Raw genomic sequence first — 57,671 nt, 5'->3', positions numbered from 1 at the left:
GATGAACCTACCTCTGCTCTAGATCCAGAAATGGTTGGGGAAGTGTTAAAAGTAATGCGTGAGTTAGCCAATGCAGGAAATACGATGCTGATTGTTACGCATGAAATGGAGTTTGCTAAAGAAGTTGCAGACCGAGTTGTATTTATGGATAAAGGCGTAATTGTTGAAGAAGGGCCACCATCCAAGGTGTTAGTAAGCCCAGAACACGAACGTACAAAAGAATTTTTAAAACGAACATTGAAGTAATTTCAACGGAGGTTTATCTTCAGTCATTTTTGTTCAACTACCGTTGATTTCCATTATGTGCGATGCTTTCCGCTGGCACAATCTTCGCTAACATAAGGTCGGTTGTGTCTTACGTATCAACTAGATATGATGGTAGAGAAACGCCCTGTTTAATTACTAATAAACAGAGGATAAAAATTGCAATGGGCATCAAGTATAAACTGCTTTATTACGTTATGTAGACAAAAATAAGTGAGTCCATCTAAATGGACTCACTTATTTTCTAGAATTCCATTCTGCAAATAAAATAAAGCAAATGGCAAATGCGACTGCGATGATAAAGAACCATTGCGGAACACCACCGAAACTCATAACAACACCTCGAGTATAGATTTTAATAAGTTGAAATAGGTAAACAATTCTTTATTAAGGACAAAATATAGCCTTCTATAGTTTTTTCTCCACAAAACAACCAAAATCGTATAAAATAAACAATAGATGTTAGCTTATGGCTAGTAAAGAGAGGTAGAGAATTTATGTTACATTTAAAATGGAAAGATGCACCAACGATTCGTACGGTTACTTGCAAACATACGAACGCATCAAAATATTTAGTATCAAACGTATTAACAGTTGGGAAAGAATACGAAGTGAAAAATGAAACGGAAGAGTTCGTTTTCATTATTGATAACACTGGTAATATTGGCGGTTACTATAAAGAGTATTTCGCATAATAGGATAAAGGGGTGTCTCACGTAATTGTTGAGACACCCCTTTATATAATTTAGCGCTCATTTTCTTATTCCGTTGTCTTTGATGCTTTCATGCCAGCTACATCCTGTTGTAAATGTTGTTTTTCCTTTTCAGTAGCAGTATGTAAAGCAAAAACGTCTTGAATGGCTATTTTTAGCTCATGTTGTGTTTCTTTAAATTTCGATACTTGTTGTTCAAAAGTGGGGCTTGTAAACCGCTCATTTGTACGTGCAAGTCGTTCTTCTAGCTGTGCATAATGATGATCCATATTCATCGAAAGCATCATAGCTAATTGATTTTTCCAAAGTGGAATAAGTGTGACGATTGAAAACTCGATTTTCTCAGCGAGTGTTTGATTTGCCTGTTGAATCATACGTATTTGCGGTGCTGTTTGTAAAGCTACCTGCTGTGATACTTGTAAATCATATATACGCTGATCAAGACGTTCAAGTTGCGCTGTGAAATCATTGAGTTGCTGAATAGCAAGCGGTTGTTTAGTCGTTTGTACGATGCTAACTTTTGCGGGTAACTCCACTTCAATAGCCTGGTGTTTTTTCATCTGTCCAGCGGCAATCGCAGTTGCTAGCTCTTCAAAAAAACCACGATTATGTGTGTATAATTGCTCTAGCATTTCAACGTCTCTTATTAGCTGTAGCTGTGCACGTTCAAGTTGGACGCCTATTCGTTCAACTTGAATACTAATTCGTTCAAACTCAGTAAGGGTTTGTTTAACAGTTGGTTCTGTTTTACCGAACATTTTTTTTAAGAAGGAAGGTTTTTTAGGCTCCAGTGCAGCAGGGTCAACTCGGTCTAACGTTTGCATTAACGAATCAAGCATCTGTCCAATTTTGGTGACATCTTTGTCCTTCACTTGTGCAAGCATACGATCTGCAAATTGAGAGACAGCACGTTGAGAGTCTTGACCTAATGTTAATACAGACTCAAAATTAGTTAGGTCAATTTGACTTGCATATAAAAGTGCCCGACTTTGAGCAAGCGGTGATAGCGTTTCATAGGTAGTCATTGCCTCTTGATTTGACGATTTTAAATAGGTTTGTACAAGAGGTGAGATGCCTGGCAATGATTCTAATGAATAGATAGAATCTCTGTTAGCTGTCATTTTTCATCGCCTCGCCATTCCAGTTGTTCTTTCCTTCTTAAATTGGAACGGTTCGCGAATTCAATTTCCATTTGAAGATGATCAATATCATTTGAAAGCGCATCTTTCAAATCAATTTGAAATGTAGAATTTAAATCCGATAACGTTTCACGTGTTTTAGATAATGTAACTTGGATTTCTTTATCTTTGACTGGTTGCTTAGATAGCATTGTGTACTTATCTGTTAATTCAACGGCAGAAGGGAGGTGCGCATAAAAAAATGGCTCCACATTGTAAAATTTTTGCGGATCAGTTTTTACAATTTTCACGATATTTTTTGAAATACGAGTCATTTCGAGTAATTGTTTAAAAGCAGAAACTGAACGTACGCGTAAATAGTTTTGACTTAATGTTTGAATATGTTTGTTTGCAGTTGAAAGTTGTAATTCAATATGTTTGTACTCATCCTTTGTAATACCTGCTATGTGCATAACTTTCCTTTTTTGATTATGTTTTAGCAACGCTGTGCTCGTTGCATATGTTCCCGCGAACAATAAACCACCAAGGAAGAATCCTGGATTTACCGCAAATGCTGCGATAGAAACAGTTGATAGAGAAATTAAAAGGCTAGCGGTATGTCTAGAGAAAAACTGTCCGATACTGAGCATGGTTTTCTTCCTCCTTGCTTTTCAATATGTCTATCTTTTAATACGTAATAATCGACATAAAGTTTCAATAATATAATAGTGCTTTCATTAATTTTACTGCTGTTTGCTAAGTTTCTCAATGAATATACTCTTGCGAAAAAAGCTCTAAACTTGCCCAATGGTGTACTTATAACCTTTATAGTATGTTCGATCTATAAAAAGACCATTACCATTAGTCCGTTCATTTTAAGTTTTTCTTGCGTATAAAGGGAAGAGAAAAAAAGAAGCCAGACTTAAACAATGTCCGACTCCATACGTACATAACCTTTTAAATCGTCAAAAAGCTCTAAAGCAAATGAGTTAGAGTCTGCCTGAGGGCTAACACCCTTTTGAACAAATAGAAGGAATTCATCAATGGCTTTTTTTGAGCCTTCCACTTCTACTTCAATTTGGTCTTGTGCATTTAACTTGCAATAACCCTTTAAGCCAAGCTCAATTGCTTTTTGTTTAATAAAAAAGCGATAGCCTGTCCCGTAAACATCTCCGAAAAATTTAATCAGCGCTCTTTTGTTCACGCTACAACCTCCTAAAAGTAGTAGAAGGGTAGTCCCTCCAACTTACTGCATAACACGTTCTTTTTCCAAATAAGTAATTAAGTTATTAATATAGAATAGAACTCGTTCAGAGGCTTCATCTACCTCTTGCAAATGGTTACTAGCTTTATCGATATTACCAGCTTTAAAGGCTTCTGCAGCTAGCTTAGCCGATTGATGTACTCGTAAATGATATTGATCTAATTCACGATAATCTTGTAAATGACCAAATCGTTCAATTGTACGGGATGCAGTGTACCATTTACCTAGACGACATTCAGTATGTGAAGATACATCACTTGGTTGCACGTCTTCTAATCCAAGGAACATATTATAAATACGCCATTTCCATAAAATATGATCAGCTTTCGAAAGTTGCAATAGGGCAATGGAGGAAAGCTGGACATTATTATTGGAAATAATGTCATTACGGAAGCGATTAATCTCTTTTCCAAGTAAGTGAATATCGCTAGATGTATTAGAACTATAAATGCGAATATCATCTTGAAGGTTCGAGATTTCAATCATTCTGGCAGATACTTCATCAATGGCGGCTGCTTGCTCCTCAGAAATAGCAGCAGTGTTCGTAACATCAAGATTAATGCCTTCAATTGCAGCAACAATGGCATTTAACAATGGTAAAGATTCTTTTGCTTCAATTGTGGCTTCTTTTATAATTGATGTTGTCTCTGTAATGGAATGTGAAACATCATTTGAGTAACTTTTTAGATGATGAACATTTGTAGAAACCTCGCTTAAAGCAGTAACGGTTCCTTCAGCCAACTTACGTACTTCTTGGGCAACAACTGCGAAACCTTTGCCATGCTCACCTGCACGAGCAGCTTCAATCGAAGCATTCAGTGCTAGTAAATTTGTTTGATCTGCAATTTGGTTTATTAATGTTACAACGTGTTCAATATCATTTACACGTTTTTGTAACTCCGTAAACGATTCAACAATTGTAGTAAACGTTTCTTCTGTTTTAAAAATCTCGGATAAAGCATGTTCAATTGCATTTTTTCCTTTAACGGCATGGTCAACGGATTCCGTGGTTTTCTCAGAAATATGAGAAGACATACGGGCTACTTCATTGATTGAAGCGGCAATTTGCTCAGTTGCAGCTGTAGATGATTGAATTTCTTCGTTTTGCTTGTCTAAGCTATATACTAAATCTTTCATGTACATAATTTTTGCGTTGACATCCATAAGAGAAGAAATTTCAGAGACGACGTTTTCAACAATTCGTTCTGTTAGTACTTCCACAAGCAATTCTTGGTCAACATTGACTGCAGATTGGAAAGATTTCATATAGTCGAAAGCTTTGTTTGGTTTTAAACCAAAGTTATGTAAAATATACGTCGTAATATAAAAGGCAAATTGGTTGAAAACAACGATGAGTTTACCAGGTTCATAATGGTTTTTTCGAAACAAATTGAAAAACTTGACTGTTTCATCTACATATTCATCATCACGTGTAGCTAGAAAAAATTGAGTTAAATATTGATTTATATTTTCTTCGCTAATCGTTTGTTGGGAGGAGGGAGAGATCTCATTTAAATAATTTTTAAATATTGCATTCATAGAGGGTGTAATATCTTTTAATTTATAAAAGAGTGCTTTTAAATTTTCTTCATCTTGTAAATTAAAGTGATTAAAAGCCAATGTCTTATTGAATCGGCCAGTTGCACTTAAATTAGTACCACGCTTTAATAATTCATCTAGTTCGGCCTTAGGTCGAATACTTGAAAACATAAAAAAAACCTCCAAAATAAATAATGAATAATAAGGTAATAATAGCATATAGCAGGGTGTTTTAATAGACATTTCAGGAGCGTTTGCTAAAATTAGAATATCTTATTACAGCAAGGAATGTGGCAAATATGTATATAATACTTTACATGAAAGCTGATTATGAGCCTTGGTGGAAATTTGAAGGCTGGGAAGCTTTTATTCAAACGAAAGAAACGTTTGAAACAAAAGAACAATTTGAGCAAGCATTACAACGGAAATTAACTCATTTCCGTTCAGCATATCAACATGAGGCGAGTAAGGACGGAGGATATTGGGCTTTTTGGTCTGAAGACGAAAGTTTTTACTGCGAAGCCTGTGATGATGATGCACAAGTATATCATGGCATAATGGCATTTGAAGAGCATAGTTAAAATAATTTTCAAATTAACTAAAAAAACAATTTTCTTTATTTGACAAATTTATGAATGGTGGTATACTTAACTTAACAATTTAATTGCTTCACCGGAAACATGGATTCACATATTACAAAAAGTGATCGCGTTAGTTCGGTACTCTTTGTAATATGTGAATTTTTTTAATTCTGTTGAAGAAATTACATATTGTTCACTTTTATTTTTTTGGAGGTTTTTTCACATGAAACAAGGTACAGTAAAATGGTTTAACTCAGAAAAAGGTTTTGGATTCATCGAAGTTGAAGGCGAAAACGACGTATTCGTACACTTCTCAGCTATCCAAGGCGAAGGTTTCAAAACTCTTGACGAAGGTCAAAAAGTGGAATTCGAAGTTGTAGATGGCAACCGCGGACCACAAGCTGCTAACGTAACTAAACTTTAATTCTCAGTAATTAAAATTACTTTCGTTAAAAAAAAGCACCCTATTTTTATAGGGTGCTTTTTTTCTATACTTTCATCACATGCCGTATTGCAAATGTTGGTATTTTACTATTGACTTACTTTGCAATAACGCCTTTTTACCTACAGTTACGATTAAATTTTTGATTTTTGGGTAATAGGTAAAGAGAGCAGGAGGAGGAAGATCAATGGAAGATTATCGAAACATACCAAGTGAGCAGGAGCAAAAAGATTTTTATCAAAAATTGCGAAAAAAATTAGCACAATTTCTCGTATCAAAAACAGGAATGAAACACAAATATGCTGACTATTTGTTGTTTGTGCCTGATATTTTTCATTTATTAATTAAAATAGTAGCAGATCCTGCTGTTGACTCAAAAAGTAAGTCATTAATTGGGGCTACAATCGCGTACTTTATTTTCCCTATGGATTTTCTACCAGAAGGGATATTTGGCTTTGGAGGCTTTCTCGATGATATGATGTTAGCCACTTTTGTCCTTAATATGACGATTAATAAATTGGGTCCAGAAGTAATTGAAAAACATTGGACAGGGGATGAAAAATTACTGGAGCTTTTACAGAAAACCACTGAAACGAGTAATGAGCTTTTAAGTAAAATACCTGTAAAATCTATATTGACGAAATATATAAATAATAAATCTAAATAATATAATTATGTAAACTAAAATATTAAATAGACAAAACCCCCATACAATCACGTGAACTGCACCCCAATTGTTAGACACATCTAACAATTGGGGTGCAGTTCAACAATCATGATGGGGGTTTGTTGTCATAATTGAGCTTTTAATATGTTGATTTTATAATTTGACCTTAACTTCGGTCCCATCCTGCGCTTTAACATCTACTAATATAATTCCCTTATAATTTTTTAGTTCATTGACAACAGGTTTTAGTGTTTCTTTATCTATAAGTGGAATCGTAAAGTCTAATTTTTTTCTTTCGAAGTGCTCTTTTGTCCATTTATTAGCAATTTTATGAACAAACTTTGAAAATAAGATAGAAATAAGGATATTTAACATGGCATATGGAATTGGGATGATAAACTTAAAGCCATTTGTCTTCACTTTTACATGCATCATAAGCAATTCACTATTCGATAATGACTGAAACGGTATCCCCGTTTGCAGATTTAATATCAACAATTTGACCATCTAATTCATTTTCAATTGCTTCAATAATCAAGTTAATATCAATATCTTTAACGTATTTTTCCGATTGAGGGATACTTGCTGCAATGCTATGGCCAGCCATTAATACTACTTTGACAAGTTTTAGAGGTAAGTTGACCATCACATTATCATTCTCTGAAGAAACTACACGAACTTTTAATGTTTTATCTAAATATTTTGATGACTTTTCTAAAAGGTTGTTTCCTGTATCTTCTTTATCTTTCAACGCTTGAATAAGTTCCGATCCCTTTTCTGCATCAAGCTTTCCTTCTTGAATCATTGTTAACACTCTTGCGATTTCCTCTTTCATTATAAGTTCCTCCTTATTCCTCTTTTAAGAGCTTTATGGCTTCTTCTGGCGTAATTTCGCCATTTTCTAACATTGTGACGATTTTTTTCTCGTCCACTTCATTTTTCTTCTTTTGTACATATCCAAGCGACGAGATGATTTCCGTTAGCTTCCCTCGAACAGTAGGGTACGAGATTCCTAATTCTTTTTCAACTTCTTTAATATTACCTCTACATGTTAAAAATACTTCTACAAAATAAAGCTGATCTTTTGATAGTGAGGCAAGCTTTGATAATTCAAACTCATTTTCAATCGTAGTGTGACAGTGAGAGCAATGGAGCTTGGTAATTTTTAATGTTTTATTACAGACAGGACAATTCGTAATTACTTTATAAGCCATAGTGAAATTCCTTTCTTTAATTTAATTTGATTATACATTAAGGATTTAATAAAATAAACAATTATTTTCAATTTATTTAATCATTTAATTAATTATTTTAATTCATCGTTTAATATTATTGATTTATTTAAAGAATGTTTTAGTCAAATTAAAGTTTGTAGTTCAAAACTAAAAAATGACTAAATGTAAAAGGGAGAGTGTTAAAATACACCGTATGGGATGTGATTATAATCTCAAAATGTTGTGTGAATAAAAGATGAACCGTGTCATGTTATATCGACACGGTTCATCTTTTAAATAGTGTGTAACCGAAGCGGAGAAGCTTCTTTTGATTCCAGTGAGGGATTTTTTGAATTCTGCCTATATTGCTGGAAATAAACCTCTAACACATGTACAGGTACAAACAATCCAACTCGTCCATAGGGTTCCTTTTTCATCGTGGCGAAAATAATGCCGATTACCTCTCCATCGCTATTTAGAACAGGGCTGCCACTATTGCCTTTGTATACGGGTGCTTGCATCATCATGACAGGCTCCTGCCAATTTTCAAGATAAGTTTCTTTAAGTAATGTGCCTTTATTAGCAATACCTGTGAAGGACAGTGGGTTACCGATGAAATAAACAGACTCATCCTTTAGATAACTAGGACTATTTGCGAGAGTTAGTGAGGGAAGATTGCTACCCTTAACTTGCAAAAGTGCTAAATCAACTTCAGGAAAGCTTTGCAGTAACTGAGCTTCCATAAGCCCTTGTTCAGGAAATACAACGGACAATGTAAGGGCGTCTTCTACTACATGAGCATTCGTAACAATTAGACCATCAGGTGAAATAGCAAAGCCTGTACCTTTACTTGAGCCTGTAGAAACCTCTACAATCGCTTTTTTATATGTTTGAATATCTTCTTGTTGCGATAACTGGCTGGAGACCTTTATAAATTCGATAGCTGGAATGGAGTAAATTTGAAAAATAAGCGCAAACGTATTAAAAAATAGTACGAATGCCATAACCCACATCATCCATTTTATCATCGGTTTTTGTTTCTTAGTCTTTTTACCACTGAGGTGTCGTGCTCTTTCCTCAGCTAGCGCTTTTTGTTGCTCTGCAAGTACAAGTTCTATGAATTCCTCTTCTGTTAATTCTTCCTCTGTAGAGTGCTTATGTATGTCGCTCATGAATAGCTACCTCCTTACGTAAGAAAAAAGGCGCCAAGCAAGACGCCTGCTCAGTCATTTCATTCGATTTTTTGCAAAGTGGAAGTAATGGTAAATGATTCACCGTTATTTGTTACCATTTCGTCTTTTGTATAGATTAATCCCACACCTTTTGCAAAATAGTTAAAGGTCGTCATATTGTCCTTTGTTTTCTTCAGCTCAATGACATCGTGAAAAGTAGTTAAGCCCGTTGGTATTGAGGCTGTAGTCGAAAGAATTTCCCAACCATCGAAACGGTTTCCAACCTCTAATGGCAGTTGTAAAATGGTTTCAATAACTGGTAATGTTGCTATTTCTTGTGTTGTTGGCAATATTGGCGTTTCATCGACTGCTTCCATATAAACAAGTTCTACAGCAGACTTCGTAATCCGAAAGACCTTTAATAATGTGACACCACCGTTATTTTCTAATTGTGCTATTGTCATATCATCAATATAGGTTGTTTGAAGTGTGTAACTAGCAAACTCGTTCCCTTCCCCTTGAAAATAAGCAGTTGTTCCATCTGGAGGGAAATAGGTAGTGAGAAGACTACTAAATGGTCGATTCGTTGCTTGTTCTTTAACATCTTGTTGATCAGATTTAGTCGAATGGCTAGACTGTGGGTTTGTAGTCGGACTCGTTGTACAGCCGACAAGTATTATTGCTAGAGAAAATAAGAAAAAGATTCGAATATTATCAAACTCCTTTAGCAATTTTCTTTAAGTATACGTGAAGGAGTGCCTATATACGAATATTAAGTGAACCAACTTTCTAACAACAAAATGCGTTTATTTGTTGCATCTACTTTCACACGTAAGCCGATTGGCAATGGGTGCAGGGGATGTGTGTGACAACAATCTACCTCAGCCAAGATTGGTATAGGGTTCCCGTCCAGCAGTTCTACTAAAACATCATAAGGTTTTCGACCAGTTCCTTCATCATCATACTGCTCATGCTTGCCTAAAATAATCGCTGCAATTTTGTCGAAGTAGCCATGTAACTTTAACATAGCAAAGTTTTTTTCCACGACAGCAATTGTTTTGGATGTATCTTCTAATAATAAAATATCGCCTTCTTGAATTTGCGGGAAGTAGGGGGTTCCTATAAAGCCATACATCGTATTAATATTACCTCCGATTAATCGACCTTCGGCACTCCCTCGTTGAACAGTTATCCAAGAATTATCGTGTTGCGTTTTTTCTACTGTTTTTTCAAGCCAATTAACTCGGTCATCTGTCCAAATAGGGGGAATCGATACTTCATAAGGAATAGGTATAGTTTGCATAAAGAGATCGATGAAATATTGTTCTGTGTAATTCACAAATGGTGGGAATTCACCAAATGTAGATGCAACAGAAGGTCCATAAAATACTGGCACGTCGGTTTTAGCATAGAAGGCAAGGAGAATGGCCGTTACATCCGATAAACCAACTAGTATTTTAGGGGATTGTTGAATCGCTTCATAATCAATATAAGGCAACATACTATTGGCATTTGTGCCGCCCATTGTAGGCAAAATCATTTTCACTGTAGGGTCATGTAATAGTTCATTGAGCTCCTGTGCGCGTTCCTTAGGTGAACCAGAACGATAAATATCATGTTTGCCAGTTAATGAACCTTCTTTAATTGAAAAGCCAAGTGCTTGTAATCGTGCCTTACCTCGTTCATATCGAGTATGAGCAATAACGGAAGCTGGTTTTGAAGGCGAGTAAATGCCAATTGTATCGCCTTTTTGTAATGGGGAAAACATAAAATACCTCTTTCTATTAATTTAAGATGTAGCCCATTATACATGATTTAACAAAAATATGGGCAAAGTCTTTAACTTGAGGAAAGAGAGGTAAAAATCAACTGAAATTTAGAACAAGCGTAGTAAAGTTGGGATCTAATAATATTTTTATGTAAACTAATAGCGCAAACTTGCGATACAGTTAGGATTTTACTATGATAATAAAGAGTTAAAATTTGGGGGGGCGATAATATGTATCGACATGTAGATGATTTTTTAAGCGAATGGACGGTTGCAGCGGAAGGTACTGCTAAAGTGCTAAAAGCAATGTCAGATGAATCACTAAGTCAAAGCATTGTTGAAGGTCACAATTCTCTTGGCTGGTTAGGTTGGCATTTAGTTGGCGCTGCAGGCTATTTTAGTTATTTAGCAGGTTTAAAGGTACCTATGATTCGACAAGAAGATCCTATTCCAGCATCAGCAGGTGAAATTGCTGCGACATATGAAAAGACAGCTACAAGTATTAAAGAAGAAGCGGCTAAGCTGTCAAATGAAGAATTACTGGAGGAAGTGAAAGGTTTTAAAGGACCGATTACTCGAGGCGCATTATTACGTGCACTAATTGACCACCAAACACATCATCGTGGTCAAATGACCGTATTATTACGTCAAGCTGGCTTACCAGTTCCAGGTGTACTTGGACCAACAAAAGAAATGCAAAAATAGCAACAGGCAGCAAATACGAAAAGTATTTGCTGTTTTTTCATTCCTCTTAGAAAAAAGCTCTCCCAAGTGAATGGGGGAGCTTAATTGACGATTGGATTAGTTTAAGCCTTGGCTATCTTTCCACTCTAAAAACTCATCATATGTTAATTGTTTGTCTAAAATTGAACCATCTTCACGGATTTCAATGACACGGTTTGCAATTGTTTGAATGAACTGATGGTCATGAGATGTGAAAATCATCGCCCCTTTAAAGCGGATTAAGCCTTCATTTAGTGCTTGAATTGATTCAAGATCAAGGTGGTTTGTTGGTTCATCTAGTAAAATGACGTTGGCTGTTGCTAGCATCATTTTTGAAAGCATACAACGCACTTTTTCTCCCCCAGATAATACAGATGGAGATTTTTTCACTTCTTCACCAGAGAATAGCATACGACCTAAGAAACCACGTAGGAAGCTTTCTGTTTCATCGTCAGGTGAATATTGACGTAGCCATTCTACTAAAGACTTTTCTGAACCTTCAAAGTATTTATCATGATCGTTTTCGAAATAGCTTTGAGATGTTGTAACACCCCATTTAAATGTACCAGCATCAGCTTCTTTATCTTCCATTAAGATATCAAGAAGAGCTGTTTTAGCCATTGGGCTACCAAGTAAAACGATTTTATCATCTTTATTCATTGAGAAACGAATGTCTTTAAATAAAGTTTGACCGTCTTGACTTGCTGTAAGACCATCAACTGTTAATACATCATTACCGATTTCGCGGCCGATTTGGAAGTTGATGAATGGATATTTACGGCTAGAAGGTTTAATGTCATCAAGCTCAATTTTATCCAACATTTTTTTACGTGATGTTGCTTGTTTTGATTTTGATGCATTGGCAGAGAAACGAGCGATAAACGCTTGTAATTCTTTAATTTTTTCTTCTTTTTTAGAATTTTGGTCTTGCGCCATTTTTTGTGCTAATTGAGAAGATTCATACCAGAAATCATAGTTCCCTACATATAATTGGATTTTTGAGAAATCAAGATCCGCAATATGTGTACATACTTTGTTTAAGAAGTGACGGTCATGGGATACGACGATAACTGTATTTTCAAAGTTAATTAGGAATTCTTCTAACCATTGAATCGCTTTTAAGTCAAGGTGGTTGGTAGGCTCATCCAGTAATAGTACATCTGGTTGACCGAATAATGCTTGTGCTAATAATACTTTGACTTTGTCAGAACCTTCAAGATCACCCATTAACATGTAGTGAAGATCATCTGAGATGCCTAAACCGTTTAATAATGTTGCAGCTTCTGATTCAGCTTCCCAACCGTTTAGCTCTGCAAATTCACCTTCTAATTCAGCAGCACGCATGCCATCTTCATCAGAGAAATCTTCTTTTGCATAAATTGCATCTTTTTCATTTTTCACGTCATATAGGCGTTTGTTACCCATAATCACCGTATCAAGCACTGTATGCTCATCGTATTCAAAGTGATTTTGTTTAAGGACAGATAAGCGTTCGTCCTTACCCATTGATACATTACCTTCTTGTGCTTCAATTTCACCAGAAAGTATTTTTAGGAATGTTGATTTTCCTGCACCGTTTGCCCCGATTAAACCGTAGCAATTCCCTGGTGTGAATTTTATATTTACGTCTTCAAATAGTTTACGATCGCCATAGCGAAGACCTACATTACTTACTTGAATCATGCAAGTTCCTCCTTTTTTCACAATGGCTCTAGTATATCATGAAATATGTTCCATAGTCTATAAACATTATGACATCAACGTTTACCGCTCATAGTTCAGTACTATATAGCACAATTAATAGTACAAATTACTTGTTTTTCATTGAATAAAGATACAATTAATCACTTTTTAAGAAAATATATAGTTGTAGTTGACTTTCAAGATTGGATAATATAGAATATTCCAAAATCATTAGTTGTTAAATTCTGTGAAAAAGAAAGTAGTTCATTTTGTGCTGCTAAGCGAATTAGGGATGGTGTGAGCCTAATGCAGACTATTTGAATGAAACGCACTTTGGAGAAATTTCCCGAAATAGTAGTAGGGAATATCGGGGAGTCACCTCGTTATCAACAGAAAGTGGTCATAATTTTGGCAACTAGAGTGGTACCACGGGAATCTATGCTCTCGTCTCTTAATTGAGACGAGGGCTTTTTTTTATATAAAAGGGGGAATAAGTACATGAATTTACAAATTGCAAAAAGTATTGCTAGTACGTTAAATAATCAAGTGGAAGTAGAAGAGATTGAAAAAATACTTGAAAAACCTAAACATGTAGACCTTGGTGATTTTTCATTACCATGTTTTAAACTGGCTAAAAAGCTCGGGCAATCTCCTCAACTAATTGCATCTAATATTCAAAAAAACTTAACGTGTGATGTGATTCAGTCGGTTGAAATAGTCGGCGGATATGTCAATTTATTTTTAAATCAACACATCATTACACAACAAGTATTAAAGCAAATTGTGAAAGAGCAACATTTATATGGCACAAGTTTAACGAGAAAAGGCAATGTTGTATTCGATTTTTCTTCTCCTAATATTGCGAAGCCCTTTTCCATGGGGCATTTACGTTCAACTGTTATTGGTAATGCACTCGCCAATATCGCTGAGAAAAATGGCTATAACGCTATTCGTATTAATCATTTAGGTGATTGGGGAACACAGTTTGGAAAATTAATTGTTGCGTATAAACGATGGGGACATCAGCAAACAATTGAAGCTGCACCGATTGAGGAATTATTGAAAATCTATGTGAAGTTTCATGAAGAGGCAGAGCGAGATACTACTTTAATTGAGCAAGCGCGTGTTGCATTTAAAGCGTTAGAGGATAAGGACGAAGAAGCACTTGCGCTATGGCATTGGTTTAGAGAAGTATCGTTAGAAGAATTCAAAACACTATATCAGCTTCTAGGCATTCAATTTGATGCATACGATGGTGAAGCTTTCTATAATGATAAAATGCACACGGTAGTAAATGAATTACAAGAAAAAGGATTACTTACTCTTTCTGAAGGTGCGTATGTTGTTGAATTAGAGAAAGAGGAAATGCCTCCTTGTATTATTACTAAAACAGACGGTGCTACACTATATGCTACGCGTGACTTAGCAGCAGCTTTTTATCGTATTCAACAATATCATCCTGAAAAAATAGTTTATGTTGTAGGACATGAACAAACGCTTCATTTCAAACAGTTATTTAATGTAGTGGAGAAAATGGGTTACGATTGGGCAAGTAATTTAAGTCATGTAGCTTTTGGGATGATTCTAAAAGAGGGCAAAAAAATGTCAACGCGTAAAGGCAAGATTGTGTTACTCAATGATGTGTTGACTGAAGCAATTGCTACAGCAAAACAAAATATTGAAATGAAAAATCCCAATTTACAAAATAAAGAAGAAGTAGCGAAGCAAGTTGGTGTCGGTGCTGTGATTTTCAACGACTTAAAAAATTATCGCTTACATGATATTGAGTTTTCAATTGAGCAAATGATGCAATTTGAAGGCGAGACAGGACCATATATTCAATACACATATGCTCGTATTTTTCTATTTTAGAAAAAGCGAATGGGCAACTGGGGGAGATGACTTATCAACCATTAGGCGTGCAGGCATGGCCAGTCATTCTGTTACTAGAACAATATCCTCGCGTTATTACAATTGCTTATGAACAAGCTGATCCGTCAATAGTTGCTAAATATGCTTTACATTTAGCACGATCGTTCAATAAATATTATGCAACTAATAAGATATTATCGAATGATGTTAGACAAAATTCTCGTTTAGCTTTATGTCATTGTGTAGCAATGATTCTAGAAGATTCGTTAGCCCTTCTAGGCATTAACGCGCCTAAAAATATGTAATGTCTGATTTTAGCAATTTAATAAGGAATTCCCCGAAATATTGACGTTATGTAGAAAAAATGGTAAAAATAAATATAAGAAATCAGATGTCTGACAACGATAGTAGTGAATCAAGTGCAGGTTGAATGACGAATAATGAAATTGGCATGAAGAAAGGTATTAAATGTTATGAATAATAAACAATGGACGGCTTCAATAGTATTCGCTGTTGTTAGTATATTTTTCGTTGCCCTCAATATGCGACCTGCTGTAACGGGCATTGGCCCCTTGTTTAATGTATTAATGGAGTCGCTACAAGTATCCAATACACAAATGAGTCTACTAACATCCATTCCAGTGTTCTGTATGGGCCTGTTTGCACCAGTGGCTGTCCCGTTACAAAAACGTCTTGGTACGAAGTCTGCTATTGCATTGCTTTTAGCCCTGCTTGTATTTGCCAATGGATTACGGTTGTTAAAAGAAAGCTATGCATTGCTAGTCGTGACAAGTTTTATAGCAGGGTTTGCTATTGCCATTATCGGTCCGATGTTAAATGCATTTATAAAAGAAAAATTCCCGAGTCGCTTTACTACAGTTGTTGGGGTGTATTCTTTTGGTATTGGAACAGGTGCCACATTAAGCGCGGCATTAACAGTATCATTTTACAATGGCTTTCATCAAAATTGGACAGTTGCACTTGGTAGTTGGGCAGTGCTTGCAGTAATTGCTCTAATGATTTGGTTGCTTGTTATCCAAAACAAACAAGGTCATCATCAGTCTGTACAAGGAGAATATCCTAAAAAGGAAACTGCACGTAATCCGTGGAAAAACGGTCGAGCATGGACGATTTTACTTTATTTTGGTCTGCAAACATCGCTCTTTTTCTCTATGATGTCGTGGTTAACACCAATGCTACAAGATAAAGGCTTCTCACTTGTGACTGCTAGTTCGATGCTTACATTTCTATCTATTGTACAAATGATTGGAAATATTGTCGTACCGATGCTAATGGAAAAATGGCGAAGTCGCATTCGTTGGCTTCTAACATTAGCCATTATGGGAGTTATCGGCTTTGCATTATTATGGGTAGCAACAGGTTTAATGTTATGGGTGGCTGTCCTCATTATAGGGGTAGTACTTAGCGGATTGTTTCCTATCGGGTTATTATTACCGTTGGATGAAGCACGGAATAACGAAGAAGCAAACAGTTGGTCATCGATGGTAATGTCAGGTGGATTTATGATGAGCGCTATTATTCCAACATTAATCGGTTATTGCTATGATTTAACGGGCAATCATTCGTTTACCTATGCAATATTTTTAGTTTTAATGATAGGTATTATAGGTACATCACTCGTATTAAAGAAAAAATAAATACATGACGGGCATGCTTGAATAATAGGGCATGCCTTTTTTTAATAAATCATATTACAAAATGCATCCAGTAGTTCTCTCATGATGCCTAAATTATTCAGTTGATTGAAGTGGAGGGCGGCGACTCCTGCGGGAACACCACAAAATGTAAGACACAACAGACCGCGCGTTAGCGAGGGTTGTGGCTTACATTGTGCCCGCGGAAAGCGTCCGCCCGTAACGGAAATCAACGGCATTCAAATGTAAAAATGCTATAAATAAAGTCAATAATTATACTTTTAAAGGTAATTTTATGAAAAATTAGGTTCGCATATATTACAAAGAACAGGATTCTATCGTTTAGCCAAATGACTTGTTTGATGTTGAATTCTAGGAAACGATGTGATATTTTTTGGGTAAATTATTAATTAATAAAGAAAGGTGGCAAAAAATGAAGTTGAGTCATGTTTTAGTTGTAGTTGTTTTAACGGCGTTTCTGAGTATATATGGTACTTTTTTGATAATAAAAAAGTACTATGCAAACGAAGAATCTGAAAGTGACAGAAGTCAACTCGAAAACAGTCAATCAATTTCAAAAGTAGATGAAGTGGAAGCGTTTGTATCGACAGTGGATATATACTTCGGTTGGGAAAATCCAACTTATTCCAAGATGATTGATGAATGGAAATCTGGAGATGAACCCTTTGTCGATAACCTAGTGCAAGAAGTTATTCAACAAATGTCACATCAAAAGATAATTGCAGATGAGAAAGAATCATCGATTATGATTACTCCCGAACGAATAAGTACATTGTTGCAAATGGTAGAGGAAAATAAAGATAGTTTCGATTATAGCGAAAAATATGTAGAGATATTAAAGCGTTGGAAACAAGATGATTTTTCAACGGTAGATCAAGACCATAACGAGATGTGGTTTATTCAAGGAACAAAACAAGGTGGTATAGCCACAGGTATTGCGTCAAAAGAACAAGAGCAAGACTACATATTCCGAGTTTTTGGTATTCCAAAAGAAAAACAGAATTAAATTCTGTTTTTCTTTTTTTATGTAGTATACGGAGAATGAATGAAAAAATCAGTTCGTTTTTACTATTAATAAATAATAGGTTTTTCCTTTTTTTGATAAAAGCGTTTCTTCTAAAGAAAATAAATAAATAATAATATTATGTAAACTTGAAACGAATGACATCCTTGTTTATGATAGAATAGGAAAGAAGATGAGAAAGAAAGTACTGGTGAATGTATGCGAAACAAAATGCTAATTGTTGGAGCGGCAACCTTCCTATTAACAGGCTGTGGTGATCAGTCCGTTGCAGAAATGTTTAACAAGGAAAAGGCTGAAGTGAAATCGGAAAAGCCTGTGGAGAAGCAGGAGGAAAAGCTTGTTCCAGAGGTAAAGGTTGTAGGAGAGAACGGTATTGGTGCAGGCATTATCGTGAAAAAAGAGCCAAAGATGCTCTATATTGTAACGAATGGAGCACTCGTATCCTCAAAGCCAACAGCACTTGTGCAATTTAGTAACGATAAGCTTGTAGAAGCTGAAGTACGTTATATGTCGACAGCCTATAATATAGCCGTGCTACAAGTGAAGTATAACGCTACGGTCAACGTTCCAACCGTTTATAATGGAAATTTGGATAACCTAGCCGTGTATGTCGATGGCTTGCCACACACAATCAAAAAATATAATGACAAGGTAGCTGCGTATTATATAGATGGAGAGGAAGCATTACCACCTGGTAGCCCTGTAATGGAGGCAGAGAAAGGTCAAATCGTGGGCATTTATTTTAATCGACAGCAACAAGGTGTTTCACAACCATACATATTGCCATTGCAAGATATAGTACAGTTACTTGATGAATGGATTACAGACGGCATGAAGGCAAAAGATCGTTTGTCTCAATCAAAAAATCTATTTAAGTATAGTGAAAACGGAGACAAAGAAGCAGTGCAACAAGCTATCGAAAAATATGGTAAGGATGTTTTTGCGTATAATGAGGACGAGGTAAAAATATTTATTGACACCTTCCATGAGCATCTAAAAGCAGCTGTTGCGATTAATGATGCAAGCGTAATGAAGACTGTTACAGGAGCAGAGGATTTACAGAGTACGCTTGATGACATGGTTGCCTATTATGCGTCTAAGCAAGCAAAAATTCATTTTTCTAATACGACTATTAAACGTATAGAGAAAGTTGGACAAAATATTGTTGTGCGTGCAAAAACAGAATATGTGCTGACTAATTCAGCGGGCCAGGAGGCACTGGCCAATTCCATCATGACATATGAAATTTTTAAAAATGCTCAAGGCGAGTATAAGTTAATTCGTCTAACAGCAGAGGAGTGAGAAATAATATGGAGCAAGCAAGACAAATGCTACAGCACCACTTTGGGTACGATTCGTTTCGCAACGGACAAGCCCAAATTATAGAGCAAACGTTAAGTGGACAGTCGAGCCTATGTGTCATGCCAACAGGTGGAGGAAAATCAATTTGTTATCAAATCCCTGCACTAATGCTAGATGGCTTAACGATTGTTATCTCACCGTTAATATCACTCATGCAGGATCAGGTAGAATCATTGCGAGCAGCCAATATACCTGCAGCCTATATTAATAGTACGCTATCGTCTCAAGAAGTAGATGAAACAATGCAGCTAGCGAGTGCAGGCTATTTAAAGCTTCTGTATATTGCCCCTGAAAGATTAGAAAGTGCATCCTTTTTACAGGCGTTATCACAATTATACGTTCCATTGTTAGCGGTCGATGAGGCGCACTGTATCTCACAATGGGGACATGATTTTAGACCAAGTTATCGTGCGATTCAAAAATTGTTTACACTATGGCCACAAAAACCAACTGTTCTCGCATTAACGGCTACTGCGACACCTGCCGTTTGCGAGGATATTCGTCAATTATTAACGATTGATGAAGAGGCAACACTTATTACTGGCTTTGAACGTGAAAACTTAGCTTTTACAGTATTAATCGGTGAAAATAAAGAACGATATATAAAAAATTATATTGAAAAAAATAAAAGCGAAGTAGGTATTATTTACGCCGCGACACGTAAATCAGTCGACGGTTTGTATGAAGTTCTCGCACGTGCAGGTGTGTCGGTAGCCAAATATCATGCAGGGCTATCAGAGGATATGCGCGTGTCTGAGCAGGAACGTTTTTTAAAGGATGAGGCTCGTATTATGATTGCGACGAATGCGTTCGGTATGGGTATAGATAAAAGTAATGTGCGCTTCGTTATCCATTATCAAATGCCGCGCAATATGGAGAGCTACTATCAAGAAGCGGGCCGTGCAGGACGAGATGGACTGCCAAGTGCTTGTATATTGCTTTATGCTTCAGGAGATGTGCAAACACAACGATTTTTAATTGAGCAAACACGTGATGAAACACGTATTGCACAGGAATTAGAGAAATTACAAACAATGGTTGATTATTGTCATACAGAAGGTTGCCTTCAAAATGCAATCTTAACGTATTTTGGCGAAGAAGCCGACGAACCGTGTAATCGATGCAGTAATTGTAATGATAGCCGTGAAGTAAAGGATGTCACAGTAGACGCGCAAAAGGTTTTAGCTTGTGTCGTACGGATGGGGCAAAAATTCGGTAAAACGATGGTAGCACAAGTATTAATTGGCTCTAAAAACCAAAAGGTTCTTGAATTTGGGTTTTCCAAACTATCAACATACGGTATTTTAAAAGGTCAATCTTCAAAAGAGGTATCAAATTTTATAGAATTTTTAATTGCGGAAGGATTACTAGCAGTGAAGCACGGAACATTCCCAACGATTTATGTTTCAGAGGAAGGAAAGTCCGTACTGTTAGGCAGTCGAATAGTTATGCGAAAAGAAGCGATTACTGTTCGAGTACTTGCAGAAAATGATCCGCTATTTGAACACTTACGATTATTACGTAAAGAGATTGCGGATGAAGAAAAGGTGCCACCATTTGTTGTGTTCTCTGATAAAACATTGCGTGAGCTATGTGATAAAAAGCCTTTAGAACTCGAAGGACTTAGACAAATAGGTGGTATCGGTGAAGTGAAATTTGAGAAATATGGTAAGCGTTTCTTTGAGGCAATGCAGTCATTTTCCCTTACTTCTAAAATAAACGATTAAATGTAAAAATCCATTGTGTGAAAAACACAATGGATTTTTTGTTGTAAAGGAAAACTATACCGTTACATAGACGCTTATTTCTTCCAATGGTCAGCAATAAATTCATCTCGCCCTGATATTGCGCGATCTTGCTTATAATGCTCCGATTCCTTTTGATAATAATCTTGATGGTAATCTTCTGCTGGATAAAAGTGTTGAGCATCACGAATAATGGTTACAATAGGTTTATCGAAGCGCCCACTGTTTGCAAGTTTTTCTTTCGATGCCTCAGCAATTCTTTTTTGTTCTTCAGAATAAGTAAAAATTGCTGTGGAGTAGGATTCACCTCTGTCGTGAAATTGACCATAGGCATCTGTTGGATCAATTTGCATCCAATAAATATCTAGTAATTGTTCATAGCTAAATATCGAAGAATCAAATTCGATTTCTACTACTTCTAAATGACCAGAGTCGCCCTTTTTAACATCTTCATATGTTGGATTTTCTAAATGGCCACCCATATAGCCAGATGTGACTTTATGTATACCGTCCCACTCAACAAATGGCTTTACCATACACCAAAAACAGCCACCTGCAAATGTCGCTTTTTCAATCATGTTCATCATCCTTTCTTTCGTGAAAATATTATAGCATTATTTTACTCATAACTGGCAAATAGGGTGTAAAATAACGAATAGAGAGATGTGGATGAAGTTAGAAAGAAAAATGAAACTTTCCTTACTAGCAATCGTTACATTAACTATAAAAAAATAGAGGAGTTATATTGATATGGAAGAGCAAGAGTATACAAGACGCTCGCAACGACCGAAAAAACGTCGATTGCGTAAAGGGAGAGCATTGTTTACGTTCTTATTACTCTGTGTCATTGTAATTGCAGGATATAGCATTATGCAATATCGCAGTGGTTTACAATTAGCAACTGACACAAAGGTAGCACAAGAAGATTTTAATGGAGATCAAATAAATGGTGATATTGAAAACTATTTATTACTAGGAATTGATACACGTGGTGAAGAAAAATCACGAACAGATACAATGATGGTATTATCTTGGAATAAGAAAAACAATGATATCAAGCTTGTTTCATTTATGCGAGATATTTATGCAGACATTCCTGGTTACCAATCCTATAAACTAAATACCGCATACTATTTAGGTGGCGTTCAACTGTTAAAAGATACATTAAGTAATATGTTTGGATTACCAATTCATCATTATGCACTTGTAGATTTTAAAAATTTTGAATCACTTGTTGATATTTTAGCACCGAATGGTGTGGAAATAGATGTAGAAAAAGATATGTCTGAAAAAATTGGCGTTACGCTTACTAAAGGTACACATAACCTTAATGGTCAAGAATTATTAGGCTATGCGCGGTTCCGTCATGATGCGGAAGGTGACTTTGGTCGTGTAGCACGCCAGCAAAAAGTAATTGAAGCATTAAAAAATGAAATAGTAGCACCCCAAAATGTATTGAACTTACCAAAATTCGTCGGTGCAGCCCAAGGCTATGTGACTACGGATTATTCGTCTGCAGGTGAAATACAACAAGTTTTAAAAATGGTGTCTAAAGGGAAAATATCAATAGAGAAAGCGACAGTACCAATTGAAGGCAGCTATGATTTCCAAAACTTTAGCCATGCAGGGTCAGCAATTGTTATTGATGAACAGAAAAATAAAGAGTTTTTAAGTAAATTTTTAGGGATTTCCTTAGAGTGATGTTTCGCAAAAGCCAACATTATCCTGTAAAATATAGGTGACCGTTGGTGAGCATTTGGATTGGGGTGTGAATATGAAAGAACAAAGACCAAGGGAGCATTCAAACTTTTTTTCGACGAAGTTTATCCGCTTTTTAGGTGGTAAAAATTTATTATTTACGTTGATTATTTTATTATTACTCGCATGTGTGATTTTTATGTTTGGAAAAGTTTCCTTCATATTTACCCCGCTACAAGTATTATTCGAAGTAGTTATTTTACCAGGGGTGCTTGCCGTAATAGGATATTATTTATTACGACCATTATTAGGAATACTTGAAAAATGGCGTATCCCAAGAGCATGGGGCATCTTAATTTTATATATCGGTGTCATTGGCGTCATTACGTTACTCGTCGTGCTCGTTTATCCTTTTTTACGGGATCAATTTACGAATTTAGCACAAGAATTCCCTGTGTATTTTATGGCACTAACTCAAAATATTGTAGAATACTTGAATAACTCACGCGTAAATGAGTATTTAGCCAATATGGATTTTAACTATGAAAAAGTTGTGATGAATTTCACGACAGATATTATCGAAACAGTAAAAGATACTGCGGCAAATTTAGCCCAAGGTGTTGCTACTGGTATAACAGGATTTCTATCAACATTAACGGGCATTATATTGTCGCTCGTTACAGTACCGTTTATTTTATTTTATTTACTGAAAGATGGAGAAAAACTACCGAGATTTGTCATGAAAATTTGCCCTCCGCGCATGCGCGACGGTTTACATGATGTTTTACACGATATGGACAAGCAAATTAGTTCTTACATACAAGGGCAAATTTTAGTTTCAATGTGTATCGGTGCAATGGTGACAATTGGCTTCTTAATTATCGGCATGAAATATGCTTTGCTACTTGGCTTCCTAGCGATGATTACTAGTGTCGTTCCATACTTAGGACCAGTAATCGCTATTACACCAGCAGCCATTATCGCGCTTGTAAATTCGCCATTTATGCTTGTAAAACTAGCCATCGTTTGGACAGTTGTGCAGTTGATTGAAGGGAAGTTTATTTCTCCTCAAATAATGGGGAAATCATTGAGTATCCACCCAGTATCCATCATTTTCGTATTACTAACAGCAGGTTCGCTATTTGGTGTACCAGGTGTTATTTTAGGGATTCCAGGCTATGCGATTTTTAAAGTTTTAGTAACTCATTTATTTAAGTTATTTAAGAGACGATACAATCGCTATGAGGATGAAGAAGTCCAAAAATATGATGTGTAACAAAACACAGCTACTGCGTGGATGCGGTAGCTGTGTTTTTAGTAAAAAAAGCATGTGAAAGTGGAGAATCCCGTATCACATGCTTTTTGAATTAATATTAAATTGAAACGTTTTTCAAACGATCTACTGCTTCTTGCAATACATCCTTTGGCTGCACAAGTGCTAGGCGCAAATAACCTTGTCCTGCTGTTCCAAAAACTGTTCCTGGTACTGTCACAACACCGATTTGCTCGATTAGCTTAAATGCCAATTCAGTACAGTCAATATCGTACGGATATTTTGCCCAAACGAACATACCACCATCTGAAGGGGCTGCATCCCAACCTAAGTCATGTAAGCCGTTCATTAATGTTTTATGACGCGCTGAGAAAGTGGCACGCAAGTTTGCAGTAATTTCTTCTGCATTATCTAGTGCAACAACTGCAGCATCTTGAATTGGTTCAAAAATACCGAAGTCTAAATTTGATTTTAGTTGCTTTAATATAGCAATCATTTCGGCATTACCAGCAATATAGGCAATGCGTGTTCCAGCTAAGCTGAAGCTTTTTGAAAGCGAATTAATTTCCATCCCTACTTCTTTTGCGCCTGGTGTTGCTAAAAAGCTAATTGGACCTTCACCAGTAAAATAAAACTCTGAGTATGCTGCATCATGTAGCACAATTACGTTATATTTTTTAGCAAAAGCAATGACCTTTTCGAAATAAGCAAGAGAAGGCATCGCAGGTACTGGATTCCCTGGGAGATTTAAAATAAGTAGTTTTGCTTTTTGGGCAATCTCTTCTGGCACTGCATCTAAATCTGGTAAATAATTGTTTTCGGCTGTTTGAGGCATATAGTAAGGTGTTGCACCTGCTAGATGAATGCCCGCATCATAAGCTACGTACGCTGGGTTTGTTGACAGTACGATGTCTCCTGGATCACAAAATGCGATAGGCAAATGGACTAATCCTTCTTGAGAGCCTATTGTTTGAATAATTTCACTTGCAGGATCCAAATCAACATTACTACGGCGTTTATAGTAACGGCTCACTGCATCGTAAAAACGTTGTGTGCCACTTAACGTATAGCCATATGATTCTTCTAAGCTAGCTCGATACGATAAATGCTCGCGAATTTTCGCATGTGGTGGAAGGTCTGGGCTACCTAAGCTTAAATCAATCAAAGACATTCCTTTTTCTTGTTGTTGCTTTGCAAAGCTCTTTAAATCTCCAAAAATTGCTGGTGTAAATAAAGACATTTTTTTTGATGGTACGATTTTCAAAACTAGTACACTCCTTATAGTTCTATAACAGAATAGTAGTTCACATTTTAACATACTAAAGCACAGAAAGGGAAAGTTATTCTGAAAAAAGAATATATTCTATTAATGGAGAAGATGCTTGCGTAGGCTAGCGTAAATATTTAAGCTAATATGAGAAAAACTTGTGTACATGATAGTATCTTGTTTATATTAGCAAATAAAAGTGTTAATTCTGCTATTATGAAACGAGGAAGGTGGTTGTATTGATGAAGGTTTGTTCGTTAAGTGGACCGAGTGGAACAGGGAAAAGTACTAGTGCTCTAGTTTTTGCACATAAAATCGGTGTAGAAGCGATCATCGATGATGGTTTACTTATCGTCAATGGTGTAAAAGTAGCGGGCATATCCGCAAAATTTGAAAAAAATACGATAACAGCTGTACGACGTGCAATTTTCACAGAGGAAACTCATCGTGAGGAAGTTATAAAAGCACTCGATACATACAATGTACAATCTATTTTACTCATTGGCACGTCAGATAAAATGACGAAAAATATTGCTGCGCGTTTACAGCTAGGACCTATCGAAACGTATTATTATGTTGAAGATATTCGCTCGCAAAAAGAAATTCAAAAAGCGAAATTTATTCGCCAGACACAAGGTAAGCATGTTATGCCGATACCGTATCGCCAAGTCGAGCAAAATTTCTTTAAACGACTTATTCAAAAAGGGAAAGAGATTTTCACTCCAAAGCGTGAAAAAATCGGTGAAACAACAATCGTTCGACCTGATTTCCAACAAGAATATATTGAAATTGAAAAACAGGTATATGTACAGTTACTTACGTATTGCTGTAATGAGCAAGATATCGTGCAGAAGGTTGAGCATATCCAATTTAGTCTTGGAGAACAGGCTAAGGCAACTATATCATTGCAATTAAAAATGCCGATTGATTATTTATTACCAAGACGACTCTATCTATTGCAAGAAGAAGTACAACGTTCGTTCCTTCAACATTTTGGCTATGAACTAGATGTCATTAATCTTTACGTTCATCCCGCGATGCATAAACGAAAATAAAATACAGGTACTCCATACGCAAAAAGGCGAGAAGAGTACCTGTATTTTTATTTAGACGGGCGAGTAAATTGTGGTTGACGTTTTTCGACAAAGGCGCGACAGCCTTCTGTAAAATCGCTGCCTACAAATGGTGTAGAGCCTTGCCAAAGTGCTGGTACACTATCGATACATTCTTGTACAGATTGTTTTACAGCTAGTAATGATTCTGGTGACATACCAGCAACAAGCTTACCCATTCGAATCATATATTTATTTAAGTCCTTTTCAGCAACTAAGTAGTTGAGCATGCCAAGTTTAAATGCTTCCTCAGCTTTAAACATACGACCAGTAAATACTAAATCCTTCGTTGTAGAAGGGCCGACAAGTTGGACAAGGCGTTGAGCGAATTTATTGTTTAGTGTGATGCCTAATTTACCTACTGGAATGCCTAATTTCGCTTTTTCAGAGCCGATTCGAATATCACAAGCTAAAGCCAGCTCTAAGCCAGCGCCCATCGCAGGACCATTAATAACACCAATAGTAGGAATTGGTAAACGTTCTATCGTTGAAATCGTTTTTTCCATATGTAAAAATGCTTCCTCAGCTTTTTCAAGTGAAATGGCGTTAAATTCTTTAATATCAGAGCCAGCAGTAAAGTTTTCACCAGAACCACGTAAAATTAGCACTTTATTTTTCGGATTATCTAACACTTTTAGGGCAATGTTAGCTAATTGTTCCCACATATTTGCTGTTAACGCATTTTTCGCCTGCGGTCTGTGAATTGTGATAATCGCAAGCCCTGCCGTTTCCTGATAAATAATTTTGGCATCCTCAGCCTCAAGACGAGTCGTTCTTACTTGCATAATTGAAAAGCCCCCTACATTAAGATAATGCTTATATTATATAACACAAAGAAGGGGAAACACTAAATAATACGAATTTTCATGTATTTTTAGCCTGTTATACAAAATTACAAGCATATTCAAGTGATTGTACTACAACAGAAGATTACTATTGTAAAAAATTAAAACATATGAGAAACTACTATAGGAACATTTGTTTCTTTTTAACTAAGAGACATTTCCAATCGAGAAGCGGTCATCTATTCCTTTGTTACAGATTATCCGACACTATAGTTTGTAAAAAAACTTTACTACACGCCCTCTATATATTATAAAATAAAACTATCTTACGCCCAATCTAATAAGGAGGGAGAAAAATGGTAAAATTAAAGGAGGCATGGCAAAGCTATTTATTGCTTTTAGATTCTTTAAAGAAAAGTGCAGCTACTAAAAAGCAATACAATATAGATGGACAGCAATTTTTAGCATTTGCAAGTGAGCAAAATATTGAAAATGTAGACAGCCAATTCAAAGTATTAATATTTATATATAGTAATTATTTAAAGGAGCACTATCCAAATGTAAATACATTCAATCATAAAATCGCTTCACTTCGTAGTTTTGTAGACTTTATTTTTTTGCGAGAATGGGTAGAACCATTCGAATATGAAAGTATTTTACAGCCTAAAAAGAGAGGTAAAGACACATTAAAGTTGCTTACGAAAGAGCAATTAATGAGCATTGTAGATGTATGGCCAACATATTTTCAATATGCGAAAACACAAGAGCATGCTTGGCTTGCACGAAGAAATGGTTGTATTGTGCAAATGTTTATCGAAACAGGTTGTAAGCCAGCAGAACTTGTTCGGATGAAATGGACACATCTCTCCACGGATAATTTACATATGTCTATTGCCAATCGAAATGGAAAAAGAGAAATGAAGCTTTCAAATGTGTTAATGGAAATGTTGCTGCAGTATAAAGGGGCAACTGAGGAATTGCATGAGAAGAAAGTGGGCGAATGGCTTTGGGTTAGTGAGGCTAGTCAAACAAAACCGATTACAACGAAAACAATAGAGCGGATATTTCAAACGATATCTAAAGATATTGGCACGAATGTACGAGCGACGGATGTCCGTTATACTGTACTCCAAAAGGCTTTACAAAGTGAAAAAACAATTGAAACGATTCAACAAAACATGGGCTATGTTCGAAAATGGGTGCTAACCGAGCGTGGAGAAAGATTTAAATAAATGTGCAGTAAAAGATGTTTTCACATGATTTACTGCACGCTCTATTAAAAATGTGTTAAAGCTTTTACATTTACTTTGACCGTCAAATTATGCTTGCCACCTGAATAGACACCTTCGACGGGACTAATATCTGTGTAGTCTCGACCAATGCATAAAATAATGTGATTTTCTAATACTTCCACATTATTTGTAGGGTCTAAGCCAATCCACCCGATGCCAGGTATCATTACTTCAACCCAGGCATGTGTTGCGATATCACCAATTAAAGCTGAATTTTCATCAACATATAAATAGCCACTTACATAACGAGCAGGGATTCCTTTAGCACGTAAAATCGCTAACATGACATGGGTAAAGTCCTGACAAACACCTCGTTTTAAATCAAATGCCTGACTTGCAGTCGTCGTGACATTGGTCGCTGTTGGATCATATTCAAATGTCGAATATAAATATTGCATTAAATTAAGTGAAAATAATACTGGATTTTCTGCATGACCAATAGCATGAAAAACTTCTTCTATTTGTGCATCCGTCATGTAGGTAAAGCTTGTCGACTTTAAATAGGGCAAATAATGTTCGTAAAATAGTTGAGAATGGAAAATCATCTGCATTTCAGGTGAATATTGAATCCGATGAATAAAAGGGGCTCGTTGAATACTGACGATAGAGTAAGTTTCTATTTCTAGCTCTTGATGTTGCTCAGGAATATAAAATGTACCGACTGTATTGCCCCAAATATCCGCATGCTCACGCGTCAACGAGGAAGGTGAAATAGCAATTCGATAGGACAGCAAACGCTGACGCTCATCACTCCGAGGCTTTAGGCGGATAGTATTTAGGCTTTGATCGACTTCAGATTCATATTGAAAAATATTTGTATGTTGAATTTCAAATTTCATTGTATCCGCTTCCTTTTGATTACTGACTTGCGTGTTGAAAAGGAGCTGTGAATTGTTCCTTTCAAGATTGTAGGCTGGGTTCATATAAATGATAAATTGTAGAAAATGTATGACCAAAATCAATACATTGACACAATCTTTCCTCCATTGAAAAAATTGCTTCCTCTAAAGAAGTCGTCGATAAGTCGATATTGTTAATGGCAGTTAACAAAGCTCTTAATGGCGTATTAAGTGCTAAAAATCTTGCAGTTAGATGGTCTTCTTCGATGTGCATAAATGCTTCTTCCAGTTTTTTTAGGCAAACAATTACAGAGCGAGGAAAATGCTCATCATGCAATAAATATTGAATAACGTGTATCAAATATGTTTGATGATGCTTACGTAAGTAGGGCTCTGTCGCTTTTGCTAAATCAAGTAAAAACGTTCCGTCTGCCTCTTGTAAATTGCTAACCATTAGTTTTTGTTGCTCTAGCATAATTAATATCATTCGAATCATTTTCTCTACACGTTCAAGCCATTTCCCAACTTGCATAAAATAAAAAGGTAAATCACGTTCCATAGAGCCCTCAATTAAGCCCGTAACCGTTAAGGATGTCTTCCGAACATTGTGTAAAAAATAATTTAAAGAAATTAACGGAAAAGGCCTTTCACGTACAGTAATCTCTTGCTGCATATATAAATAAAAAGCATTGTGTAATTCCCAAAGCTCAATAGGAATACTATCTCGTGTAATGCGTGCATTTTCTCGAATTGCTCTTAATGTTGCATGTAAAGCATTGCTATTGTTCTCCGAAAATAAAAGGTATTCAATAAGAGGATTGACACGAATGACCTCATAGCTTGATATAAACTCTTCTTTTGATGCACAAATATCTAAGATGGCCTCCCAGTGATCGAGATATTCATTTTCTTTACCAGATTGCTCCAGCATATTCAACAGCTGTACTTGTAATATATGAGCATTTGTTTCTGTTCGTTCACTATATCTTGCCATCCAATATAGTGCGTCTGCTACTCGACTTAGCATGCTGTAATTCCTCCTTTAGTATCCACGTATCTTTAGCGCCGCCACCTTGCGATGAATTGACGATTAATGATCCTTCTTGCAGTGCAACACGCGATAATCCTCCTGGAAGCACAAAAATATCAACACCATTCATAACATAAACACGTAAATCGACATGACAAGGATAGAATTTGCCCTGCTGATAGGCTGGTGCACGAGATAACTGAATTGTCGGTTGTGCAATGTATTGTTTAGGATGCTTTACTATTTTTTCATAAAAGCTTGCGATTTCCTCTGTACTTGCATGTGGTCCAATTAGCATATCGTAGCCACCTGAAGCACTAACATTTTTGATGACTAATTCATGTAAGTGGTCAAGAACCCATGCGCGTTGTCTATCATCATCTAAATGATACGTCGTCACATTTTCAATAATTGGCTCCTCATGTAAATAATATCGAATCATATCTGGCACGTACGCATACATCGCTTTATCATCCGCAACACCATTGCCAACTGCATTCAAAATCGCGATATTTCCCGCCTTATAAGCCTCAATTAAATGGGGCACTCCTAGTAAAGAATCTTCTCGAAAGACAGTAGGATCTAAGAAGTCATCATCGATGCGTCGATAGATAATATCAATTTGCTCAAGACCGTAAATTGTCTTCATATATACTTTAAAATCTTGAACAATTAAATCCCGTCCTTCCACAAGCTGAATATTAAGTTGTTGTGCTAAAAAAACATGGTCGTAATAAGCAGAGTTATACATTCCTGCTGTTAATAGTACTGCTTTTGGTTCACCGCGTGCTTGTAAAGCAGGTGGTCGATGTGAGAGGAGAGCTTTTTTCATAATGGCCATTTGTTTTTCAAGCGATTGGATTGTATGTTTTGAAAAAAACTCAGGATATACTTCCTTCATTACATAACGGTTTTGAAAAACATATGAAATGCCTGAAGGATTCCGTAAATTATCTTCCAGTACACGGTATACACCATTCTCATCGCGAATGAGATCGATGCCAGCTAAGAAAATATGATTATTTATAGGCACTTGTACACCAAGCATCTCTGGATAATAAAATGGATTTTGTTCGATAAGATTTCTAGGAATAATCCCATCTTTAACAATTAGCTGTTTATTATAAACATCCTGTAAAAAACAATTTAAGGCTTTTACTCGTTGTTTCATTCCTGTTTCAATTAAGTTCCATTGCTCATGCGGAATAATAATCGGTACAAAATCAAAAGGCATCGTTCGCTCCGTCCCACCCTGTGCACCATATACTGTAAATGTTATACCTTGTCTAAGAAAGCTTGATTGTGCTTGCTGATATTTCTCTTCTAGCTGTTCTTCGGTAAAAGCACTAAGTTTACGATAGAATGAGCGATAATGTGGTTTCGGCTGATCACCATCTAACATTTCATCAAAAAAAGAACCTGAATTATACAATTTCATCATGTGAACCGCCTCCGAATTTAAGTAGTAGAAAAAACGTGTTACACTAATAAGGAATACATAAAAGGAGCTAGTAAAAATGACAAACATTAACTTAATGCAAGCTTATGAATTAGACAAACTATCAAAATTAGATTTAACTGACGAGGAGATATTACAGACATTACGAACTGGGGATGTGTCATCATGGTGTAATCTCGAACCCAAATATGAATTTAATGAAACATTGGCACTTTATAAAGAAGGGGAACAAACTTTTCTTGATGCCTTTCACGGTAATTATCGAATTAAATATGTAACATTACCAGGCATTCAACGTTTACTACATCTTCGTTTTGAATTAGAAGCAACAAAGAATTTTGACTTAGAAGATACTGGAATTAAAAATTTATCTTGCGACGAAGAAATTATTTCGAAAATTCAAAACATGTTATCTATTAATTGGAAGCTAACGAAGCAAATAGATGGTACATACAGCATTTTCGCTAAATAATTACAATTATCCAAATAATACCACGCGCGTTGTGAGACGAATCGACTTGTACCATTACCCAGCCTTTATAATTTCGATTCGTCTCAGCGCATAGTAGTATACTAGAGTTTAATATTCATTTGGCGAGCAGATTATGCATAAAAAACGAAAGCTAATGGAAAAAATATGAAGAGGGTAATCTTTTCTCTAGTCAATAGATTTCTTTGTGGTTTGATTAACACAAAGAGATAGTTAAACCATTTTCGAATGAAGCTCGCTGTATAATGTTAATTGCATAACAGTTGTCGTTTTACAAAGATGATTTCTAATTACTTAGAAGTCATCTTTTTTTGTTAGACATTGAAGAACGCTTGTTCTTATTGCCGTAAAAAGGCACATTTTTATTAATAAAGTTCCCAAATTTATATTTGGGAACGTTTTTTCGTGGTAAAATAGAGAAAATAGAGGTGATTTTATGCAAAAAACGCAACTGCCAAAAATAATGAAAGATTTCCTTGTCTACTTAACGACAATTAAAGGAAAATCTCAGCGCACTAGAAAAGAGTACGAATATGATTTAACATTATTTTTCCGTTTCCACTTAGCTATGGAAAACGATATGGATATTACGCAAATAGATAAAATAAGTATTGCAACTATTACAATAGAAGAAATCCGTAATATTACATTAGAAGATCTCTACTTATTTATGGAATATTGTGAAGTACAACGACAAAATTCCGCTTCTGCTAGAGCGCGGAAAGTAGCTACATTAAAATCGTTTTTCAAATACATTAAAGGGAAACGCCGTTTAATTGAAGAGAATCCTGCCGAAGAATTAGAAACACCCAAAATTGGTCGAAGAAAACCTATTTATATGAACATGGATGAGGCAACACAATTTATCGAAGGCATTCAAATACATCGTGCATCGCCACGCAATTATTGCATGATGATGTTTTTCTTAAATCTAGGCATTCGAGTTTCTGAGCTTTGCCAACTTAATACATCATCTATACAAGGACGCTATTTAACTGTTATCGGAAAAGGGAATAAGGAACGGACAGTATATTTGAATGATAGCTGTATTTTAGCGCTGCGAAATTATGAACAAAGCGGCAAAACGTCATACAAAGGGGAAGGAGAAGAACCACTTTTTATTTCGCAAAAAGGAACGCGCTTTACACGCCAAACAGTGGCCAAAATCGTCAAACAAATAAACAAGCAATCGGGGCTTCAAAAGGATCGACTAACGCCTCATAAACTGCGACATACATCCGCAACAATGATGTATAAGGCGGGTGCCGATATTCGTAGTTTACAGCATATACTGGGCCACTCTAGTGTCGCAACGACGCAAATCTATACACATATTGAGGATGAACAGCTACAACATGTTCTAGAGAATAACCCATTTAATATTGTCGATAACAGCTAGAAAAGGAGCATACGAAATAGTACAGCGCATATATTCAGAGTAGGACCTTAAAATAGAAAGGGGATAGAGTATGATATCATTATTACTTGAACAATTAAGTGCCACAAGAGAGCAGTTATTAAAGGAAATAGCAATTTACAACGATACACAATTCAACCAAAAACCTGATGCAGATAGCTGGAGTATAGCCCAAATATGCCATCATTTAGTGCTAGTAGAAGCTTCGACAATCAAGGCAATTGCTTGGGCGTTATCTTCACAGGAAAATACGAATCCCGAACGTCAAAATGTTCAGCAAATTAAAGATAGAACAAGAAAGCTTACAGCGCCAAAAATCGTTGAACCTGCTTCTACGCCTTTTGAAAAGCATGAAATTTTGACGCTACTAGCTGATACAAGAAAGCAATTTACTGCTTTTTTGCATGGAATAGAAGATCCTTCTTTGCTGGCAAAAAAGGCAGTGAACCATCCTGCTATTGGTAAATTACCACTCGACCAATGGATAGAACAGGTGTATCTGCATGAACAAAGACATTTTGAACAGATACATGAAATGAAACAAATCGTTGGCTAAACTGTATTAGGAGTTAACATGAAAAAAAGAAAGATAAAGTTGTACACAAAAAAGTGCTTAACAGAACTTCGAAACACTCTATTATTTGAAGTAATCTGGAATATCATGTTATGGATTCCGAGAATGGTTTTTCGGCTATTGAAACAGTTATGGTAGAACAAATAAATAAAAGTCCGACTTCTCAACTTTGAAATTTACTGAGAAATCGGGCTTTTTTCACCTTTTTAAATGAATAACCTATTGACGAACAGCATAATCTGTTATATATTAAATAAAAATAAAAACAACTGTTATAAAACAGTTTGTATAGGAGGAATTTTTGATGTCAAAATATCGAGATGGTTATGAGTTTTATTGTGAAATGTGTGATCTTTATGGGCTAGAGCCAATTTCTTTCCGTTATTACATTATCCAACTATCACAAGAACAACTTTCAGCTTATAATATGCAAGCGAAACAATTAGGGATTTAATACATTAACTACAAAGGATGTGGTTATGACGGACGCCAACGTGAATAGTTTATGAAAAGCCCAGCCATACTAATATAGTAGACTGGGCTTTTATGAATATGAAAGAAATTTCAGAAATTACTATTGACTTGATAACATAACTGTTATATATTATTTATACAAATAAATGACTGTTATAGTACAAAGAGAAGAGGAATAGCAATGGCACAGTATAGAGAAGGTTACGAATTGTATTGCAAAAAATGCGAGCAATTTAATTTAGAGCCAATTAATTTTCATTATTATATTAATAAGTTATCGCAAGAGCAATTAAAATATTACAATGAAGCTGCATACGAAAGGAAGTTCGCCATATGACAGACTATCGACAAGGCTATGAATACTATCGACAAATATGTAACAGCCATGAATTAGAGCCAATTAATTTTCATTATTACATGTTAAATTTATCACAGGAACAACTTGAAACTTATAATGAACAAGCGAAATTGGTAGGAGGTCAAATTGAATATGAAATCTATTAACATGTAAAATGCCTTACTGCCCAGCTATGACAGTAAGGCATTTTCACATATAAATATATTTGGACATTTGTGATTAACAAGGTAAATAGTATTTCTATAGTTTAAATAGTAGTACAAATGTAATTAAGTAAAATGGTAAATTGCTGAAACACGTGCGTTTAAAGTCATTCTTTTTTGTCTAATTTATAGAAATCTATTAATTTTGATAGGTACAGTTTGTATATTTGGGTTGAATTAACTGCTTTTCTAAGACTATAATATAATTACATAAAAAAGGGCCATCTACCACAACTTTATACCTCACTGTAATATAAAGAATAAGTACTAAACCCTCTTATTTTAATGAACGGAGAATGAAGATGATGAATATCACGCCTAGTAGTATTAATCAAGTAAACTACAGCCTGAAAGAATTACAAGATATTTTTTCAGCAATGAACAGTTCAATCATAGTAGCTATTACAGATCGGACAGGAAAAATTACCTTTGTTAATGATCATTTTTGTAAAATTTCTAAATATAAGCGTGAAGAATTAATTGGACAAGATCATCGTTTACTAAACTCGGGTTTCCATCCTAAATCATTTTTTAGAGAAATGTGGAAAACAATCGGAAAAGGTGCCATGTGGAATGGTGAGGTATGCAACCGTGCAAAAGATGGCAGTCTATACTGGGTGAAAACAACAATCATTCCTTTTCTCGATGATAATGACAAACCATATCAATATATTGCCATTCGAGTAGATATTACTGCACAAAAGGACATAAAAAAAATTACACATATTGCTTATCATGATGAATTAACAGGGTTACCAAACCGTCGTAAATTAGAACAACGTTTAGAAAATGAATTCCATCAATCCCGACGTACAGAAGAGAAGTTTGCGTTATTTTTCATTGATGTCAATCGTTTTAAAAACATTAACGACGGACTTGGCCACATCATTGGTGATATGTTCCTAGTTGAAATGGCAAACCGTTTACGCAATATAGATTTCACATCCAATTCATTTTATAGGCATAACAGTGATGAATTCGTCATGATTTTAAATGATGTTTCTCGTATCGAGGAAATGGCAAAAGAAATTATTGCCGTTTTCAATGACAGTTTCATCGTTGATGCGTACGAATTTTATGCAAGTATTAGTATTGGAATTAGCATTTTCCCCGATCATGCTAATTCAATTGAAGATTTATTAAAAAATGCTGATATCGCAATGTATGCTGCAAAATCAACACGTGGGAATCAATATAAGCTTTATCGACATAATATGGATGAGGCAAATGATAAATGGTTATTGCTTGAAACCAAACTTCATCAAGCATTAAAAAAGGATTTATTAGAGCTACATTATCAGCCAAAAATTGATTTAAAAACAGATCAAGTGGTAGGTATGGAAGCATTGCTTCGTTGGTATGATCCAGAATTAGGACAAATGCCACCAGATCGTTTCATCCCATTTGCGGAAGAATGTGGGCTTATAAATGATATTGGTATATGGGTATTACATAAAGCTTGTGCGCAAGTTTGTGCATGGAACGAAACATTTCAATTAAATTTACGTGTAGCTGTAAATATTTCGCCAATCCATATTAGTACACCAGGTTTTGTTGAAATGGTACGCGATGTAATTGAAAAAACAAAAATTGACCCACATTCATTAGAAATTGAAATTACAGAAATGAGTATGCTTGATTATACAGAAGAGCTGATAAATACGATTGAGCAGCTACGAGCATTAGGCATTACGATTGCATTAGATGATTTTGGAACGGGTTATTCATCATTAAATTATTTAAAAAAATTCCCTGTAGATGTATTAAAAATAGATCGGGCATTTGTGCGTGATATTCTGCCTGAGAAAACAGGGATAGCGATGATATCCGCAATGATTTCGTTGGCGCATGCTTTAAACCTCAAAGTAGTAGCTGAAGGAGTCGAAGAGGAAGCAGAATTAAACGTGCTTCGTGAGCATGGCTGTGAATTCGTCCAAGGCTATTATTTTAGTAAGCCGTTATCCGTGAAGGACTTTACGACGAACATTATAAAACAATCACGAACAATTAAATCTAGCTCCTAATGGGGGCTAGATATTTCAATATTATATTAGTTTACATAATAATATTATTCATAAAAATAGTATTTATATTTTTTATAACATATATGGTACAATTTGTATTGTGAACTTTTCAGTTAAGGAGGCTTGATCGTATGAGAAAGCATACTATTTTTGCATAGCAAAGGCTATTGCAAAATATTGAAATGAAATAGCCTTTGCTCTTCCTAAAAGGACGATAAAACATTTAGGAGTGCAAACATGAGCTATAAAAAAGCAAGTAATCTGTTACCAGCAGAATTGATTGCGTTAATACAAAACTATGTTGATGGTGAATATATTTATATACCTCGAAGACAAGATAGCAAGAAACGTTGGGGGTCAGGCACGACAACCAAAAAAGAATTAGAAGTAAGAAATAATAATATTTATCAGGATTATCTTTCAGGCACTGATATGGAGACATTAAGTGCAACATATTATTTATCTTTAAAGAGTATTCAACGCATCCTACTAAAGGAAAAAAGAACAAATGGATAAAATAAGCTATGTGGTTGATTGCCACATAGCTTATTTTCATTTATGAAACAAATATGAGGTATTTTCATGGTCTGCCATTCAACTATAATCTAACTAACAAGATAAGCTAAAAGGAGAAATGAATGATGGCTTTTTATGTAACGCAAGAGATAAATGAAAATGCTAAACAGCTAGTTAATAACGCACTTTATAAATTTAATTTAAAGCATTTTCCAATAGATTTAAGAGGTAATTACGAAGAAATGAATATATTCCTTAAAGATGAAAACGACAATATTCGTGGCGGCATTCTTGCAGAAGTATGTTGGAATTGGCTAGAAATTCATACTTTAATGATAGATGAGGACATCCGAAAATCAGGATTTGGCACAAATTTATTACTAGAACTTGAGCAGATGGCTTTAGCAAAGCAGTGCGATTTTATTAAGGTAGATACATTAAGTTTTCAAGCATTAGAATTTTATGAGAAGCACGGTTATCAAGTATTTGGGACTTTGTATAATGTAGGTAGAGACTTTAAGCATTACTATTTGAAAAAAGATTTAACGAAGAAGAAATAACTGGAGGTTTAACAATGCATAATTTATTTACAATTGACTGTGGTGATATTTTTTTAAGAGAGTTTTGTAGTGAAGATGCCGATGGGATTTATAAGCTTACTTCACAACCAGAAGTATATGAGTTTTTGCCAGATTGGCGTTCTACGAGAGAACAACGATTAAACTGGATCATTAATGAAGAAATACCATCCAACAAAGCGTTTTTATCTGCTGTTCCTAATATTAACGGTCATAATTACTTAAAACTAGCAATTATATTAAAGGCAACGGGCGAAGTGATTGGTTTTTGCAATACTGGAACGAAAGAAGAGCTGAGTGAACCAAATCAAGAAATTGCCTATGCTATGTCAAAACATTTCAGAAATCGCGGCTACACAACTAAAGCGGTAAAAGGCTTACTACATTACTTGTTCGAACAGACAAATATTGAACAACTCAATGCAATCATTCAACCGCGTAATGTCAGTTCTTTGAAAGTGATTGAAAAATGCGGTTTTAGTTTCGAAAAAACAATAGAAATAGATTCACTAATATATGGACATTACACTTTACATAGGGAGGTTTGGAAAAAAAGAAAAGTTCAGTAGTTGTATTGAATACTTTTGAATGTAGTTCAAGCAGTCACCCTTAAGTAGAGCTAATCATATACTTAATTTACAATAATTATAATTAATGATAAAATCTAATAACCAATTAATATAGCATTACACTATGTAATTCCACCATTAATTTGGATTAAAAGTAATAGGAGTAGCTGCCAATAACATATACCTATTTTAATATTTTTGTCTTAATAATGATGTCAAAAATGATAATAGGAGAATAAGTATGAATGAATTGAACACAGCAAGATTAAGAATACTTGCGCTAAATGAAGAAAACTTAAGATTACTCATTGATCACCCAAAAAAGTTAGAGCTTCAATTATCCTTAATGGAATCAGTTAGCTATTTAGATGTTGAACTTCAACAAGCGATGGAAATTCGACATTCTAAGTTAGTACGAGATAAGGAAAACTATATTTGGTATACCAATTGGTTAATTGTATCGAAAAGTCATAACTGTAGTGTTGGCGGAATTATGTTAAAGGGTCTTCCTAACGGCTTTGGAGAGGTAGTAGTAGGATATTACACTTTGCCTGAATATCAAGGGAATGGCTATATGACAGAAGCGATTTATTCAATGAAAAACTGGTTGTTAAGCCAGCCTAATGTGAAGTTTGTTGTTGCTGATACTGAAAAAGATAATATTGCATCTCATAGAGTTTTAGCAAAATCAGGCGCTGTACTTTATAAAGAAACCGCGGAATTATTGTATTGGAGATTTAGCTGAAAATAATTTCATAATATAACGTCTTCCTATTATTATGGGGATTCTTTATCTTTTTATAAAAGGGGATAGTGATTCATTTGATAGACTTAATATTAGTCTTATCTTTTATGCTTAATCCAATATTCGCAATTGTTTTTTGCTTAAATTTAACTAGTTATTTGAAAAAGCTGATTGTCACAAAGGATGTAAACACAAAATATAATATTATTTGGATGTGTATTGCTTCAACGTATATCGTGTTCACGTTAACTTGGATGTTTACAAAAATTAGTGTGTAATTAAAGTAATAAGGTAGGGAAAGAAGATAGGGGATTATTTCTTTCCATAATAAGGCCTACAATTATCGAAAAAGTTCTTGCTAATCCTAAACAATGGAAAAGGGATTTTAACTCAACATTTACTAAACGGCAATACTAAAGAGCCATCGTATTTATGATGGCTCTTTTTGTTATGAGAAGGCCTGTATAGTACTAAACGCTACATGGCATTAATCTCTATCATTAAGTACTTTTCGTGTCCTTCGATTAATGACGTTTAAAATCGTAATATAATTTTGAAAATCTTCCACAGTAAATTGCTCAAGGTTTTTCAAATGGCTTCCATACTCTTCTTCATCTAACTTTTTATGATATTCGTATACTAACTTGCCTTTTGGTGTTAATTCGATGGTCAATTCTCGATAATTGTCAGGATTTCTATATTTAAAAGCTAAGTCCTTTTTAATTAATTTATCGACCATTTGAGAAACTGCACTTTTCGTTCGGTTCGTTAAATCAGCAATTTCAGAAGTATTTGTTTTTACTTGATCACCAATTAAGTTTAGCGTATGTACTTCTATCATATACAGCTCATCTTCAGTTCCATATTTTCTAGGAATGTTTTCGTAGGAGCTTATTAGTCTAGATGTCTCGTAAAGCGTTTCCATTAGTTCATAAAAAACTTTCTCCTTATCCATTCGATTAACCTCCTTTCAAAAATTTTAGACATAATGATTTTATTCTAACATATTCAAAAATCTTATAATGATAGTTACTTGCAAAATAGATATTTTTTAAAAAATCTGAATTTTTTATTGACCATTTTACAGTTAAGGTGCTAAACTGAGAAAAATTAAATGCAAACGTTTGAAAAAATGCTTTATAAAAGAAATATTGGTGAAAGTTAGAGGAGGAAATAAAATGCAATACAATTTTGATGAAATGGTTCAGCGCCGAAATACGTATTCTTTAAAGTGGGACGGTGAGGAATTAATAAAAGAAATTGGTTATACAGAAAGATATGATCATGAGACGATACCATTGTTTACGGCAGATATGGATTTACCAGTACCTCAACCATTGATAGAGGCGCTTCATAAAACAGTGGATCATCGTATTTTTGGATACTCCATATTTCCAAACGAGTACTTTGAAGCGATTCAGCATTGGTTTAAAAAAAGACATAATTGGACTATCAATAAAGATGAAATTGTATACAGTCCTGGTACAGTGCACGCTTTGAATATTGCGGTTAAAGCGTTAACTAAACGTGGGGAAGGTATTATTATCCAACGTCCTGTTTACCCACCATTTACAGCAGCTATTGAAGGAAATGGCAGGATTGTTCGTAATAATGCAATGATACGTAACAGCGATGGCTATTACACAATTGATTTTGAAGATTTTGAAGCCAAGGCACAAGAAGAGAATACTAAAATGTTTGTTCTTTGTAATCCACATAACCCGACAGGAAGAATTTTTACGAATGAGGAATTGAAAAGGCTTTCAGATATTTGTGAAAAAAACAATGTCATCGTTATTGCAGATGAAATACACGGAGACTTGATACGAAAAAATCAAACCTTTACACCATTAGCTAAAATTGTGAGTGATACAGACCATATTATTACTTGCACGGCCATTAACAAAACATTTAATGTCGCTGGTCTACACTGTACGAATGTAATTATTTCGAATCCTGAAATGAGAAATAGCTTTAGAGAAAAAATGGGCATGCAGTTACCATCTCCGTTTACGATATCTGCACTGATTGCTGTCTACAATGACGGGGAAGAGTGGTTAGATCAACTAACACAATATATTGATGACACGATGGACTATGTGAAAAGTTTTCTAGCTGAAAAGTTGCCGACGGTGAAAGTTACAATACCTGAAGGAACCTATGTCATGTGGATGGACTTTAACGGATACGGTCTTTCAGCACAAGAAATTCATCATCGAATTTATAATAAAGCGAATGTGCTGCTTGAAGATGGGGACCTATTTGGAAAAGAAGGTGAAGGGTACCAACGTATTTGTATTCCATCACCGAGACCACTTATTCAAGAAGCACTTGAAAGAATTGCTAAGGAATTTCAGGATATCGAAACAAACAATCGATTGGAAAGGTGAGAAGTAATATGAAAACATCCTATAGTCTTGATTCGTTAAAAATGGCACAACAATTAGAGGATTATGTAATTGGTATAAGACGAGATCTTCATAGACATCCCGAAATTGGTTTACATGAAGTGCGAACAATAAAAGTAGTTACAGAAGAACTAAGCAGCATGGGAATCGACTACGAGATTGTGCCTGATGGTGGCATTATTGGCTTTGTAGAGGGCAATCAAGCTGGGAAAACGTTAATACTTAGAGCAGATTTAGATGCATTACCGATGAAAGAAGAAGAAACGAATTTAAAAATGAAAAAAGTAGTCGTTTCAAATACTGACCAAGCTGCTCATACCTGTGGACATGATGGACATACCGCCATGCTTTTAGGTGCTGCGAAAATATTAAGTCAAAATAAAGACAAAGTAAAAGGTAAAGTGCTGCTCGCTTTTGAGCAAGGAGAAGAGATGGGTGGAGGCATTTTTAGCCTTTTAAAGCGATTATGCGAAATTGGGGCAGACGGTGTTTGGGGCATCCATTTAAAATCTGATATGCCGACAGGAAAGATATCTGTTGAAGCAGGACCGAGAATGGCAGCTTCGTTTAGTTTTAATGTTGTCATAAAAGGACAAAGTGGTCATGGTTCACGACCAGATTTGTCAATAGCGCCATTAGATTGTTTTACTGATTTTTATAATAATTTAAAAACAATGCGATTAAGCACTTTAGATCCGTTTAAAACAATTACCTATTCAATTGGTACAATTCATTCTGGCACGGCAATTAATATTATTCCTGAAAGTTTACAGTTTTCTGGCACTGCAAGATATTTAGATTTTGAACAAGGTGCACATGCAGCTAATGAATTTAAGAGAATACTAGAAAAGGTTTGTGAGTTGCATCATTGCACCTTTGAATTTATTACTGAGCCTAAGGAATGTGATTTAATTGTCAGCAATCAAAAAGATTGTGCTCAACTAGCAATGGCCGCTGTACAAGATGCAGTTGGGGCATATGCATTGTACGCTACACCAGCTTGGATGGCTTCCGAATCATTTGCATTTTATGAAAAATATTTTCCAGGTGTCTTTGCATTCGTCGGTATACAAAATTTAGAAAAAGGAGTCGGAGCAGAACATCATAATGTTTATTTTGACATAGATGAAGATGCATTAAAGTTTGGTGTAGCGGCTACTGTACAATACGCACTTTATTTTTTAGATAATGAAAATCCTATTGTATTTACTCCTGATAAAAGAGATATTAAAAGTTTATTTGTTGAAAACGGCTTTGCGCAATTAGTAAGACAATAAGCTATATTCATAAATCGATGGAAAAAAGGAGATAGAAAAATGACACGAAAAAGACTTTGCTACTTATTATCGTTCATTGCATATTTTGGCATGCCTATAGGCATCCCCTTTATAAGAAGTGCTGAACCTTACGTTTTAGGTCTTCCATTTCTGCTATTCTGGATGGTTTTATGGATTTTGTTAGGGACAGGCATAATGCTAATAGTGCACCGAATAAATCCTAGTGCGAGAGAGGAGCTAGAATAATATGATTATTTCAGTAGGAATCATTGCATTTTTCTTATGTGTTGCTTTACTTTTAGGTGTTATAGCAAGTAGAGGAAAAGATATGAGTCTCGAGCAATGGAGTGTTGGGGGCAGGGGTTTTGGATCTATTTTCATTTTTTTATTAATGGCTGGTGAAATATATACAACGAGCGCATTTTTAGGTATTAGTGGCTGGATGTATGGAAAAGGCGGTGCAGCATTTTACAATATTATGATGCTGAACTATGTTATTGCCTATTGGTTAACGCCGAAAATATGGGGCTATGGAAAGAAACATAAATTACTATCGCAATCTGACTTTTTTGAAAAGGCCTATAAAAGTAAAGCACTAGGTATGCTAGTAGCTGTAGTAGGGTTAGCCGCTCTGATTCCTTATTTAATTATTCAGCTAAAAGGTCTAGGCATTATTGTATCTGAAGCTTCCTATGGTGCCATTGATCCAAAAATCACGATTTGGATTGGTACAATTGCGATGATTGTCTATGTGATGGTTTCTGGTATCCATGGCTCAGCTTGGACAGCTGTAATTAAAGATTTTCTTATTTTAGGTGTTGTATTATTTTTAGGGCTATACTTACCTTTCCATTATTATGGGGGTATACAACCGATGTGGGAGGCAATTGAAGTTGCTAACCCAGGGTTTCTATCGTTGCCAGACTCTGGTTTAAGTGCTTCATGGTATGTATCGACGATGATGTTAACATCCTTAGGGTTTTATATGTGGCCTCATACATTTGTTGCTACATTTTCGGCAAAAAGTGGAAATGCCTTAAGGAAAAATGCCATTATGCTTCCTATTTATGCTTTGTTCATCTTATTTGTGCTATTTGCGGGAGCAGCCGCTATTTTACAAGTACCAAATCTTTCGGGTGGTAATGTCGATTTAGCATTATTTAAAATTTCCACACAAACGTTTAATCCTGTTATCGTTGGCTTTATCGGAGCAGCGGGGCTATTAACTGCCATTGTGCCAGGATCATTAATCTTGATGTCAGCAGCAACGCTCTTTGCGAAAAATATATTAAAACCGCTTCGTCCTCAAACTACGGATCAGCAAATTGGCATCATTGCACGTTATACGGTTCCTGTTGTCGCATTAATCGCATTGTACTTTACGTTTAGTGGAGGTGGAGCCATTACGTTATTATTTTTAATGGGGTATGGTCTTGTTACACAATTTGCACCTGCCGTAGTCTTTAGCTTTTTGAAGAAAAACCCATACACAGTACAAGGCGTATTTGCAGGGATTATTGTTGGTGTGGCGATTGTTGGTTGGCAGGCTGCTACAGGTACAAATTTAAGTAAATTGTTCCCAAGTTGGCCATCTTATCTTCAAGATATCAATATCGGTTTTCTTGCATTAGGCGTTAATATTTTTGTAAGTTTAACTGTTAGTGCATTTACGAGAAAAGGCATTGTTATGAATGACGAGTCTTCTAATGAAAATGCAGTAGAAAGTATTTCTTAATCATTATTTTCAGAATATTTTGAATTTATTTCAATGAATAATAAGTAAACGGAGGCATTTTTAATGGAGAATAATAGTTTATATCAAAAATCATATATTCGCAGATTACCTGAGCTTGCAAAACTAACACCAAAGACGTTTAAAGCATTTGCTGAATTCGATAAATTAGCACTTTCTGATGGAATCATACCTAAAAAAACGAAAGAGTTAATAGCCATTGCCGCTGCACATGTCACTGGATGTCCTTATTGCATCGATGCTCATGTTGCGAATGCAAAAAAATTAAACATTTCTATGGAAGAAATAGCAGAGGCGATCATGGTGGCTACTGCATTAAAAGCTGGCTCTGCTATAGCACATGGCTTAAATGCATTCCAGGCATATGATGGAGAGAATAATGAAGATTTATATCAACAATCCAATATTGCTCGCTTTAAAGAAATGAATGATTTAAGTCCCGAAGCTTTTCGTGCATTTAATAAGTTTGATTTAGAAGCATTGAAGCCAGGGCTCATAAGTAAGAAAGATAAAGAGTTAATTGCTGTTGCGATTGCGCATATAACTGGTTGTGCATATTGTATTGAAATTCACGTCAAAAATGCAAAGAAATTAGAAGTTTCCCGCGAAGAATTAGCTGAAGCGATTTTCGTTGCTACTGCGCTAAAAGCAGGTTCAGCACTTGCTCATAGCGTAAATGCACTCAACGCGTATGACTTGTAACTCGAAACAATTAGAAAAAGGATGGATTAGCAAATGACACAAATTATTTACACGGACAAGGCACCAAAGGCCATTGGTCCATACTCTCAAGGGGTTATTGTAGGCGATTTACTATTTTTATCTGGACAAATTCCTGTTGACCCTACAACGAATGAAGTAGTCGAAAGCGATATGATAACGCAAACCAATCAAATAATGAAAAATATAGCAGCTATTTTAGAGTCTCAACATCTATCTATTAAGAATATAGTTAAAACGACAATTTTTTTAAAGGACATGCAACAATTTGCACTTCTAAACGAGGAGTATAGTAGACATTTGGGAGATCATCGTCCTGCAAGATCAACAGTAGAGGTAAGTAGACTACCTAAAGATGTACTCGTAGAAATAGAAGCCATTGCATCAATAAAAACTAAATGAAGTTATATGAAAGTTATGAGACATTTCCTATTAAATTAGGAAATGTCTCTTTTTTATGTTATTTCTTCAAGCCTGCTGCAAAAAAAGGACCATTTAACGTAATGGTAGATAATATTTGAGCCATTTCTTGTGGGGTTTCTTTTCGATCTTCTAGCAACCATTGTTGAATAACGCCGATATGAGCTGAGGCAATATAAGAAACTAAGTATTCCCCTGGGACTAGCAAATTAACCTGCTTTATGGGATTTTCAGTACTTTCAAATAACGTTTTCCACATGAAATTTTTTAATTTTGTTTGAAAAGACAAATCACCATTTGGACCTAAAATCGCCTTAATAAATTTTCTATTCCGCTCCAAAAATTCAAATATTAACACGGCAATTTCAAGTGGCTGTAAGATTGAATTATTCGTATTTATGCTTGCCACCAATTTAGCTATATTTTGTTTTACGATATTTGACATTTCTGGCATAAACTCTTCTTGGCAACGATTCATTAAATCGTACTTATCCTGATAATGTGCGTAAAATGTTCCTCTATTGATTTTAGCTGTTGCTGTAATGTCCTTTACTGTAATTGACTCAAAGCCTTTTTCTTCAATTAATGCTACAAAGGCTTCTTTAATGGACTCAATTGTACGAACTACGCGTAAATCATTGTAATTTTCTTTCACATTTGCTCCTCCTAAATTTTATCCGACATATTACTGAAATGTGTTCTATAAACGACATCAAGACCATTTTTGATTATTGAAAGCATACAAACGCACACTTATAATTCAAATTGTAATAAACAACAGGTTGTTCATTATTATAACTCAAAAAGAGAAGAGGTAATGAAATGTTTAAAAATAAAATGGTTTGGTTTGCGCCCATAATTGCAATTGTCGTTATTTTTGTTTTTTCACTCACTTTATTTCCGTCAGTGCAAGCAAAACCAAAAAATTTACCAATAGCGATTGTTAATGAGGATCAAGGAGTGGAAATCCCTAATCAACCGAAAGTAAATTTAGGTAAAAACATCGTAGACATGATCCAAACTACAGCGGGGTCGACAAAAGGTGAAGAACCTGCAGTAAAGTGGGTAATTGTAAAGAGTAATAAAGAAGTACAAAAGGGATTAGATGAACAAAAATACTATGCCGCTCTAGTATTTCCGAAAGATTTTAGTGTAAAACAGGCATCATTACAAACTGCGAACCCAACTTTACCCGAAGTTCAAATCTATATTAATCAAGGTAAGAATATGGCGGCTTCCACAATAGCAGGGCAAGTTGTCAACGGGGTAGTTGATAATATTAACAATAATGTACGCTCACAGCTTTTTGCAGCAATAGCATCGCAAGGAGGAACTTTAACGGTAGAGCAAGCTTCCAATTTAATCACACCCATTTCAAAAACCATTACAAATGTAAATGCAACAGGAGAACATAGTGCAAACGGTAATTCCCCTGTTTCTATGTTTCAGCCATTATGGATGGCTATTATGGCAAGTGCAGCAATCGTCTTTATTGCAATAAATAAAATAGAAATAAATTCACGAAAAGAGAAGCTTACTATAATGGGTGGTCAAATTATTATGGGGGCGCTTGTAGCTTTAATTGTAGGTTTCGGCCTTACATGGTTAGTTGAGAGTATGATAGGAATTGACATTCCAGCATATATGGACACTGCCTTATTTTTAACCATTACTTCCTTTAGTTTCTTCTTATTAATAACGGCAGTTATTTCATGGTTCGGCATTCAAGGTATAGCTATTTTTGCACTCATGTTATTCTTTGGGGGTCCACTGCTTGCGTTAGCCCCTGAAATGATGTCATCCTTTTATCATGACTGGATTTATCCATGGTTACCAATGCGATTTATGGTCGAAGGTTTACGAGAACTTTTCTTCTTTGACAAAGGATTTTCTTGGAACACATCCGTATCAGCCCTTACATGGATTGGTATAGTTAGTTTAATCGTTATTTTCGCTTCCGTTATAAAAATACAACCAGTACGTCTAGAACAAGGCGTACAAGAGTAAATTTTAAAGTGTAGACAAACGGCATCAAGAAGTTATACTTGATGCCGTTTGTCATTTTTATATACTTTGACTAAATGTAAATGAAAATTTCTTTTCAATTCCTTCTGGTGATTGGAGTGAAGGGCTAGCGACTCCTGCGGGAAAGCACGAAACGTAAGACGCAACTATCCGCGCGACAGCGAGGGTTGCGGCTTACGTATGTGCCCGCGGAAAGCGCTAGCCCGAAGCGGAAATCAACTGCAGAAATCTTCTATATTTAGTTTGCCTATGTCTCTTCCCATGCTAAAAAATCGTTATTAATAAGAACTTTTTCCTTGCCTATAAAGGTGATTGGAGTGAAGGGCTGGCGACTCCTGCGGGAAAGCACAAAACGTAAGACGCAACAAACCGCGCGTCAGCGAGGGTTGCGGCTTACGTATGTGTCCGCGGAAAGCGTTAGTCCGAAGCGGAAATCAACTGCAGAAATCTCCTATATTTAGTTTACCTATGTCTCTTCCCATGCTAAAAAATCTTTATTAATAAGAACTTTTTCCTTGCCTATAAAGGTGATTGGAGTGAAGGGCTAGCGACTCCTGCGGGAAAGCACAAAACGTAAGACGCAACAAACCGCGCGTAGCGAGGGTTGCGGCTTACGTATGTGCCCGCGGAAAGCGCTAGCCCGAAGCGGAAATCAACTGGCAGAAATCTTCATTTAATAGGTAAGATTCCATATAAATAAACACTATCAAAAAGATAAATATAGAATATTCTGTTAACTGGTGATAAAATTACATTTATAAACATATAGTACAAGTTAAACGTTATACAGTTCGCATTTTTTTCAAGGAGGTATTCATGATAAATAAAAATGATTACGAGAATGTTGCCTTTAACCAATTGGAAATGCTTCGAAATGAAATAAATAGAACGAAAATGAATAGAAATTTATTCAATAAAATTGATAACTATTATGTACTTTGTATTTATGAACAACAGAAAATCGCAAGCAATGATCATGCGACCAAAGCTAGTACGTTGACTAAAAATGTCATCACTAATTCTTTTGTCATCTGGGATCATACCTATAAAGAAAGTGAGCAATTATTCATGAATTTACGTATTTCTTCTAGAAATCGCGTAATTACTGAAATTGCAAAAAACATCGTTTCATTTTTACTGCAACAATACGAGGACCAATTAAACGAATCACTGAAGCGAAAATCAACGCATCGTAATGCACTTCAAGTTGAAAAATATATCCATCGTATGGAGAATATGATCAAGGCTAACACTTTCCTTGGTGAAGATACAGCTTGGGAAGAGTTTTGCTCATGGTTCCAAGTATATTTAACAGAATGGGTACTTGAAGAACTAGAAAGTTTGATTGGCTATGACATGATGAACCAGATGAGCAATGAGGATTTAAATGAAGTATTTTATCAGCAAATGACGAAAAATCTATCATCAAATGATATGTTTATTTCAAAATATACAAACATCGTGAACAACTATATGACAGAGTGGTTTCATAACATTATTGAATCAATGAAGCTAGCAATTTTAACAACAGAAGAAATTGAATCTATGTTACAAATAACTACACCTAAAAATCATGATACTCTGCCTCTTAGTAAAAGTATTGCTCTCTCATTAGGGGTAGAACAACATTTACACGTCATGAATAATGCCCCTTATCAATATGTAAGGGAAGCACTTTATAAAAATAATTTTCAACATATAGAAAATACTCCGTGGCCTACTACACCTTTATATAAAGGCAATCTAGAAGGAATTATTCAAATACGTCCATTTCAACCTAGCGAGCATTCCTTCGCCACACAATTATTGATTGAGAAAGCACAAAATCAAGCGCAAAGCTTAACAGATTTAGACGTAGATATGTTTGATGCATTATGTAGTATCTTTTTATCGAAGGCTCGTTATACTGAAGATATTATTGAAATACACTTTACTGATCTATTAATGATTCGTGGGTTAAAGCCGAAATTAGGAGGCGAAGGGAGAAGGGGTGGATATGAGCAACAACAAAAGGACAAGGTTTTGCAATCGCTTACAAAAATTCAAAGCTTATGGCTCGAATTAAATAAAGCAACGGTCTATGAAAAAGGAAAAGCTGTACAAACGCAGCTTCAAGGACGAACATTTCTTTTTGTCGATCATAATCGAAATGAGTATGATATTGCTCAATTAGATAAACATAAAACATTTACATTTACAGTTGATAAAGTTTTTACAAAGTATTTATATGGATCAGGACGGCAAATTGCCCTTTTACCTATTCAAACATTACATTATAATCCATACAGTCAAAAGTGGGAAAAAAGATTAGCAAGATATTTTAGTTGGCGATGGCGAACACAAGCAAGAAAGGGCGATTTCTTGCAACCAAATAAAATACGAACTTTATTAGAGGCAATTGGGGAAAATGTAAATGAACGCACACCATCTCGTACGAGAGACCGTTTAGAAAAAGCATTGGATCAATTGCTTGAAGACGGCGTTCTGTCTGCTTGGCATTATCATAAATGGGATGAAACGATTGCTAATAATAAGGGCTGGGTTCGACTATGGTTAGATTCAACCATTCTTGTGGAACCACCTGAAATTATCAAAGATCAGTACCGTTCTATTGAAAAAACAAAAAGTCCATCCCATTATTCAATTAATTTCCAAGACAGTGCTCAACATAAAGCAAAAGGAGTCACAATTGGCAATCAATTACGAGCGATACGTAAGCAATTTAATTTATCTCTTTTACAAGTTTCAGAGGAACTTGAAATTTCACCTTCCTATATAAGTAATATAGAAAGAGGGGTTAAAACTCCTTCGGTCAAAATTCAAAATAATATAAGTCGCTGGATGCAAAAATTTATGTAAAAATTGCATGCAAAAACTGCCTACATCTATCGAGTGTTTACGATAAATGTAGGCAGTTTTTTTAATTTGAAGCTGTATATCTTCAAATTTTTCACTTTTCCTTATTTGACTTTCAGTTGCTATTATCTTGTACTTAGGGATTTATCTATATAATGAATATTTCAGTTTTTGCTTTTATCCTTCCCATAAGTCGAGGTTATCGCGCGTAAATGTCGTGTGTAGTGTGTACAAAAAATAAAATACAAATTTTTGAACCCTTGCTATATATACGTTTCCTACATGTTTTTCTTTTTTTTACTCCCTAATAATTAAATCATTTTACATACTTTTGTTTTCAGAATATTTAAAACACACCCATTACAATGAACAACATAATCAATTGTTTTTCTATTATTCGAAACCGAGGTGAAATAATGAATAAAGAATTGAAAGCTTACGAATCATTAGAACCATTATTTAATCCGAAGTCTGTGGCAGTACTTGGTGCTTCTACAAATCCGTATAAAATCGGATACATTCAATTGAAAGCGCTTATAGACGGCGGTTTTGCTGGAAATATTTATCCTATTAATCCGAAAGCTAGTGAAATAGAAGGCCTTACTTGTTATCCTTCCATCACAGCTGTCCCAGAGGAAGTAGATTTAGCAATATTTTGTGTAGGTGCAGAACAAATTGTGGACAATTTACAGGCATGTGCGAAGAAGAATATAAAAGCAGCCATTATATTTGCATCTGGATTTTCTGAAACTGGGGAAGAGGGCGTACTGTTACAGCAAGAGTTAGCTAACATTGCAAAGGAAAACGGTATCCGAATTATAGGACCAAACTGTGTTGGGTTAGTTAATACAACGAATGGTATGATTGGGACATTTTCACCAGCTATTTTAGCCGTGCCATTACATGAAGAAAAGGCTGTTGGCTATGTTTCACAAAGTGGTGCATTTGGTGTATTAACATATATGGCGGCAGCACAAAATGGTTTAAGCTTTAATTATTTTGCAAGTGTCGGCAACGAAATGGAAACCGAATTTTCAGATGTAGTAGAGTACATGATTCATGATCCAAAAACAAAAGTCATTACAGGCTATTTAGAAGGGGCTAAAGATACTAAAAAGCTACGACTTTTAGCAAAAGAAGCCCTCCAACTTAACAAGCCCATTGCGTTGATGAAAACTGGAAAGAGTTCAGCAGGTAGTAGAGCGGCGGCTTCACATACAGGCTCGCTTGCTGGATCAGATTTAGTTTACGATGCGTTTTTCAGGCAGAGTGGTATCGTTCGAGTTGATGATTATGAAGATATTATTACGTTTTCAAAGCTATTTTTATCTAATAGACTACCACAAGGGAAAAATACGGTATTAATTACAAGCTCAGGTGGACGAGGTATTAATGAAGCAGATCGGTGCGAAGGACTAGGATTAAATATTATTGCGCTAAGCGAAAAGACAAAGGCAGAAATTAAAAAGCATGTTCCTTCTTTCGCAAGTGCAATCAATCCAATTGACTTAACTGCAGCCGCTTCAGTAACGAATCCCGAATTATATATTGCACCACTTCGAGCGCTTGTAGCTGATCCAGAAGTTCATAATATTATCCTTACAGAATTTCCTTTGTACTGGGAGGCAGATAATCCATATTTACAAGAGTTTATTGACATATGCAAAAACTCAGATAAATTTGTCTTCATTACGACATTCCCATTAGAAGGCATGTCTGTACCTAAAGGAAAAGCTGAACTTGAGAAAAATGGCATTCCTGTCATTCCAGGTAATTTAAATCCAATCAAAGGCTTAGCAAAGCTTGTAGAATATAGCGAGAGTTATAGAAAACATCAACAAGCAACAATCCAAGAAGAGGAATTACCTAAGAAACGAATAAACATGTCGCATGTAACAGGCTCGACATTAAGTGAAGCTCAAGCAACAGACATTTTAGATTTGTACGGGATTCCAACAACAAAACGAACTGTCGCTAAGACGGCCGAGGAAGCTGTTCAATTTGCGAATTCGATTGGTTACCCAGTCGTGTTAAAAGTTGATTCAGCGGATATTCCACATAAAACCGAGGCAGATGCGATTCGACTAAATGTACAATCAGCAAACGAAGTTATGAAAGCGTTTACTGATATTTATCACAATGCAAGAAACTATAAAGCAGATGCTAACATCAACGGTATTTCTGTTCAAGAGATGCTTCCTGAAGGGACAGAGGTAATTATCGGCGCAACAAAGGATCCGAATTTCGGACCAGTCGTCATGTTTGGCTTAGGTGGCATTTTCGTTGAAGTATTTAAAGATATTTCATTTAGAGTGGCGCCATTAACAAGAACCGATGCTGTTGAAATGATTGAAGAAGTAAAAGGCAAAGCGCTTCTGACAGGTGCTCGTGGAAAAGCCCATAGCGATATTGAAGCCATCATTGATGTGTTACTGAAGGTTTCGAAGCTTGTCACTGAAAATGAAGAGATTATAGAAGAATTAGATATTAATCCTTTAATCGTCTATGAAGATGGCGTAAAAGCAGCAGATGCAATGATCGTCGTGCAAAAAGATGTATTAGAGAAATCAGCAGTCAGGGGGTAAAGGTATGGATTTAGATCAAAGCTTAATAGGTTTAACAGGACCACAATATGTTTTTGAAGTCGAAAAAAGGCACATTCGTCAATTTGCCGAAGCAATCGGGGATTCTAATCCATTATATGTAGATGAAGAGTATGCAAAATCAACGATTTATGGGGGCATAATTGCACCTCCAAGCTTTCCAGTAGCGATAGGGGCTGATAGTGGGCAAGGGGTAGAGCTACCTTTGGATTATAGCCGTATGCTACATGGCGAGCAAGAGTTCATTTATCATCGACCGATTCGCGCAGGAGATCGTTTGTCCTGTCAGATGAAAGTGACAGATGTATATGAAAAAGAAGGAAAAAATGGGCCAATGCAGTTTTTAGTAATGGATACAGAAATGAAGGATCAAGAAGGCGAGCTAGTGGTGATTAGTCGTACTAACATCATTTATCGAGCTGTAGCGAGTAGTAAAGTGTAAATAAACTGTTGAACGAAGATACTGATGTCTTCGTTCAATTTTAATCCATCATTAAAGGGGGAAAAAATTATGCTTGAATTTAAAAGTTTACAAGAAGGACAAAAGCTTGAACCACTTGTGAAGCCTGCTGTGACAAAGGTACAGCTTGTGAAATATGCTGGTGCATCAGGGGATTTCAATCCTTTACATACAGATGATGCATTTGCTCAAAGTATCGGAATGCCAGGGGTTATTGCACATGGCATGCTTGTTATGGGCTTTCTTGGTCAATATATGATGGACCTAGCAGGTACTTCTGCTGCACCGACTAATTTTAAAATGCGCTTTGGGGCGATGACAAAACCAGGTGATGAAATTACTTGTTCTGCTACCGTCAAAAAAGTATATAAAAACGAAGCTAAACAATTCGTTGATTTGGAGTTATATGCAGAAAAAGCGCCAGGAAAAGTTGTTGGATTTGGAGAAGCAACATTACAAATGATTTAACAAATGGAAACAAGGAGGTTGGCAATATGGCTACTATTAAAGATCGCTATGCCATAGTAGGCGTAGGAGAAAGTGAACGTTCGAAAAATTCAGGTACAACACCTTTACATTTAGCATTAGATGCTGCTCGTGCTGCATTACAAGATGCAGGTTTAGAAGCGAGAGAAATTGATGGCTTTATGAGCTACTCTGAAAATGACTCTTGTACATCTCATCAATTAGCAACCTATTTAGGTGCACGACCTAAATATGTAAAAGATATTATGGGAGGCGGAAGCAGTACTGAAATGTTAATTGCGGATGCCATCGGATTAATTGAAACAGGTCAAGTGAATACCGTGTTAATTTATCGTGCCATGAATGGTCGCTCTGGCGTTCGTATGGGCGGTGGTGGCTGGGATGTCAATATGCTTCAAGGGGCAATGGATGGCGGTAGTTTTTTCATTCCTTACGGGGCTGGTGGACCAGGTCAATGGTTCGGCTTATTCGCAACGCGTCATATGCAACAAACGGGTATTACACAAGAACATTTAGGGCACGTCTGTGTTAGCTTTTATGAGCATGCGCAACGGAATCCGAAAGCCTTCTTCTATGGTAAACCGTTATCGATGGAAGAGTATTTAAAAACACCACATTTAAGCTATCCATTCACAAAACATGATTTTTGTTTGGAGTCGGACGAGGCAAATGCCATTATCGTCACATCTGCTGAGAAAGCAAAAGATTGTAAGTCAAAACCTGTTTATATTATGGGCATAGAAGCGCGACGTACCGTTTCACATGCGCATTACTGGACGAATTTGGATGAAGTAGCATCGGACTTTGTTGCACCTTCTCTTTATAAAAAGGCAGGGGTTACACCACAAGATATTCAAGTAGCTTCGATATACGATTGCTTTAGTTGGGTAGTATTGCGCCAATTAGAGGCATATGGCTTTGCTGCACGTGGCGAAGTCGGTGATTTTGTTGCAAATGGCAATCTGAAAATGGGCGGTAAGCTTCCGACGAATACAGCAGGGGGCATGCTTTCTGAAGGTTATACACATGGCATGAACAATGTCCTTGAAATTGTGCGTCAAATTCGTCACGAATATAAAGGAACAGATCGTCAAGTTGAAAATTGCGAAATTGGCATTTGTACTGGCTGGTCAGGTCCAGATATTGCGGGTGCAATGATTTTAAGAAACTAGGAGGAAAAATCATGAGTTATCAAAAACCGATTCCACTTAAAACACAAGACAACCAACCATATTGGGATGCAGCTGATCGTCATGAGCTAGTCCTACAAAAATGTGAAACATGTAATTCTTATAATCACCCACCTGGTCCAGCTTGTTCAAAATGTGGAGCTACAGAACTTAGCTGGGAAAGTCAAGGTTCGGATATTACAGGAACTATCTATTCGTATGTTGTGTCATATCGCCCCTTCCTACCAGGCTTCCAAGATGATTTACCAACGATTATTGTTGTCGTGCAACTAGACAAATTGAACGAAGTAAAAATCATTGGCAATGTGCTTGCATGTCCACCAGAGGAAATTAAAATTGGCATGCCTGTAAAAATGACTTGGCAGGATATTACGGAAGATCGAGCTCTTCCACAATGGATACAAGCTTAACAGACCTATTTCGGTTTAATAGAAAGGAATGATTAGATGGATTTTTCATTTACGAAAAAGGAAGAGCAATTTCGTCAAGAGTTAAGAACTTGGCTAGAAGCGAACTTACCCGATGGATGGTTACAAGGCGAAGTGCAATTAGATAAGGAATCGAAGGAATATGAGTTATTTTTACGAGACTGGCAAAAGAAACTATATGAAGGTGGCTGGGCAGCGATTGCGTGGCCGAAACAATACGGTGGACGCAATGCAACGCTTATGGAGGAGATTGTCTATCAACAAGAAATGGTACGTGTGAAAGCACCACCGTTAATTAATTATGTAGGTCTTCATATGGTTGCACCGACATTAATGCAAATCGGTACAGAAGAACAAAAGGAAAAATATATCGAAAAAATCATAACAGGTGAAGAAGTTTGGTGCCAAGGCTATTCAGAGCCGAATGCAGGTTCAGATGTAGCGGCTATCCAAACGACTGCTGTAAAAGATGGGGACCGTTGGATTATTAATGGGCAAAAGGTTTGGACGAGTTTCGGCCATGTAGCGGATCGTTGCTTTTTAATTACTAGAACGAATCGTTTAGAGAAAAAACATAAAGGCATTACGGTATTCCTTCTCGATATGCATCAGCCAGGGGTTGAAACTCGACCAATTGTCTCAATGGATGGCCAAAAAGATTTTAACGAAGTGTACTTAAATGATGCCATTGCGTATGATGCAGAAATTATTGGTCAAGTAGATGAAGGCTGGAAGGTGATTATTGCCCTTCTAATGCATGAACGAACTGGCATTGGTGGTCAAGTATTTACGTTAGAGCAACAATTCAATGATTTAGTTGCGCTAGCTAAAGAGTTAAATGATGACGATGAACCACTTATTAAAAATCCATTTATTCGTAAAACAATGGTGGATCTATATACGCGTTCACGTGGCTCACTATTAAACTATTATCGAAATTTAACAAAGCAATTGAAAAATGGCCATCCTGGTGCAGAAAGCTCGATGGATAAGCTACTCGTTAGTGAATTAACAAAAGAACTGTTTGCTCAAGCAATTTCGATGCAAGGTCATCATGGCGTACTATGGAAAGAAAACGCATTGATGGATCGGTCCTATTGGCAGGACAATTATTTGTACTCTTTTGGTCAGACAATTGGCGGAGGAACAAGCGAAATACAAAAGAATACCATTGCTGAAAGAATTTTAGGTTTACCAAAAGATATGGGTCGATAAAAAGCGGGGGTGTCATATATGGATTTTTCTTTAAATCAAGAACAAGAAATGTTTAGAAACTATGTACGCAAATATTTAGATGATGTCGGACAAACGAAAGTAGCCCGCGAGTTTACAGAAGGAAATACAAGCTCTTTCCAAGCGCTGTATGCTGGTTTAGCTGAACTTGGCTGTGCAAGTGTGAATGTGTCAGAGGAAAATGGTGGGATGGGACTAGGTCAGTTAGATTTAGTACCGATTTTAGAAGAGACTGGTCGTGCATTGCTACCAGGCTTATATTTAGAAACAAATGCATTAGCA

At 35.9% G+C, this 57,671-nt stretch carries 59 protein-coding genes, 1 pseudogene and 1 other annotated feature (2 of these 61 cut by a window edge); of the genes and pseudogenes, 41 read left to right on the top strand and 19 right to left on the bottom strand.

The features are described from left to right. Both FH508_RS11995 and FH508_RS11990 read left to right on the top strand, forming a co-directional pair. Positions 1-246, top strand: partial view of an amino acid ABC transporter ATP-binding protein gene (locus FH508_RS11995; protein WP_217270077.1) — the final stretch only. The gene continues 486 nt to the left of window position 1, outside the view; the window shows 246 of its 732 coding nt (coding positions 487-732); its start codon lies off the left edge, out of view; its stop codon occupies positions 244-246. Positions 247-761: 515 nt separating this feature from the next. Continuing rightward, positions 762-959 (top strand): DUF6501 family protein, encoded by a 198-nt coding sequence (locus FH508_RS11990; RefSeq protein WP_172771545.1) that lies wholly within the window; start codon positions 762-764, stop codon positions 957-959. Between the two features lie 65 nt (positions 960-1,024). On the opposite strand, the gene FH508_RS11985 is transcribed toward FH508_RS11990, so the two are convergent. From FH508_RS11985 to FH508_RS11970, 4 genes are all read right to left on the bottom strand, one after another. Continuing rightward, complete coding sequence (locus tag FH508_RS11985) at positions 1,025-2,098, bottom strand: toxic anion resistance protein (protein ID WP_172771544.1); 1,074 nt, start codon at positions 2,096-2,098, stop codon at positions 1,025-1,027. Further along, entirely contained in the window at positions 2,095-2,745 is a 651-nt protein-coding gene (locus FH508_RS11980; protein WP_172771543.1) for a 5-bromo-4-chloroindolyl phosphate hydrolysis family protein, read from the bottom strand. Before FH508_RS11980 ends, FH508_RS11985 begins: the two co-directional genes overlap by 4 nt. Positions 2,746-3,017: 272 nt before the next feature. Next, entirely contained in the window at positions 3,018-3,299 is a 282-nt protein-coding gene (locus tag FH508_RS11975; protein WP_172771542.1) for an acylphosphatase, read from the bottom strand. 42 nt (positions 3,300-3,341) lie between these two features. Beyond that, positions 3,342-5,069 (bottom strand): globin-coupled sensor protein, encoded by a 1,728-nt coding sequence (locus tag FH508_RS11970; RefSeq protein WP_172771541.1) that lies wholly within the window; start codon positions 5,067-5,069, stop codon positions 3,342-3,344. Positions 5,070-5,152: 83 nt separating this feature from the next. On the opposite strand from FH508_RS11970, the gene FH508_RS11965 reads away from it, so the two are divergent. The 3 genes from FH508_RS11965 (at position 5,153) to FH508_RS11955 (ending at position 6,588) form a co-directional block, all read left to right on the top strand. After that, positions 5,153-5,479, top strand: a complete 327-nt coding sequence (locus tag FH508_RS11965) for a DUF1033 family protein (protein WP_370635621.1) — start codon at positions 5,153-5,155, stop codon at positions 5,477-5,479. 223 nt (positions 5,480-5,702) lie between these two features. Next, a complete protein-coding gene (locus FH508_RS11960; RefSeq protein WP_004230088.1) occupies positions 5,703-5,903 on the top strand; it encodes a cold-shock protein in 201 nt (66 codons plus the stop codon). A 205-nt stretch (positions 5,904-6,108) separates the two neighbouring features. Then, entirely contained in the window at positions 6,109-6,588 is a 480-nt protein-coding gene (locus FH508_RS11955; protein ID WP_172771540.1) for a YkvA family protein, read from the top strand. Positions 6,589-6,741: 153 nt separating this feature from the next. Here the strand turns inward: FH508_RS11955 and FH508_RS11950 are convergent, their stop codons facing one another. From FH508_RS11950 to FH508_RS11925, 6 genes are all read right to left on the bottom strand, one after another. Beyond that, positions 6,742-7,023 (bottom strand): hypothetical protein, encoded by a 282-nt coding sequence (locus tag FH508_RS11950; RefSeq protein WP_172771945.1) that lies wholly within the window; start codon positions 7,021-7,023, stop codon positions 6,742-6,744. A 10-nt stretch (positions 7,024-7,033) separates the two neighbouring features. Then, entirely contained in the window at positions 7,034-7,423 is a 390-nt protein-coding gene (locus FH508_RS11945; protein WP_172771539.1) for an SHOCT-like domain-containing protein, read from the bottom strand. A 13-nt stretch (positions 7,424-7,436) separates the two neighbouring features. Next, positions 7,437-7,802, bottom strand: coding sequence for a DUF2089 domain-containing protein (locus FH508_RS11940; RefSeq protein WP_172771538.1), 366 nt, complete (start codon positions 7,800-7,802; stop codon positions 7,437-7,439). 293 nt (positions 7,803-8,095) lie between these two features. Continuing rightward, positions 8,096-8,974 (bottom strand): S1 family peptidase, encoded by an 879-nt coding sequence (locus FH508_RS11935; protein ID WP_172771537.1) that lies wholly within the window; start codon positions 8,972-8,974, stop codon positions 8,096-8,098. A 59-nt stretch (positions 8,975-9,033) separates the two neighbouring features. Next, positions 9,034-9,705 carry a hypothetical protein gene (locus tag FH508_RS11930; RefSeq protein WP_172771536.1) on the bottom strand — a complete coding sequence of 224 codons (672 nt, stop codon included), beginning with the start codon at positions 9,703-9,705 and terminating at the stop codon, positions 9,034-9,036. 41 nt (positions 9,706-9,746) lie between these two features. Continuing rightward, entirely contained in the window at positions 9,747-10,742 is a 996-nt protein-coding gene (locus tag FH508_RS11925; RefSeq protein WP_172771535.1) for a S66 family peptidase, read from the bottom strand. 231 nt (positions 10,743-10,973) lie between these two features. On the opposite strand from FH508_RS11925, the gene FH508_RS11920 reads away from it, so the two are divergent. After that, complete coding sequence (locus FH508_RS11920; protein WP_172771534.1) at positions 10,974-11,447, top strand: DinB family protein; 474 nt, start codon at positions 10,974-10,976, stop codon at positions 11,445-11,447. A gap of 96 nt (positions 11,448-11,543) precedes the next feature. On the opposite strand, the gene FH508_RS11915 is transcribed toward FH508_RS11920, so the two are convergent. Further along, positions 11,544-13,148, bottom strand: a complete 1,605-nt coding sequence (locus FH508_RS11915; protein ID WP_172771533.1) for an ABC-F family ATP-binding cassette domain-containing protein — start codon at positions 13,146-13,148, stop codon at positions 11,544-11,546. 238 nt (positions 13,149-13,386) lie between these two features. Further along, positions 13,387-13,603 (top strand) — a binding site (T-box leader). Between the two features lie 43 nt (positions 13,604-13,646). Here FH508_RS11915 and argS point away from each other — a divergent pair. The 5 genes and pseudogenes from argS to recQ all read left to right on the top strand — a co-directional run bounded on the left by argS (position 13,647) and on the right by recQ (position 20,809). Next, positions 13,647-15,325, top strand: a pseudogene (gene argS / locus FH508_RS11910) (arginine--tRNA ligase). 168 nt (positions 15,326-15,493) lie between these two features. After that, positions 15,494-16,678, top strand: a complete 1,185-nt coding sequence (locus tag FH508_RS11905) for an MFS transporter (RefSeq protein ID WP_172771532.1) — start codon at positions 15,494-15,496, stop codon at positions 16,676-16,678. Positions 16,679-17,108: 430 nt separating this feature from the next. Beyond that, complete coding sequence (locus tag FH508_RS11900) at positions 17,109-17,702, top strand: DUF6241 domain-containing protein (protein ID WP_172771531.1); 594 nt, start codon at positions 17,109-17,111, stop codon at positions 17,700-17,702. A 216-nt stretch (positions 17,703-17,918) separates the two neighbouring features. Further along, the gene (locus tag FH508_RS11895) at positions 17,919-19,022 is read left to right on the top strand and encodes a TcaA NTF2-like domain-containing protein (RefSeq protein ID WP_172771530.1); all 1,104 of its coding nucleotides are present in this window, start codon (positions 17,919-17,921) and stop codon (positions 19,020-19,022) included. 8 nt (positions 19,023-19,030) lie between these two features. After that, positions 19,031-20,809: a DNA helicase RecQ gene (recQ, locus tag FH508_RS11890; RefSeq protein ID WP_172771529.1), complete on the top strand. Its 1,779-nt coding sequence runs from the start codon at positions 19,031-19,033 to the stop codon at positions 20,807-20,809. Positions 20,810-20,883: 74 nt separating this feature from the next. Here the strand turns inward: recQ and msrA are convergent, their stop codons facing one another. Then, positions 20,884-21,405, bottom strand: a complete 522-nt coding sequence (gene msrA, locus FH508_RS11885) for a peptide-methionine (S)-S-oxide reductase MsrA (RefSeq protein ID WP_172771944.1) — start codon at positions 21,403-21,405, stop codon at positions 20,884-20,886. A 172-nt stretch (positions 21,406-21,577) separates the two neighbouring features. On the opposite strand from msrA, the gene FH508_RS11880 reads away from it, so the two are divergent. Next, a complete protein-coding gene (locus tag FH508_RS11880) occupies positions 21,578-22,528 on the top strand; it encodes an LCP family protein (protein ID WP_172771528.1) in 951 nt (316 codons plus the stop codon). Positions 22,529-22,601: 73 nt separating this feature from the next. Beyond that, positions 22,602-23,801, top strand: a complete 1,200-nt coding sequence (locus FH508_RS11875) for an AI-2E family transporter (RefSeq protein ID WP_172771527.1) — start codon at positions 22,602-22,604, stop codon at positions 23,799-23,801. Positions 23,802-23,898: 97 nt separating this feature from the next. Here FH508_RS11875 and FH508_RS11870 read toward each other — a convergent pair whose 3' ends face one another. Then, positions 23,899-25,062 (bottom strand): aminotransferase class I/II-fold pyridoxal phosphate-dependent enzyme, encoded by a 1,164-nt coding sequence (locus tag FH508_RS11870; protein WP_172771526.1) that lies wholly within the window; start codon positions 25,060-25,062, stop codon positions 23,899-23,901. Between the two features lie 245 nt (positions 25,063-25,307). Between FH508_RS11870 and FH508_RS11865 the strand changes: the two genes are divergently transcribed. Next, positions 25,308-26,120, top strand: a complete 813-nt coding sequence (locus tag FH508_RS11865) for a hypothetical protein (RefSeq protein WP_172771525.1) — start codon at positions 25,308-25,310, stop codon at positions 26,118-26,120. Between the two features lie 47 nt (positions 26,121-26,167). Here the strand turns inward: FH508_RS11865 and FH508_RS11860 are convergent, their stop codons facing one another. Further along, the gene (locus tag FH508_RS11860) at positions 26,168-26,962 is read right to left on the bottom strand and encodes an enoyl-CoA hydratase/isomerase family protein (protein WP_172771524.1); all 795 of its coding nucleotides are present in this window, start codon (positions 26,960-26,962) and stop codon (positions 26,168-26,170) included. A 356-nt stretch (positions 26,963-27,318) separates the two neighbouring features. Here FH508_RS11860 and FH508_RS11855 point away from each other — a divergent pair, with 356 nt between their 5' ends. Next, the gene (locus FH508_RS11855; RefSeq protein ID WP_172771523.1) at positions 27,319-28,194 is read left to right on the top strand and encodes a tyrosine-type recombinase/integrase; all 876 of its coding nucleotides are present in this window, start codon (positions 27,319-27,321) and stop codon (positions 28,192-28,194) included. A gap of 44 nt (positions 28,195-28,238) precedes the next feature. On the opposite strand, the gene FH508_RS11850 is transcribed toward FH508_RS11855, so the two are convergent. The 3 genes from FH508_RS11850 to FH508_RS11840 all read right to left on the bottom strand — a co-directional run bounded on the left by FH508_RS11850 (position 28,239) and on the right by FH508_RS11840 (position 31,564). After that, positions 28,239-29,093: a transglutaminase family protein gene (locus FH508_RS11850; protein WP_172771522.1), complete on the bottom strand. Its 855-nt coding sequence runs from the start codon at positions 29,091-29,093 to the stop codon at positions 28,239-28,241. A 61-nt stretch (positions 29,094-29,154) separates the two neighbouring features. After that, positions 29,155-30,120: an alpha-E domain-containing protein gene (locus FH508_RS11845; protein ID WP_172771521.1), complete on the bottom strand. Its 966-nt coding sequence runs from the start codon at positions 30,118-30,120 to the stop codon at positions 29,155-29,157. Further along, a complete protein-coding gene (locus FH508_RS11840; RefSeq protein WP_172771520.1) occupies positions 30,074-31,564 on the bottom strand; it encodes a circularly permuted type 2 ATP-grasp protein in 1,491 nt (496 codons plus the stop codon). Before FH508_RS11840 ends, FH508_RS11845 begins: the two co-directional genes overlap by 47 nt. A gap of 76 nt (positions 31,565-31,640) precedes the next feature. Here FH508_RS11840 and FH508_RS11835 point away from each other — a divergent pair, with 76 nt between their 5' ends. The 11 genes from FH508_RS11835 to FH508_RS11785 all read left to right on the top strand — a co-directional run bounded on the left by FH508_RS11835 (position 31,641) and on the right by FH508_RS11785 (position 39,530). Continuing rightward, complete coding sequence (locus FH508_RS11835; protein WP_172771519.1) at positions 31,641-32,054, top strand: hypothetical protein; 414 nt, start codon at positions 31,641-31,643, stop codon at positions 32,052-32,054. Positions 32,055-32,508: 454 nt separating this feature from the next. Next, a complete protein-coding gene (locus FH508_RS11830; RefSeq protein ID WP_172771518.1) occupies positions 32,509-33,471 on the top strand; it encodes a tyrosine recombinase XerC in 963 nt (320 codons plus the stop codon). A gap of 70 nt (positions 33,472-33,541) precedes the next feature. Next, entirely contained in the window at positions 33,542-34,045 is a 504-nt protein-coding gene (locus tag FH508_RS11825) for a DinB family protein (protein ID WP_172771517.1), read from the top strand. A 322-nt stretch (positions 34,046-34,367) separates the two neighbouring features. Next, positions 34,368-34,517, top strand: coding sequence for a transcriptional regulator (locus FH508_RS11820; RefSeq protein ID WP_172771516.1), 150 nt, complete (start codon positions 34,368-34,370; stop codon positions 34,515-34,517). Between the two features lie 201 nt (positions 34,518-34,718). Continuing rightward, a complete protein-coding gene (locus tag FH508_RS11815; RefSeq protein ID WP_172771515.1) occupies positions 34,719-34,874 on the top strand; it encodes a transcriptional regulator in 156 nt (51 codons plus the stop codon). Continuing rightward, positions 34,871-35,041 (top strand): transcriptional regulator, encoded by a 171-nt coding sequence (locus tag FH508_RS11810; protein ID WP_139860481.1) that lies wholly within the window; start codon positions 34,871-34,873, stop codon positions 35,039-35,041. Before FH508_RS11815 ends, FH508_RS11810 begins: the two co-directional genes overlap by 4 nt. 359 nt (positions 35,042-35,400) lie before the next feature. Further along, positions 35,401-37,122: a putative bifunctional diguanylate cyclase/phosphodiesterase gene (locus FH508_RS11805; protein WP_139860479.1), complete on the top strand. Its 1,722-nt coding sequence runs from the start codon at positions 35,401-35,403 to the stop codon at positions 37,120-37,122. A 237-nt stretch (positions 37,123-37,359) separates the two neighbouring features. Beyond that, positions 37,360-37,638, top strand: a complete 279-nt coding sequence (locus FH508_RS11800) for a CD3324 family protein (RefSeq protein ID WP_139860477.1) — start codon at positions 37,360-37,362, stop codon at positions 37,636-37,638. Positions 37,639-37,763: 125 nt separating this feature from the next. Beyond that, complete coding sequence (locus tag FH508_RS11795) at positions 37,764-38,198, top strand: GNAT family N-acetyltransferase (RefSeq protein WP_172771513.1); 435 nt, start codon at positions 37,764-37,766, stop codon at positions 38,196-38,198. Between the two features lie 14 nt (positions 38,199-38,212). Beyond that, on the top strand, positions 38,213-38,785 hold the full coding sequence (locus FH508_RS11790; protein ID WP_172771512.1) for a GNAT family N-acetyltransferase: 573 nt from the start codon (positions 38,213-38,215) through the stop codon (positions 38,783-38,785). A gap of 241 nt (positions 38,786-39,026) precedes the next feature. Further along, complete coding sequence (locus FH508_RS11785) at positions 39,027-39,530, top strand: GNAT family N-acetyltransferase (RefSeq protein ID WP_172771511.1); 504 nt, start codon at positions 39,027-39,029, stop codon at positions 39,528-39,530. A 487-nt stretch (positions 39,531-40,017) separates the two neighbouring features. Here the strand turns inward: FH508_RS11785 and FH508_RS11780 are convergent, their stop codons facing one another. Further along, a complete protein-coding gene (locus tag FH508_RS11780; RefSeq protein WP_172771510.1) occupies positions 40,018-40,485 on the bottom strand; it encodes a MarR family winged helix-turn-helix transcriptional regulator in 468 nt (155 codons plus the stop codon). 223 nt (positions 40,486-40,708) lie between these two features. On the opposite strand from FH508_RS11780, the gene FH508_RS11775 reads away from it, so the two are divergent. The 6 genes from FH508_RS11775 to FH508_RS11750 all read left to right on the top strand — a co-directional run bounded on the left by FH508_RS11775 (position 40,709) and on the right by FH508_RS11750 (position 46,090). Then, complete coding sequence (locus FH508_RS11775) at positions 40,709-41,920, top strand: MalY/PatB family protein (protein ID WP_172771509.1); 1,212 nt, start codon at positions 40,709-40,711, stop codon at positions 41,918-41,920. 8 nt (positions 41,921-41,928) lie between these two features. Next, positions 41,929-43,215 carry an amidohydrolase gene (locus FH508_RS11770; protein WP_172771508.1) on the top strand — a complete coding sequence of 429 codons (1,287 nt, stop codon included), beginning with the start codon at positions 41,929-41,931 and terminating at the stop codon, positions 43,213-43,215. 39 nt (positions 43,216-43,254) lie between these two features. Continuing rightward, on the top strand, positions 43,255-43,461 hold the full coding sequence (locus tag FH508_RS11765) for a DUF3311 domain-containing protein (protein ID WP_172771507.1): 207 nt from the start codon (positions 43,255-43,257) through the stop codon (positions 43,459-43,461). A 1-nt stretch (position 43,462) separates the two neighbouring features. Beyond that, the gene (locus tag FH508_RS11760) at positions 43,463-44,950 is read left to right on the top strand and encodes a sodium:solute symporter family protein (protein ID WP_172771506.1); all 1,488 of its coding nucleotides are present in this window, start codon (positions 43,463-43,465) and stop codon (positions 44,948-44,950) included. A 63-nt stretch (positions 44,951-45,013) separates the two neighbouring features. After that, a complete protein-coding gene (locus FH508_RS11755) occupies positions 45,014-45,670 on the top strand; it encodes a carboxymuconolactone decarboxylase family protein (RefSeq protein WP_172771505.1) in 657 nt (218 codons plus the stop codon). Between the two features lie 33 nt (positions 45,671-45,703). Further along, positions 45,704-46,090 (top strand): RidA family protein, encoded by a 387-nt coding sequence (locus tag FH508_RS11750; protein ID WP_172771504.1) that lies wholly within the window; start codon positions 45,704-45,706, stop codon positions 46,088-46,090. A 58-nt stretch (positions 46,091-46,148) separates the two neighbouring features. Here the strand turns inward: FH508_RS11750 and FH508_RS11745 are convergent, their stop codons facing one another. Next, positions 46,149-46,763 (bottom strand): TetR/AcrR family transcriptional regulator, encoded by a 615-nt coding sequence (locus FH508_RS11745; protein WP_172771503.1) that lies wholly within the window; start codon positions 46,761-46,763, stop codon positions 46,149-46,151. Positions 46,764-46,930: 167 nt separating this feature from the next. Here FH508_RS11745 and FH508_RS11740 point away from each other — a divergent pair, with 167 nt between their 5' ends. The 9 genes from FH508_RS11740 to FH508_RS11700 form a co-directional block, all read left to right on the top strand. Further along, a complete protein-coding gene (locus FH508_RS11740; RefSeq protein ID WP_172771502.1) occupies positions 46,931-48,115 on the top strand; it encodes a YhgE/Pip domain-containing protein in 1,185 nt (394 codons plus the stop codon). Between the two features lie 834 nt (positions 48,116-48,949). Next, positions 48,950-50,992, top strand: a complete 2,043-nt coding sequence (locus FH508_RS11735) for a helix-turn-helix domain-containing protein (protein ID WP_172771501.1) — start codon at positions 48,950-48,952, stop codon at positions 50,990-50,992. Between the two features lie 413 nt (positions 50,993-51,405). Continuing rightward, a complete protein-coding gene (locus FH508_RS11730; protein WP_172771500.1) occupies positions 51,406-53,574 on the top strand; it encodes an acetate--CoA ligase family protein in 2,169 nt (722 codons plus the stop codon). Between the two features lie 4 nt (positions 53,575-53,578). After that, positions 53,579-54,034, top strand: a complete 456-nt coding sequence (locus FH508_RS11725) for a MaoC family dehydratase N-terminal domain-containing protein (RefSeq protein ID WP_172771499.1) — start codon at positions 53,579-53,581, stop codon at positions 54,032-54,034. Positions 54,035-54,103: 69 nt separating this feature from the next. Next, on the top strand, positions 54,104-54,520 hold the full coding sequence (locus tag FH508_RS11720; protein WP_172771498.1) for a MaoC/PaaZ C-terminal domain-containing protein: 417 nt from the start codon (positions 54,104-54,106) through the stop codon (positions 54,518-54,520). Between the two features lie 26 nt (positions 54,521-54,546). Then, positions 54,547-55,710 carry a thiolase C-terminal domain-containing protein gene (locus FH508_RS11715; RefSeq protein WP_172771497.1) on the top strand — a complete coding sequence of 388 codons (1,164 nt, stop codon included), beginning with the start codon at positions 54,547-54,549 and terminating at the stop codon, positions 55,708-55,710. Positions 55,711-55,721: 11 nt separating this feature from the next. Then, a complete protein-coding gene (locus tag FH508_RS11710; RefSeq protein ID WP_172771496.1) occupies positions 55,722-56,138 on the top strand; it encodes a Zn-ribbon domain-containing OB-fold protein in 417 nt (138 codons plus the stop codon). A 36-nt stretch (positions 56,139-56,174) separates the two neighbouring features. Next, on the top strand, positions 56,175-57,371 hold the full coding sequence (locus FH508_RS11705; RefSeq protein WP_172771495.1) for an acyl-CoA dehydrogenase family protein: 1,197 nt from the start codon (positions 56,175-56,177) through the stop codon (positions 57,369-57,371). 18 nt (positions 57,372-57,389) lie between these two features. Continuing rightward, positions 57,390-57,671, top strand: partial view of an acyl-CoA dehydrogenase family protein gene (locus FH508_RS11700; RefSeq protein ID WP_172771494.1) — the 5' end (the start) only. Its footprint extends 855 nt past the window's final position; the window shows 282 of its 1,137 coding nt (coding positions 1-282); its start codon is at positions 57,390-57,392; its stop codon lies off the right edge, out of view.

It is taken from the genome of Lysinibacillus sp. CD3-6, from assembly GCF_006351725.2.
Classification (GTDB): Bacteria; Bacillota; Bacilli; order Bacillales_A; family Planococcaceae; genus Lysinibacillus.
This window is presented reverse-complemented; position numbering and strand designations above follow the sequence as displayed.

What these genes read in the sequence shown, in the direction of transcription:
- FH508_RS11990 (WP_172771545.1), top strand. Translation starts at nt 762, where the DNA reads ATGTTACATTTAAAATGGAAAGATGCACCAACGATTCGTACGGTTACT.
- FH508_RS11985 (WP_172771544.1), bottom strand. Translation starts at nt 2,098, where the DNA reads ATGACAGCTAACAGAGATTCTATCTATTCATTAGAATCATTGCCAGGC.
- FH508_RS11980 (WP_172771543.1), bottom strand. Translation starts at nt 2,745, where the DNA reads ATGCTCAGTATCGGACAGTTTTTCTCTAGACATACCGCTAGCCTTTTA.
- FH508_RS11970 (WP_172771541.1), bottom strand. Translation starts at nt 5,069, where the DNA reads ATGTTTTCAAGTATTCGACCTAAGGCCGAACTAGATGAATTATTAAAG.
- FH508_RS11960 (WP_004230088.1), top strand. Translation starts at nt 5,703, where the DNA reads ATGAAACAAGGTACAGTAAAATGGTTTAACTCAGAAAAAGGTTTTGGA.
- FH508_RS11955 (WP_172771540.1), top strand. Translation starts at nt 6,109, where the DNA reads ATGGAAGATTATCGAAACATACCAAGTGAGCAGGAGCAAAAAGATTTT.
- FH508_RS11950 (WP_172771945.1), bottom strand. Translation starts at nt 7,023, where the DNA reads ATGATGCATGTAAAAGTGAAGACAAATGGCTTTAAGTTTATCATCCCA.
- FH508_RS11945 (WP_172771539.1), bottom strand. Translation starts at nt 7,423, where the DNA reads ATGAAAGAGGAAATCGCAAGAGTGTTAACAATGATTCAAGAAGGAAAG.
- FH508_RS11940 (WP_172771538.1), bottom strand. Translation starts at nt 7,802, where the DNA reads ATGGCTTATAAAGTAATTACGAATTGTCCTGTCTGTAATAAAACATTA.
- FH508_RS11935 (WP_172771537.1), bottom strand. Translation starts at nt 8,974, where the DNA reads ATGAGCGACATACATAAGCACTCTACAGAGGAAGAATTAACAGAAGAG.
- FH508_RS11925 (WP_172771535.1), bottom strand. Translation starts at nt 10,742, where the DNA reads ATGTTTTCCCCATTACAAAAAGGCGATACAATTGGCATTTACTCGCCT.
- FH508_RS11920 (WP_172771534.1), top strand. Translation starts at nt 10,974, where the DNA reads ATGTATCGACATGTAGATGATTTTTTAAGCGAATGGACGGTTGCAGCG.
- FH508_RS11915 (WP_172771533.1), bottom strand. Translation starts at nt 13,148, where the DNA reads ATGATTCAAGTAAGTAATGTAGGTCTTCGCTATGGCGATCGTAAACTA.
- FH508_RS11905 (WP_172771532.1), top strand. Translation starts at nt 15,494, where the DNA reads ATGAATAATAAACAATGGACGGCTTCAATAGTATTCGCTGTTGTTAGT.
- FH508_RS11900 (WP_172771531.1), top strand. Translation starts at nt 17,109, where the DNA reads ATGAAGTTGAGTCATGTTTTAGTTGTAGTTGTTTTAACGGCGTTTCTG.
- FH508_RS11895 (WP_172771530.1), top strand. Translation starts at nt 17,919, where the DNA reads ATGCGAAACAAAATGCTAATTGTTGGAGCGGCAACCTTCCTATTAACA.
- recQ (WP_172771529.1), top strand. Translation starts at nt 19,031, where the DNA reads ATGGAGCAAGCAAGACAAATGCTACAGCACCACTTTGGGTACGATTCG.
- msrA (WP_172771944.1), bottom strand. Translation starts at nt 21,405, where the DNA reads ATGATTGAAAAAGCGACATTTGCAGGTGGCTGTTTTTGGTGTATGGTA.
- FH508_RS11880 (WP_172771528.1), top strand. Translation starts at nt 21,578, where the DNA reads ATGGAAGAGCAAGAGTATACAAGACGCTCGCAACGACCGAAAAAACGT.
- FH508_RS11875 (WP_172771527.1), top strand. Translation starts at nt 22,602, where the DNA reads ATGAAAGAACAAAGACCAAGGGAGCATTCAAACTTTTTTTCGACGAAG.
- FH508_RS11865 (WP_172771525.1), top strand. Translation starts at nt 25,308, where the DNA reads ATGAAGGTTTGTTCGTTAAGTGGACCGAGTGGAACAGGGAAAAGTACT.
- FH508_RS11860 (WP_172771524.1), bottom strand. Translation starts at nt 26,962, where the DNA reads ATGCAAGTAAGAACGACTCGTCTTGAGGCTGAGGATGCCAAAATTATT.
- FH508_RS11855 (WP_172771523.1), top strand. Translation starts at nt 27,319, where the DNA reads ATGGTAAAATTAAAGGAGGCATGGCAAAGCTATTTATTGCTTTTAGAT.
- FH508_RS11850 (WP_172771522.1), bottom strand. Translation starts at nt 29,093, where the DNA reads ATGAAATTTGAAATTCAACATACAAATATTTTTCAATATGAATCTGAA.
- FH508_RS11845 (WP_172771521.1), bottom strand. Translation starts at nt 30,120, where the DNA reads ATGCTAAGTCGAGTAGCAGACGCACTATATTGGATGGCAAGATATAGT.
- FH508_RS11840 (WP_172771520.1), bottom strand. Translation starts at nt 31,564, where the DNA reads ATGATGAAATTGTATAATTCAGGTTCTTTTTTTGATGAAATGTTAGAT.
- FH508_RS11835 (WP_172771519.1), top strand. Translation starts at nt 31,641, where the DNA reads ATGACAAACATTAACTTAATGCAAGCTTATGAATTAGACAAACTATCA.
- FH508_RS11830 (WP_172771518.1), top strand. Translation starts at nt 32,509, where the DNA reads ATGCAAAAAACGCAACTGCCAAAAATAATGAAAGATTTCCTTGTCTAC.
- FH508_RS11825 (WP_172771517.1), top strand. Translation starts at nt 33,542, where the DNA reads ATGATATCATTATTACTTGAACAATTAAGTGCCACAAGAGAGCAGTTA.
- FH508_RS11820 (WP_172771516.1), top strand. Translation starts at nt 34,368, where the DNA reads ATGTCAAAATATCGAGATGGTTATGAGTTTTATTGTGAAATGTGTGAT.
- FH508_RS11815 (WP_172771515.1), top strand. Translation starts at nt 34,719, where the DNA reads ATGGCACAGTATAGAGAAGGTTACGAATTGTATTGCAAAAAATGCGAG.
- FH508_RS11810 (WP_139860481.1), top strand. Translation starts at nt 34,871, where the DNA reads ATGACAGACTATCGACAAGGCTATGAATACTATCGACAAATATGTAAC.
- FH508_RS11805 (WP_139860479.1), top strand. Translation starts at nt 35,401, where the DNA reads ATGATGAATATCACGCCTAGTAGTATTAATCAAGTAAACTACAGCCTG.
- FH508_RS11800 (WP_139860477.1), top strand. Translation starts at nt 37,360, where the DNA reads ATGAGCTATAAAAAAGCAAGTAATCTGTTACCAGCAGAATTGATTGCG.
- FH508_RS11795 (WP_172771513.1), top strand. Translation starts at nt 37,764, where the DNA reads ATGGCTTTTTATGTAACGCAAGAGATAAATGAAAATGCTAAACAGCTA.
- FH508_RS11790 (WP_172771512.1), top strand. Translation starts at nt 38,213, where the DNA reads ATGCATAATTTATTTACAATTGACTGTGGTGATATTTTTTTAAGAGAG.
- FH508_RS11785 (WP_172771511.1), top strand. Translation starts at nt 39,027, where the DNA reads ATGAATGAATTGAACACAGCAAGATTAAGAATACTTGCGCTAAATGAA.
- FH508_RS11780 (WP_172771510.1), bottom strand. Translation starts at nt 40,485, where the DNA reads ATGGATAAGGAGAAAGTTTTTTATGAACTAATGGAAACGCTTTACGAG.
- FH508_RS11775 (WP_172771509.1), top strand. Translation starts at nt 40,709, where the DNA reads ATGCAATACAATTTTGATGAAATGGTTCAGCGCCGAAATACGTATTCT.
- FH508_RS11770 (WP_172771508.1), top strand. Translation starts at nt 41,929, where the DNA reads ATGAAAACATCCTATAGTCTTGATTCGTTAAAAATGGCACAACAATTA.
- FH508_RS11765 (WP_172771507.1), top strand. Translation starts at nt 43,255, where the DNA reads ATGACACGAAAAAGACTTTGCTACTTATTATCGTTCATTGCATATTTT.
- FH508_RS11760 (WP_172771506.1), top strand. Translation starts at nt 43,463, where the DNA reads ATGATTATTTCAGTAGGAATCATTGCATTTTTCTTATGTGTTGCTTTA.
- FH508_RS11755 (WP_172771505.1), top strand. Translation starts at nt 45,014, where the DNA reads ATGGAGAATAATAGTTTATATCAAAAATCATATATTCGCAGATTACCT.
- FH508_RS11750 (WP_172771504.1), top strand. Translation starts at nt 45,704, where the DNA reads ATGACACAAATTATTTACACGGACAAGGCACCAAAGGCCATTGGTCCA.
- FH508_RS11740 (WP_172771502.1), top strand. Translation starts at nt 46,931, where the DNA reads ATGTTTAAAAATAAAATGGTTTGGTTTGCGCCCATAATTGCAATTGTC.
- FH508_RS11735 (WP_172771501.1), top strand. Translation starts at nt 48,950, where the DNA reads ATGATAAATAAAAATGATTACGAGAATGTTGCCTTTAACCAATTGGAA.
- FH508_RS11730 (WP_172771500.1), top strand. Translation starts at nt 51,406, where the DNA reads ATGAATAAAGAATTGAAAGCTTACGAATCATTAGAACCATTATTTAAT.
- FH508_RS11725 (WP_172771499.1), top strand. Translation starts at nt 53,579, where the DNA reads ATGGATTTAGATCAAAGCTTAATAGGTTTAACAGGACCACAATATGTT.
- FH508_RS11720 (WP_172771498.1), top strand. Translation starts at nt 54,104, where the DNA reads ATGCTTGAATTTAAAAGTTTACAAGAAGGACAAAAGCTTGAACCACTT.
- FH508_RS11715 (WP_172771497.1), top strand. Translation starts at nt 54,547, where the DNA reads ATGGCTACTATTAAAGATCGCTATGCCATAGTAGGCGTAGGAGAAAGT.
- FH508_RS11710 (WP_172771496.1), top strand. Translation starts at nt 55,722, where the DNA reads ATGAGTTATCAAAAACCGATTCCACTTAAAACACAAGACAACCAACCA.
- FH508_RS11705 (WP_172771495.1), top strand. Translation starts at nt 56,175, where the DNA reads ATGGATTTTTCATTTACGAAAAAGGAAGAGCAATTTCGTCAAGAGTTA.